This window comes from Novosphingobium sp. CCH12-A3 (assembly GCF_001556015.1).
Lineage (GTDB): Bacteria > Pseudomonadota > Alphaproteobacteria > Sphingomonadales > Sphingomonadaceae > Novosphingobium > Novosphingobium subterraneum.
This window is the reverse complement of record NZ_LSIA01000070.1, coordinates 1-40,451: the sequence shown is the minus strand read 5'-3', so window position 1 is coordinate 40,451 and position 40,451 is coordinate 1. Positions and strand designations below refer to the sequence as shown.

Sequence of the window (40,451 nt, the reverse complement as noted above, 5' to 3'; positions counted from 1 at the left end):
TGAACACCGAACCGCCACTCGAGGTGACCGTGCCCAGCGTTGCCGTGTCGGTCACGGTCAGCGTCACGTCGCCCGCCGCCTCCAGTTGATCAGCAACAAGGTTATCGCCGGTGATGGCAAGCAGACCACCCGCCCTCGCACTCGTGCCTTCGATTGCCTGTGTATCGATCGACAGATCGCCGTCGACAACCAGATCTCCGAACGTGGCCGCAGTCCCGGCAGTGAGGGACAGATTGCCCACATCGGACGCCGAACCCACGTGAAGCGACGTTGCCGCATCGAAGGTGCCATCAAGGCCCGCCAATGTGAGGGTGCCGATGCGGATCTCGGCCGCAGCTGAAACTGCGCTTGTTGCCCCAAGCGAGAGAATGCCTGTGCGCAGCGCACCGGCAGCATCAAAGGTTCCCTCGGTTTCACCGCCGACATCGACGGCTGAAGTCAGCTCACGTGCAGCAACGAGAGAAGCGGCATCGATGTCAGCACCGATCGAGAGACCGATGTCACTGACCGTTGCTTCGATATTCCCCGTGCCCGACAGATTGGCAGCGGCTGTCAGACTGACGAAACCGCCTTGCAGCGTGGAACCGCCAAGGAGAGCGATGCCGCCTTGCTGGGACGTGATCGAAAGGCCATCGACCGCCGCGATCTGCGCTACAAGCTCCGGCCCGCCGATCGCTATGTCACTGGTCGCGTAAAGCACGACGGACTTGCCGGATATCGCGCCGTTGGAGCGGATATCGAAAGCCTTGAAATCTCCGTCACCGATGCTGACGAAGTCAGCGGCGTTCACATCGTCGATGCAGATTGCGCCCTCAAGGCAATCGGCATCAAGCGTATCGCCATCGTTCCGGCGGATCGACGACCCCGAAATCGCTCCTGTGACATCCGCGCGGAACGATGCTCCGGCAAAGCTGGCCAGCCGAGCATCGATGGCGGCACCCGAAATCTCGATACCGCCCGTGCCAGCATCAATTGCCGAGCCTGCCCCGATTGAAAGGACAGCGATGTTGGTGGGCAAGAGGTCGTAACTTATCGGCTGACCGCCGGCTGCAAAGACCAACCGTTCGGGGACTGACGATGGCCCGGCGTTGGCGAGGAAGCTGTTGTTCCTGCCAATCAGGATATCATTACCGGACCGAACTCCGATGCCCGCTCCGGCTGTGAAAGCAGTGCCATCCAGAGTCAGGACGGTTCCGCCGCTGTTGAGATCGAGACTGCCCGAAGCGTTGAAGCGGCCGCCGCCCGAGGCCTCTCCGAGAGTCAGCAAGCCATCGACGTAAAAGTAATCTCCGTCGAGCAGAGCGCCAGCCTCGGCTATGACGTTCGTGCCGGAGATATTGCGGATCGTGGCGTCATTCCCGGCGCGAACGGCTACGTTGCCATTCGAATAGTATCCGCTGCCAGCATCGCCAGTGATGTTTCCGCCAGCGTAGACGGTGAGATTGCCGAGACCGGCCAATTCGGCCGGACCGACAAGACTGAAATCGCTTGATGCGTCCACGTCGAGATTGCTGCTCGCCTCGATTAGGCGGCAGACCGCTGCGGTGCAGGCATTGCTGACGATATCGATGGTGTCGAATGACGAGAGCCTGATCGCCCCGGCAGAGAAGCGGCCATTGCCCTCGCCGGTCACAACGATGCCGGTATCACTTTGCACATACGCAGTGTCTGCGGCGAGCGATGCACCGTCGGCTAGCGTAATTGCAATGTTGCCGCCGGAGAGCAGGGTCAGCTCTGAATCGACCGCGATTGTCCCGCCGGTGACCGCAATGCCGATCGTTGGATCCAGGCTTGCAGGAAAGCCGGACGCTTCGCCGGTGAAGCTGGTGAAATGCAGGCCACCACCGGCGGCAGTCGCGGAGTTCGACAGCGAGATGCTACCCGGTGCCTGGTTAAAGCCGAAACCGAAATTGACGAAGAACTGTCTGCTCGTGACATCTGCCGTTACGTCGAGGGCAGAAATCTGTCCAAGACCACCGCCGCTATCGTCGCTTGCAGAAAATGCGATTGTTCCCCCCGTGGCGGGAACGACACTGGACGTTCCGGGATTGCCCGATCCGCCGGGCCCAGTGCCACTCGTCCCCGCCAGGTTTCTGAACCGGGTAGTGCCTGCCGCCGTGGCGACGAAATCGCCGAAGCTTAGCTTCCCACCCTCTGCGCCCATGGTGATTGCGCCACCGGCTCCAGCCTGCGCAAGTCCGGTATTGCCGCCATTGCCGCCCGCGACCCCGGCTTCGCTGGCCGACGCACCATTGCCGCCCGCACCGCCCAAGCCACCGACACCACTCGCGGTGAGTGTCGTGCCGCCAAACAATCCAAGTGACGCCTCGCCAAGCCGATTGGCCGATAGTCCTATTGTTCCTCCTGAACCTGCACCGCCAGCGCCGCCGTTGCCCCCTGAACCGCCGCTCGATCCAGTTGCATCCACGCCTCGCCCGCCGTTGCCGCCAAAGCCCGAAGTTGAAACCGCCAGTCCGCCATCGGTTTCGGCGATTGCGATAGAGCCTTCGAGGTCAGCAAGCAGGTTGAAGACGCCGCCGGAACCGTCACCGCCCGCGCTGCCAGCAGTGCCGTCACCCGAAGCGGAATATCCGGCTCCATCCGCACCAGCACCGCCGGTGCCGTCAACGGTCGCCGTCAAGCTACCGAGAGAAATGCTCGAATTGGCCCCCGTGGAAGTGAGAGCAATCAGGCCGCCGCGACCGCGGCCGCCCGTGCCGCCGACCGAGGGTCCGGGCGTGCCGCTGCTGCTGGCATCGACGCGGCCACCGCCAGCACCGCCGAGGCCGCTAGCGATCATGGTCAGGCCATCGAATGCCAGGCTGCCGCCACCCGACGCAGTTGCGGTTATGGCGCCACCCGAACCGTCCGCCCCATTGCCGCCATCGCCTTGTGCGACGCCGCCGAACAATGCAGAGTTTCCACCAAGCCCGCCATTTCCGGCTCGACCGGAGGCTTCTATCGCGGGGCCCGAAACCGTCAGCGTTCCGAGGTTTGCTGCGGCGAACGCAACCTCTCCGCCTATGGCCTCGCCGCCATCTCCGCCAAGACCTGCGCCAGCGGCGTCGGCTCCGCCGTTGCCGCCGTTGCCGCCGACGCCTGCCGCAGACAATGCTGCACCGGTTACGGTTAGTCCTGTACCGGATCCCCCGGAAGCCACCTCGACCCGACCACCAATGCCCGAACCGCCTTGTCCGCCATTGCCGCCGGATTGCCCATCACCACCCGCGGCACCCCTGCCTTCGGCGGTTATGGTGAGATCGCCAAGTGCCGTCGTGCCCGCGCCAACCAGAAGACGACCAATGCCGCCAGTACCATTGCCACCATTGCCCCCGTTCGTCCCAGCTTCGCTAATGGCACCGATACCGTCGGCGGATAGGGTCACTGTGCGGAGATAGTCGAGCGACGTGGAAGCGCCGAAGTCGGCAGCAATCTCGAATGTTGCCGTGCCGCCGGTGCCGCTGCCGCCACTTCCTCCGAAAAAGGCATCATTGGCATCGTTGATGAAGTTTCCGGCACGTCCGCCAATGCCGGTCGCATCGACTGCGATGATCCCAGCATCGAACACGCCAGAGAGGTATCTGATGGTCGCAGTTCCGCCAACGCCGTCTCCTCCGGGACCTGAGTACTGGGGAGTACCTGATCCGAAGGAATAGCCACCAAGCCCGCCATTGCCGATCGCCCTTACCTCGACCTGAGGCGGGGTATCGCGATATGGAACAGTAGCTGACAACGAGCCGCCATTGATCGTGACGAGCGCCACCCCGCCGGTGCCGAGTCCCCCCTGCCCCGGTTGCAGCGTTCCACCGAAATCGTAACCGCCGTTCCCGAAGTAACTGATACCGCCGTAAATCGGATCCGAAATCGGCGTGTTGCCATTGGCTTCAACCAGAAGGGAATCCGTGCGGATCGTTCCGGACGTGAGAGTTGCAGTTGCATCACCGCCGGTGCCAGCGCCGCCAACGCCGCCATCAATGTCGAGGTCCGTGTATGCTCCATCGCCACCATAACCTGATGCGGTGACAGTGATACTGGGTACGGAAAGCAAGCCGCCGCTGACGTTCAGCGCTGCCGATCCGCCAAGGCCGAGCCCACCGGCGCCCGGTCCCGCACCGGCCACGTTCCGGCCAGTGCCGCCTTCGCCTGTTGCGCTGATGTCGAGCGTGCTCGTCGCAAATGTGCCATCCGTAATGGTGAAAGTTGCCGTTCCACCGACCCCGCTGGCGCCGTCTCCCGCCTGAGCGCCAAGACTGGTGCGCGCGGATTCAAATGCTGCCCCGCCTTGGCCGAGACTGGACACAGTGACCTGCGCCCCCGTGAACGATGAAGTCTTGCCAGACTGGGTGAAAGTGACGTCTCCGCCTGTTCCGACACCCGAAAGCCCCGCTACGTCGTCTCTTCGGCCTGCGCCCCCGATCGAACGCATCGTCAGGTCACCCGAATAGGATGAATCGGCGAGCGTGAAGCCCACTGCGCCACCGGTTCCGCTCCCGCCGTCGAAACCGCTCCCGCCGCTTGCCTGCGAGCGCAATGACGCTCCGAAGTCAACGATTGCCGAAGACCCGTTGCGCAAGATCGCCGTGACAGTGCCGGACTGGGCGTCCTCTCCGCTCTCGTAAGAGCTCGCATCGGTTGTCAGGCTCAGATATCCGGTACGCAGCGTGCTGGCGTCGTTGACGAACGAGATATTGGCCGACCGCTGTGTTCCCAAAGCATTACTGCCGTTCGCCGACAGATACACACTGGCGCCGCCCGTATCGAGCTGGGCGTTATTTGTAAGATTGAGCGACACCGTGTTCGGGTCGATCAGATCGCCATAAGCACTCGATCCAAGATTGATGTAATTGGAGAAATTCCCCCCGTTAGTGAGGATTGAGGTCGCTAGATTGGCATTGTCCAACGACAGCGACACGTTGCCGAGCGAAGCGATGCCTCCATCGCTGGCCGAGGCATAGTTCGACGCATTGATCGAACCGGTCTGAAACCGTGTCGGGATGCCAGAAAAGCTGACGGATACCGCTCCAGCAGTGGCATCAAGTGGAGACTGATCGCTGCCGGAGTAGGTGATCGCATCTGAATGGAGCGAGAGTGAGCGCGATGCATAAGCACCACCGGACACCGACAAGGATACATCACCCGATGTGGCATTGCCGCCACTGATCGCCTGCTGACCACTGAAAAAGCCGTGGCTCGCGGTCGACGAAATGGTGACGTCACCGAACGAGACACTGTTGCTGGTCGAACCGACGGGAGCGGAAACCTGGATTGCCGCTGAACCCGACGTGGCACTTCCTGTCGAAAGAGCGCCGACTCCCGAGGTGGCGTCGCTCAGCAAAGAGGTCGAACTCGCAAAGACGCTGCCGTTGGTAACCGTCAGCGAGACATTGCCCGCAACGGCGTCGTCACCGACCGTGTCAGGCAACAGCGCATCGCCGTTCATTGGATCGGTCTGGATCGCTCCGATCGCGGTCGATGTCAGACTCAGGCCTCCGCTCACGGAGAGTCCCGCCTCTCCCGCCACAGATACCGCTACGTTGCCCGCCTTGGCGCCGTTCGCCGATGCCAGCGACAGCCCACCATCGACGGAAACGAAATTGCCGTTGTCAATCTTGGCAGACAGATCGCCGCGCGCGTCAAATGTGGCGCTGCCGTTCACGACCGTCGATGAAGTGGTCGCGTCAATTTCAATGCCACCGCTGGCACGACCGACGAGCGTGTTGGTCGATCCCTCGGAACCGATCGTGAGGTTCGAGACGACAAGGGAAGCATCGTTGACCACGATCGTATTCGGATCGATAGCGCCCGACGCAATATTGTACCCCGCCGAGAGCACGACCGAACCACCCACCACCTCGGCGGTCGTCGCGCTGTCATAGCCCATCCGTCCCGAGACCATGGCGGTCATCGCTTGGTTCTTGGGAACCGCAACGAGGTAAACCCCGTGGTTTGCGTCGGTCGAGTTAGTGTTTGCGGCCCATGTGGTGCTGCCGGTATGGGAGACCCCGGTATCATCGGTCGACCCACTATCGACCACGATGTCGAATAGCCCGTTGTTGATCGTCAGGGTCGCCGCCTCTGCGGCAACGAATGCGGCGGAACCGTTTACCCGAACTGTGCCTGCCTGATCGACCCGCGGCGCTACCAGCGCAACGTAGCTGCTGTTGAACAGCGTGGCGTTGATCTGCGCGCCCGACTGAATCGTAACGGACGACTTGGGATCGAGGGCAGCGCCGAAACGTATCTCGTTCTTGTCGCCATACAGACGAGTACCCTCAGCAGTCACCGGGTCAACCGTGATGGGCAGCGACGTGAGCACAAGGCTGCCGACATTGAAGACGCCCTTCGCCCCCACGACCCAACCGCCGGCATTGTAGAACCAGATCCTGCCAAGCGGATCCGAAGAGACTGTTCCGGATATCGAGAGTGGACCAGTCGTCGCCGTGTCCGTGACGCGGTTCAGGACAGTGAATGGCGTGCCGGTGTCGGCGTTGAACCGCAGGGTCATGCCTTCGGGCAGGAACTCGCCGGACGGACTGGTAATGGCCCAGTCGATCAGGGCCTCGTTCGCATTGACAAAGATCGTGTCGGTGTTGGTGCCGTTGAAGACCGGCGCACTGGCGCCAAACTGGACCGTTGCCGTACCCTGCACCGCCTGTGCGCGGACCTGCGCGGGCGCAGTCGCAAGCGCCAGCGATGTTGCCCCGCAGGATATTCCGCACAAGAGCTTGGCCAAGGATAGTTTGCGCATTTTCGGACTCGTGCTTTCAGGCGAACGGGCCATCACAGCCTCCACGGCAGGAGCTGGAACGAAAGATTGAGCATGAAGCGGGCCTTGCCCTTGACGTCCAATCCCAGTGGATCGTGCAAGGGCACCGCCACGCCGGCATCCAGACGAATGGAATCCTTGATTGCAGCTCGGAGGCCCCCGCCGACCGAAATCACCTTCTGCGGATCGATCCCGTCGAACGCGGCGTCATTGTTCCACACCCACGCCGCATCGGCGAAGGCGTAAGGCTGGAAAGCACTGCCACCGGCAACCTTGGGCAAGAGCGATCCCAGCCGGATCTCGCCGCGCACGCCAACGCCGCTGTCGCCGATCACGGCACCGGGATCATAGCCCCTGCCCACGGTGTAGTTGCCACCGGAGAATTCCTCATAGGAAAGGAGCCTGTCGGGCGAGTATTGGGCACGGGGCTGAATGCTGAGCGTGACCTTGCGCACGGGACGATAGTCGAAAACACCAGAAGCTCGCAGGACAAAGCCCTTTGCGGTACCCTCAATCCGGCTCGGAGTAACCTTTCCGAAGCCGCGGCAACTGGGCGCATTGGCACCGACGCAGCCCTTGGTGGCGTCGAGGACATCGAGCCCCTGTCGGGCTTCTAGAGTCAGTCCCCACGACCAGTGCGGTTCGAACGGCGTGAAGCCGTCGCGGCCTGTCAGGCTCGGTCGGCTGATACCGCTGGCCTCGGTCCTGGCGTAGATCACCCGCAAGCGATCGCGGTTCAGCGGAATGCTGCCGAAGTCGAGATCCTGGTTGGATATCTGTCCCCCTGCTGCAATCGACAGGTTGTATGCCTGTGACCGGACGAGCGGAAAGCTGCCCTCCAGCGATGCCGACAGTGTCCTCGAATGAAAGTCGGCCCGCGAGTCCGTCACAGTCGGATTGGTCCAACCGTACGTAAAGTCACCCCGAAGTGCGAAACCTTCTCCTCCAAGCCGCATCTCGTGGCCAAGTTGAAGCACCTTCTGCTCATGAAGGTCGGTGGTGGCAAAAAAGCTCGCCGTGGTGGAATCGCCCAGCCCCGTCAGCCCGTTGAACTGCACCCTCGCAAGTCCACTGTACCGACCGACTGCGCGAGAGCCGTAGTTCTGCAACCCGATTTCAGCATAGGCTGGCATCCTCCGCACAGAAACCTCGCCCACGACTTCGCCCGGCGACCCTTCCAGCGGGCGAAGCGCCAGCCGCACATCCATGCCAGGCAGGTCCTTCGCCAGTAGCAGGTAACGCTCTGCGCGACGGGTGTTGAATACGGGATCTCTGGTCAGCTTCTGGAGGTACCTGAGGAGCGCCTGTTCGGACCGCCCCACATCACCTTTGACCTGCACGCGCTTGAGATGGGCAAGGAGCACATCCAGTCGGACGGTTCCTCCATCAATTTTTTGCGGCGGCACCTGCACCGCGGCGAGATATCCGGCCTGGCGCAGCTTGGTCGCGGCGCGATCACGAATCTCGCATATCACCCATACCGGCTGCTCCGCTCCGACAAACTCTGCGTAGCTGTCCGCCAGATCGAACCCCGCAAGATCCTGCATGCCGGTGAAGGTGACGGACGAAAGCTTGAAGCGGATCCCGGCGAAATCGGGAGCAGCAAGAGGGCATGGCGCGCGTTCGACTTCGGATGTGTCAACCGTGACCGGGCCACTCCGATTGAGCGTTCCTTCTGCTACGCCACGCTGAATTTCTTCGCGGGTGGGTGGCTGAACGTTCTCCGGAGGAACCGACTGGGCGAGCGCAGTGCTCACCGAAAAGGATAGGGTCAGAAGAGGAAACAGGCCTGCCGCGGCTGTCCCGCGAAGCCTGAAGAACCAGGCTTTGCCTCGGAAACGAACTGGTATCGTGCCCCCGGGCAAGGGCAAAACAGCAACAGGATCGGCCATTTGAGTCGAATCTCCACAGGCGCGACCCGTGATGACTTAACTTGTTGGCCCGGTAAGGCTCTGTAATGTTGGGAATGACCTTTGGTGGAGAATCACCCTAAGTAGTTCCACTATGGATGTTGCTCTTGTATGTCCGTTTCTGCAAGAGTTGCCGCAAGCCAATCGAATTGCGCTTTGCAACCGTTGTCCAGCAACAACGTGCCCAATGACGCGGCATCGGCCGGAACGTCTTCAGGTTCGAGCATGACGATCCGGAACTCTGCCGCTTTGTCCGGCGCCGTTTCATCGTAGATACGATAGGTCCGCCCTTCTTGCGGGGCGAGCATGGTCTTGGGCCAGGCGATACCCACGGTCTTGGGGGGCCATTGCATGCGCACCATCTCGCCGCCCGCACTTTCGGTCAGCCAGGTGAAGCTCCGTGCTTTGGCTTCCGCTCGCCAAAGATAAAGGTCGCTCCCCCGCGGAACGCAGACGTTTCCGCCCTCGCTGGTGTCCGCCAGCCAGATGCTTACGGGCAGAACGTTTTCGCCTGAGGTATCCCCGGCCCCACGCACGGCCCCCGCCCTGACGGACGCAGGATTGCTGAGAGACCGAGCCAGCAGCGCCGCTGCACTGCGATCACGGTTAACTGCATTGTCGAGCGTGAAGGTGCCAACGCCCCTGAGAACCCTCGTCCCGGCCTTGTCCAGCACGGTAACCACGTCGCCGGCTTTCAGCACCACTTGTGCATTCGCCGGGAGCCGCTTGCCCTTTGGGTATGAGGCGGCAGACGGACCGGTCGATCGCACGACAACGGCCTGTGCGAAGGCGCTGCTCGATATTGCCGCAAAAGCTGAGGCAACTACGATACTGAACGTGACCAGTCCCTTGCGACGCATTGGTCAGCCTCCGGCTTGCGTTGATTGGGCGAGGTTCGCAAGGAGATCGAGCTGCGCGTTGCAGCCCTTGTCCGCCATGGCTCCTGCCACTTCAAGTTCGTCGGTCGGGACATTCGTCATGACCATGGTGCGGATTTTTACCGGCGCGCCCACGGCATTGCTGAAGGTGTAGGTCTGCCCGTCGACGACGGGCACGCTCGCGGCCGGCCAGACCTTGAGCGCACTCCCGGCACGCCATGTTACATCAGCGGAACTTCCGTCCTGCGAAAGCAGCTTGCCCGTGCCCTCCTCAACTTTCTCCGGACGCCAAAGCACGACCGTTGCAGGATCGGCAATGCAATAGGTCCCGCCCTTGCTGACGTCGATGTACCAGACGTTTTCCGGGCCGGTCGGTGCAGCCATCGCCGGAGCGCTTGCCGCGCCGCGCACAGCCCCGGTTCGCGTACGCGACGCGCCGCCGCGGGCCATCATCGCAGCGAGCTGCGTCCCTGCTGCCGCATCGCGGTTGACCTCGCCGTTGAGGGCGAACGTTCCAGGACCGTTGAGAACCCGTGTACCGGCCTTGTCGAGAACCGTCACATGGTCGCCGGACTTCAAGACAACCGATGCTCCAGCGGGCAACTTGCGCCCCTGCGGATAGGCACCTGCCGAAGGTCCGGTTGAACGGATCACAACCGATTGCGCCATGGCCTGGCCTGCCAGTGCAAGCACGGCAATGGCCGAAGCGCCCGCCACCAGGGCGCGCAACTGCTTGCCATCAACCAAGAACATAACTCTCTCCCTTGTGCGTCTGCCGCAACCTCTGGATCAAATTCATCATCGCGTCATCATCATGGACCGATTCGAGAATTGTGTCTGTGAGAGCTTTCACACGTTCCACCTCTCCCCGCGCGTGCGCCTCTACCGCCGCGATCGCAAGGCTGCGCTGTTCCTCGGGCATGTCCGGAACCGGTTCGAAAATTTCGACAGGTGTCTTGCGCCCCCGCAGCGTGACAGCCCCCATGGGACGGAACCAGTCAAGGCCAGATCGCTCCGCTGCTTCTCGGCTGACGAGCACACGCGTATCCAGAGGCTTGTTAGCCCCCTCGAGGCGGGCGGCCGTGTTCATGGCATCGCCAAGCGCGGTGTACTGGATCCGACCTTCCCCCCCGAAATTGCCGACGACCGCCTCACCGTAATGGACCCCCACGCGGGTCCGGCCAATCTTGGGCACACCTTCAGGTACCGACTTTCGAAACTCCTCGCCCGCCAGGTACATCGCCCATGCGGCCTTCACTGCGCGCTCACCATCATCGGGGTAAGCAATCGGAGCCCCCCAGAAAGCGACCACGGCATCACCCACGAACTTGTCGAGCGTACCGCCATACTCGAGTACCACTGCACTGAGCCGGTCGAGGTAATCGTTCAGCAGGCGCGCGATCATTTCCGGCTCGACTGCATGAGTCAGCTTGGTAAAACCTTCGAGGTCGCTGAAAAGACAGAATATCTCGCGCTTTTCTCCGTGAAGCGAGAGACGGTCCGGGTTGCGCATGATCTCTGATGCAACCGATCGGGGAAGGTACTTGCCAAGTGCGCCCTGGGCGAACTCGCGCTGCGCTGCATTGATGGCTCGCAAGCCTGAACTGATGGCAGTGTAGGCTATCAACCAGCCGATCAGCCAGCCCGTCGCCGGCAAGTCCAGCGTGTCATATCCCGCCCGCTCCACCAGGAACGGCACGGCGAGGAACAGCGAGAACTGCGCAAGTACGCCGATCGCCAGGACCCAGGTGCGGGTCTGGACCATGGCCGTGGCAGCGCCAAGCGCAACGGCAAGGATGCCAGCCAGGATCTTGAGACCCATCGCGGGTCGCTGCTTCCAGGCCTTGTCCAGCAGTTGCGCAAGCATCGAGGCGTGGACTTCGACGCCGATCATCCGCGTTTCGCCGGTCACGGGATTACCGGTGCGGGTAAAGGGCGTGTCAAACTGGTCGAAATCCGAAAAATCGCCGCCAATCAGGACATAGCGCCCCCTGATCGCGTCTGCGACCAAGGGCGCCGTCTCGGGATCGGCAACGAGATCGATCGGAATCTTGTCGAACACCGGCCGATCGCTCGCCGAGGGCACCCGATAGCGGATCGGTCCTGTAAAGCTCGCAAACCGAGGATCGGCATCGGCACCGCCCTGCGTCAAAGCGATGGAAAGCAGAGGCGGCAAACCTGGATATTGTCGAGGCCAGCGGCGGGCAACGCCGTCCGTGTCCGTCTCGAGAAGGATCGAGGCCGGCTTTGTCATCACACCACCTGCACTTTGCATGAAGGCGCGCAGGTCCTGCTCCTGCTCGTACGTGATGGCTTCCGGATTGGTGCGGTTATCGGCAAACGCCAGAAAGACAGGAGTCTTCATGCCCTTGAGTGACGCTCTCAAGAGGTCATCGTCATCCTGCGGGCTGTCGAACAGGACGTCGATACCGACGCCCTTCGCTCCCAGTTGATCAATCTGCCCGAGTGCTTTCGCGAGGATCGTCCGATCGACCGGAGAGATCTGTCCCGTCGCCCGATTTGTATCGGCTGTGTAAACGACCAGGGTGATACGCTTGTCGGTATCGGTCGGCGGGGCGAAATTGGCTGCCCGCAGATCGTACAGCGCTGCTTCCGCATCACGCAAAAGCGGCAACCGCCAACTGTTCAAGGCAATGAACAGTGCCAGGGCCAACAGGACCAGTGCCACGAAACTGCGCTGCCAGCCGAGCTGCGACAAGCTGCGTCGCGCCGTCCTGCCAATCTCGCGCGGTACATCTTTGGCCGCGCGCGGCTCTTTGGCCATGCGTTAAATTCCCTCCGTTACCATTGAGGGCGCGCCCGCTTTGCCCTCCACGGATGCAGCCATCCGCGCCCCTTGCGACACGAGCGGCCTCGCTCCGTCTCCGATAACTGCAAAGCCGGCCCAATAATAAGGATGAGATCTATCGACATCGGACATGAGCCCCTGCTGCGCCTTGAGCAAAGCCTCTCCGGACGGCGTGCCGGGGGCAGCTGCGAACAGTCCGTTGATCAGTCGCGCCGTGGCATCGAAGTCGTCGGGCGCCGGCCAATGGCTGGCAAGTACGGATCGACTCCCGGCACCGATGAACGCACGGACCAACCCTTCCAGCGCTGCCCCGCCACCTGTGGCAAGGCCAGTCTCGCGCGTGGCGATCACGTCCGCTGCACCTGCCGTATCGCAAGCCGAAAGGATGACCATGTCGGCATCGAGCTTCAGATCGAATATCTCGGCAAAGCTGAGCAGGCCGTCCGACCCCTGCGCGCCGAACGACGTGACAAGCGCTGGCCGTGCCGCGCACGACGGCTGCGGCGGCGTAACGAGGCCATGCGTCGCAAAATGGAGAATCCGGAAATTGTCGAGGTCGCCCCGCGACTTGATCGCAGTGTCCGAGAAGGCCGGACCGACCATCAGATCAGTCCCCTGGCCTGACAGCAGCATCCGGGCCTTGAGAAGCTCGGCCTCGGAGATGGGCCTGCTCCACGTCGTCAGCGGCCAATCGCAATCGTTGCCTGCCGCCCCATCGCTTCCCCGCACCCTCGGACCAACTTGCCCGCTTGATTGGACAACCGCAGCGTTGCGGCCCATACCGAGATAGGCTTCGTGCGCCTTGGAGGCAGGCTGCTTCCGGGCATCCATGAAGGAGCGTGCAGAAACGGCAGTGGAGACAAGCTTGTCCTTTGCCAGCCATTGCACCGCTCGCAGATCGAACGGATCGCCCGCCGGGCTTTCGGCCTGCTGAAGATAGTCCTGCGCCGAACCCTCGTCGGCAATCAGGACATTGACCGGCAATTTCAGCATCGCCCCGTCTGGTTCAAAGATCAGATGCTTGGCTGCCTGCAAATCCAATGCGACAGGACCAAACAATGCCTTGTAGACGGCTACCGCCTCTTTTGCCGCAAAAGTCCCGGTCACATACTGCTTGCCATCGAAGCGCGAGATCGAGTCACGGATCGCCTTTACCGATGCTTCCAGTTCCGCCGAAGTGATTGGCGCCCGATAACCAACGGCCTTGTCCTTGTTCGCGAAGAACACGAACACATCCGGACCAAGGACGGCCATCTTGGCATAGGCCTCGTTCGGCGCAAGGCCTTCCTGAAGCTCCTTCTGTCCAATTACCCGCTGCGTCACAACGCGGTAGCGCGCATAGTTGGCAAGTTCGATGACGGTCGCCTGTTCCTGCGCTTCGAGTTCGTTGACCCGTTTTGCGGCATCCGCAATCTCGTCGCTCCGGGCTGATGCATCATCCAGCCGTTGCAAGGCCGCATAGGTCATGCGGGCGCGCTCCACCGCGCGCGTCAGGCTGTTGGATTGCCGGAACAGCCGGGCTGCTTCGTCGCTGCCTCCTGACAGTTCGCGCGATAGCACGGCCTGTGTTTCGGCAACGCCTGGACGCACCAGCACTTGTGACGCCTGGAAGAAGGCATCGCTCGTTGCCGCGTCGCCGCTCATCCTCGCTGCCAGCAGATCAAAATAGGGGGACATCTGCCGTGAAAGGCCGGAAAGACCATTCTCGCGCTCGACAGAACGGGCCACGACCTGACGGTATAACGGCTCTGCTTCGGCCGTGCGGCCATGACGCATCAGGTAGGCTGCCAGCCTCGCCTGGGCCGCTGCCATGCTGCGGGTTTCCGGGTATTGAACGCTGACGATCTCGAGCGCAGAGCGCAGCAGCGCTTCTGCGTCAGAGATGCGCCCCTCGTCTTCGGCGATCGTTGCAAGTTCGTTCAAGACTTGCGCGCGCATCCGCACGATCGAGACGACGCGGCCGTTGCGCACCGCCAAGGCCCGAGCCTGCGCCTGTTCCAACGCGGCACGAGCCTCAACCTTGCGCCCCACAAGACGCAGCGCCGTTCCGCGCAACTGGAGGCTCTGTGCATCCAGAATTGTGGCGCGTTCGTCATCTGTCAGCCGCAGATCATCGACCAATCCCATGGCGTTGGCCGTCAGATCCGAGGCGTTGATGCGTCGCGAAACCGAAGGCGTAAGTTCCATGGTGGCGCGCAGGCTGTCCGCGCCCATGGCGCTCGTCTGCCGCAGGGGCTGGCCCAGCCGGTCCAACGCCTGAGCATACCTTTCCTGATTGAGCAGGTGAATGGCTTCGTAATTGCGACGCAACCGTTCCACCACGCCGCTACCCGCAGGCATGGCAGCGGCTTCGGAAAACAGGCGGTCTGCTTCGGCGAACTGGCCAAGGTTGGAGCGTTGCAGGCCAGCGTTTACAAGAAATTCGACGCGGTCGATCGGAACATCGCCGGTCGACGCCTGCCGCTGGTCCAGTGTCTCGAAGTAGGCCGCTGCCTCGGCATAATCGCCTGAATTGTTGCGACGATACCCTTCTGCCAGCGCTGTTGCCGGATCAAGCGTGAGGGCCTGTATCCGGGCATAAGCTTCGGTGTCGTTGATGGAAGTCGTGGCGATCTCGATCGGTTCGTCCAAAAGACGATCCGCATAGATCGACCGCAGAGCCAGATCGAGCGCACCGTGATAGGCGGAGAAGCCTTCCACCACGAATGTCGTGTTGCCTCTGGCCACGCTCACCACTTCGTAGGCCAGATCAGGGTCATTCCACCGGCAATCCGTCCGCATGCGCCCGGCAATGGACGCGCGGCTGGCGTCTTGGCAGGTGACCTTCTGGCGACGCCGATCTGCCAGACGGGCAAGTTCATCGTCCTGGCCGTGCCGCAGGGCAAATACATATCCAACCGGCAAGGCGGAATCCCGGCAGACGATGGCCCATGTCCTGTCCAGGGGCGATCGGTTGGCTTGATCCGTCGTGCGCGACTGGACCTGGCAAAGCGCCTTGCTGCCGCCTGATCCGAGCGGGAAACTGTCGCGCAGGAGCAGCGATTCCTCAGCTGCCACCGCGTGGCCAACCGTAGGACCGCACACCACTGCAAGCGCAGCAACGCCCGTTGCCAGTCTGATTCCGAAGCTCGCCAATCGGTTACGCATCGCCTGCTCCCTTAGCCCGGCCTTCACGATTCACGTGAAGACCAAGACCACTGCATCGAATTACTGCGTATCCCGAAGACTCTTGTGCCCTTTGCCACAGCATAGGCGCGTCGATGCGGCAATGCCAAGTGATACACCGGCAATGTGTGACAAAATGTCGCCGTCAGGCGTCAGAAGCCCTCGAAAGTCACTGCCTCTTCCAGCGCCGCGCGAGGTACCTCAAACCGGTTTATGGCTGCGTCCTGATCGCGATAGCCGATCGCCAGCCCACAGAAGAACACATGATCCTCGGGGATGGCGACGCATTCCCGGACTTGCTTCTGATAAACAGCCCAGGCCTCCTGCGCGCAGGAATCAAGCCCTTCCTCACGCAACAGAAGCATGACCGTCTGCAGCCACATGCCGATATCCGACCACTGCGGCGGCCCCATGTAGCGCGGCGTGTGGACCAGCATGAGCACTGGCGCACCGAAGGCCCGGAAGTTGCGCATGAACTGGGCCAGGCGACCGCGCTTGTTGTCCCGTTCGATGCCAAGCGCAGCGTACATCGCTTCGCCCACACCAAATCGCCGCGCTTCGTAAGCATCCTCAAGATCCGGCGGATAGATAGCGTATTCTGGCGCGTGAGCGTTGCGCCCCATCGGTATGATGGCTCCCACGGTTTCAACCAGCCGGTCGAGCGGTGCACCTGAAATGACGTGGGCGTTCCAAGGTTGGACATTGCCACCCGAAGGAGCTCTTTGCGCCTTCGTGAGGACACGCTGAAGGATGTCGAAAGGTACGGGGTCCGAGCGAAAAAGACGCACCGATCGCCGCGTCAGCACTTCCTCGGTTACGTCCATCGAACCGCTTCAGAAACCGAGGAATCGCACGTTGCCGTCGATCGGCTCGCGCTGGCGACTGAAGCCGTTTACAGGATTGTCCTGATCACGGTATCCAATCGCAATGCCGCAGAAGAAGATGTGGGTCTCATCAGAAACGCCAATGAACTCCTTGATAAGCTTGGCATACATCGAGAGGAATTCCTGGGGGCAGGAGTCAAGCCCCTCTTCGCGCAGAAGCAGCATGAACGTCTGCAGCCACATCCCGACGTCCGACCACTGCGGCGGCCCCATGCGACGATCGAAATAGCAGAGCAGCACCGCCGGGGCGCCGAAAGACGTGGCATTGTTGCGAACGAAGTCGGCCCTTGCATCCGCATCGGCTCGTCCCACGCCCATCGCCTGATACATGGCGGCTCCGACCGCATGGAGGCGAGCCTTGCATTCGGGAATGACCTCGGGATCAGACCACGAATATTCGATAGGATCCTGCATCGGTGACGAAAGCATCTTCGTCTGCAACTCGGCCAGGGGAGCGCCGGTCACAATGGTCGCTTCCCAAGGTTGAAAGTTACAGCCAGACGGCGCCCACCTTGCCTTGTCCAATACGCGACGCAAGGTCTCGAGCGGCACAGGGTCAGGCTTGAAAGCCCGGATGGAACGACGGGAAAGTACGGCTTCGCTGACGGTCATCGTGCTCATGCCGGATTAACTGCCCGGTTAAACCAAGGCAGTCAACCCGGCTTGCAACAGAATTGGCTCAGGACTTGGTCTTGGTCGCAGCGACAGCAGCAGCCACTTCCTCCGGTCGCAGCGCGCCCGGTCCAGGCCCCATATCCTCAGCATCGACAAGGCGGTCAGTGCTCGATTTTACGAATTCGGCTTCAGTAGACGGACGCAGATCCGGACGCCCGGCCATGATCCCCATCTTGATCTTGCACATCGCATACTGCGTTTCGTCAGCTTCCACCTGAAGCGCAAGCACGTCCTTGGCCTCGCTCTTCACGGTATATTCGTGACGGCCCGGTTCAGTCACCAGAATGAAATAGCGACCCGCGCCCAGCGAGCTGATCTTCTGTCCCTTTTCGTTGACCGCGCAGCCCATTGCCGCACCCATGATCGTTCCCGTGCGATAGAAAACGATCTGGCCCTTGCCAGCAGGCGGCGGCGGAATGACCACTGGTGCCTTGTCGGCGGCTGATGCGCCTGATGCGGCAAGCGGCATCGCTGCTATCGCAACCGCAGCGCCAATCGTCCTGAATGTCGAAGTCTTCATCGATTACCCCTTCCCTGCGCTCCGGCACCGTCGCCAGTTGTCTTTTCAAGCTGTGCGGCTCCCGTTGGGGAGCCAGGCGGTTCGATTGCAAAGGCCTCAGCGGTCTTGGCCGGGAGAATGATCCCCATAGGCAACGTCTTCTCGCCACCAGTAATGAACAGACCGAGCAGAGCAGCGGCAGGAACGGTCGCCGCTGCGGCGGCGCTCACGCCGGTTACAGTTCCCATCTTGTCGTTGCCTAGCGAATCCAACTTCAGAGAGCGCAGTCGCAATCTGCGAGCGCCCAGCTGCAAATACTTCGCTGCCAGAATCAGTTCGCCCGGAGCACCGCCACCGCCGCCCTTTTTGGCGTGAATTACCTCGCCCTCTCCTGGCGTGCCAGCAGGCACCACTTCCACGCCCTCAAGGATGATAGGCTTGGCCAGATGAAAGGGGAACGTCTCACCGGTTTTGCTGATTTTACTGCCCAAAGCGACATCGAGCACGATTTCTACCGTGGTCAGCGGAGGGATCGATTTCGCTTGATCGACGGCGGAAACAGCTACCGTAGTTGATGCCGCGGCAGTCGACTCCTGCGCCCAGCCGCACGATGATCCAGCAACGGCGGCGCCGGCAGACAGCGCACCCAAAACGATCCGATTTAAACCCCGCCCCATGGAGTATGGATGTGCCTGCTCGTCACAAAGATGACAAGTGGAATCGGATGAAGTTCACTCGTCCTCGAACAGATCTGCCAACTGTTCGATAATCGTGCCGCCCAATTGTTCGGCATCCATGATCGTCACTGCGCGGCGGTAATATCGGGTCACATCGTGACCGATGCCGATCGCGACAAGCTGGACCGGCGATTGCTTCTCGATCCAGTCGATCACCTTGCGAAGGTGCTGTTCCAGGTATCCCGCGTTGTTGACGGACAAAGTGGAGTCATCAACCGGAGCGCCATCGGAAATGACCATGAGGATGCGGCGGTCCTCGGGCCGGGCCAGCAGGCGGGTATGCGCCCACAGCAGCGCTTCGCCGTCGATGTTTTCCTTGAGCAGACCCTCGCGCATCATCAGGCCGAGATTCTTTCTCGCACGGCGCCAAGGCTCGTCGGCCTTCTTGTAAACGATGTGGCGCAAGTCGTTGAGACGGCCCGGCTGCGAAGGCTTGCCACCGGCCAGCCATGCCTCGCGGCTTTGCCCCCCCTTCCACGCGCGGGTGGTGAAGCCGAGCACTTCTGTCTTGACCCCGCAACGCTCAAGCGTGCGCGCAAGAATGTCGGCGCTGATCGCTGCGATCGAGATGGGGCGCCCGCGCATCGATCCGGAATTGTCGATCAGTAACGTGACGATGGTGTCCTTGAACTCGACATCGCGCTCGATCTTGTAGGACAGCGAATGACCCGGCGAGATCACCACGCGGGCAAGCCGAGCCGCGTCCAGCAGACCTTCTTCCTGGTCGAAGTCCCAAGACCGGTTCTGCTGCGCCATCAGGCGACGCTGCAGCCGGTTGGCGAGGCGCGTGACCACGCCCTGCAGCCCCTTGAGCTGGGTATCGAGGTAGGCGCGCAGACGCGTCAGTTCTTCCTCATCGCACAGGTCATTAGCCGAAACGACCTCGTCGAACTGCGTGGTGTAGCTCTTGTAGTCGAAGTTCTCGGGCAGGTCGGTCCAGGGACGGTTCGGGCGCGTCGGCAGCATGCCCTCCTCGCCCTCGTCGGCCATGTCCGAATCGGCCGCATCGTCGTCCTGTTCGATTTCCTGCTCGGACTCCGAATCCTCGTCGCCCTCACTGGTGTCGCCAGCCACTTCAGACGGTTGCTGCTCCTGATCGTCGGAGTTCGAGGGCTCTTCCTCGCCCTCGTCTTCCTGCTCCTCGCCCTCGTCGTCCTGCGTGTCCTCATCCTGTTCGGACGCGGACTGCGTCAGGTCGAGATGCTGCAGCATGTCCAGTGCGAGCTGCTGAAACGCCCGCTGGTTGTCGAGCGAAAGGGCAAGGCCTTCGATGTCCTGGCCAACCTTGCTCTCGATCCAGCTGCGCACCATCGCCATGCCGGTATCGGTCGACGCCGGGGATTCCTGTCCCGTCAGCTTCTCGCGCAGGAGCAGCGCAAGCGCGGTTGGCAGCGGCACGTCCTCGGGCTTTGCGGCGCGACTGATCGGGTCGGAGGCCATGCGCATGGCGAGGGCCGCACCGAGGTTGCCGCGCATGCCGGCATAGGTGTTCGCGCCAAGCGCCTCGTAGCGGACCTGCTCCACCGCATCATAGCAAGCGCGCGCCAGTGCCTCGGTCGGCGCATTGCGGCCGTGAATGGCAGCGTTGTGATGGCGCAGCCGCAGCGCCATCGAATCCGCATGACCGCGGGCTTCTGCTACCTGCTCTGCCGGGAGCGAACGCCCTGGCATTGGCACGCGCATGGACTGCCCGGACTGCACCGGCGCATCCGCCGTCCACGCCACCTCGACCTCGGGATCGAGCGAGATCGCCCGCGCAGTGCCGGTCAGCACCGAACGGAAACGGTCGAGGGGAGTTTCGTCAGCCAATGCGCAAATGCCCGTGATTCAGAACGTTCAGCCGATCTTCTGGCCGGTCTTCGCCCAGTCCGCAAGGAAGCCTTCGATACCCTTGTCCGTAAGGACATGTCTGAACAGGCCCTTGATGACGGCCGGGGGCGCAGTGATCACGTCGGCACCGATGCGTGCGCTTTCCAGCACGTGAACCCCGTGGCGGATCGAAGCGACGAGGATTTCGGTCTCGAACGCATAGTTGTCGTAGATCAGGCGGATGTCGCGGATCAGGTCCATACCATCGAAGCCGTTGTCGTCATGACGGCCGACAAACGGCGAGATGAAGGTCGCGCCGGCTTTGGCCGCCAGCAGCGCCTGATTGGCCGAGAAGCAGAGCGTGACGTTGACCTTCGTACCGTCGCTGGTCAGCGCCTTGCAGGTCTTGAGACCGTCAATCGTCAGCGGGACCTTGATGCAGACATTGTCGGCGATCTTCCGCAAAATCTCGGCTTCGCGCATCATGCCTTCGTGGTCCAGCGCCACGACTTCGGCCGACACCGGACCATCGACCAGACCGCAGATCTCGCGGGTGACTTCGATGAAGTCCTTGCCTGCCTTGGCAATCAGGGTCGGGTTGGTGGTCACGCCATCAAGCAGGCCGGTGGCAGCAAGGTCGGCGATTTCGGCGGTATCAGCAGTGTCGACGAAGAACTTCATGGGACGAGGCCTTCCAGCAGGGAGAAGTGATTCCCCCGTGCCTATAGGGAAAGCCTCGGCCAATGTCAGTGCCCGAGCATGCGAATTTGTCAGACTATTTCAGGCCGAAAGCGGCCATCAGCACCGGATCGTTGGTCGAACGAGGGTCAGAACGGATGGCGGCCTCTTCCCGGCCGATTGCGCGGAAGATTGCATTGTCCGCCTCATAGGCCAGCGAATTGGCAATGCCGCCAACGTCAACACCTGTCAGCGCGCCAAGGACCTGCCCCAGCAGCGGGTCCCGGCTCACCCGGATCGCATCGCCGAACTCCGGCACCATGATCTCGACAAGGCTCGTGCCCATCTCCTGGTGCAGGAACGACGTCGCCCCCATCGGATCTGAACCGCGCAGCAGCGCGAGCGCATTGCGAATGCCGATAGTGCGCACCGCGTCCGTCACTGCAGGCGCTGCGCGTTCCGCCGCATCATAGGCCATGTCGTTGAACGCCCGCTGCAGCCGGTCCCTGACGATCGGTCCGGTCAGGATCCGCTCGAGCACGCCGCCGCGGTTTCCGATAGCCTCAGGCAGGGCAAGCCGGGTTACCTGATCGTCCCAGAACCCGCCCGGCGCCAGCAAGCGCGCAAAGGCCCTATCGGTCGAGAGGAACAGCAGCCGACGCACGGCCTCTTCCAGCGAGAACTGCGGATAGCTCGCACAGCCGGAAACGGCGAGCACGGCAGCTGACGTCATGCCGCCAAGCAGGACCCGGCGGTTCAGGATGGTGGAAGCCTGCGACACGTTTTTCTCCTCAATTCCTTTGCGCCCGGGCTTTGCCCGTTGCGATGCAGCCCCATATAGACCGGCGAACATGAACCGCGTCCGATGCCTTGTCTTCAACTCCGCGCTCGGCCCGCTCGACTATCGCGTGCCCGCCGGGATGGACGTAAAACCTGGCAGCGTCGTGATCGCACCACTGGGGCCGCGGCAGATCATCGGCGTGGTCTGGGAAGCGGAACGGCTGCCGGGAACTGAAGTTCCGGATGCCAAACTCCGCCCATTGCTTCAGGTTCTCCCTGTCCCTCCCCTGCCCGCACCATTGCGGCGCCTGATCGAGTGGACTGCCGACTATTACGTCGCGCCGCTTGCGGCAGTGGCGCGCATGGCGCTGTCAAGCACGGCCGCACTGCAAGGCGGCGGCACCGTCACCGAATATCGCCTGACCGGCCGCGAGCCGGATCGAATGACGCCCCAGCGTCTCATCGCTCTGGACCTGTTGCAGGACCAGCAGGCAACGATCCGCGAACTGTCGGAAATCGCCGGGGTCTCCGACGGCGTGCTGCGCGGAATGGTCAATGCCGGGCTGCTTGAACCGGTGGTGGTCGATTCGGACCGGCCCTATCCCCCCGCGGATGCTGGTTTCGCCGCGCCCGACCTGTCGGATGAGCAATCGGAAGTCGCCGCCCGCTTTGTCGAGTCGGTCAATGCACATGCCTTCCACCCGTTTCTGCTCGACGGCGTGACCGGCTCCGGCAAGACGGAAACCTATTTCGAAGCGGTGGCAGCCGCGATTGAGCAAGGGCGGCAAGTCCTCGTGCTCCTTCCGGAAATCGCGCTCACAGAAACCTTCCTCAAGCGCTTCGAAGCGCGCTTTGGGGTACCGCCGGTCACGTGGCATTCCTCGCTGAAATCGTCCGAACGGCGGCGCGCGTGGCGGGCTGTGGCAGCAGGAACGGCGCAAGTGGTGGTCGGTGCACGCAGCGCACTGTTCCTGCCCTTCGCCCGCCTCGGCCTCATCGTCGTCGACGAAGCGCACGAGATCTCGTTCAAGCAGGACGACGGGGTGCGCTACAACGCCCGCGACGTCGCAGTCATGCGCGCTCATTTCGAGAAAGTGCCAGTCATCCTCGCCAGCGCCACGCCGGCGCTGGAAAGTCTGCAGATGGCCGAAGCCGGGCGTTACGAGCGGGTGGTCCTGCCCGCACGCTTTGGCGGGGCGACGATGCCAGACATCCAGATTGTCGACCTGCGCGAGCAACAGCCCGAGCGCGGACACTGGATCGCGCCGCCATTGGTCGAGGCACTGAAGGATCGGCTCGCCAAGGGCGAGCAGTCACTGCTTTTCCTGAACCGGCGCGGCTATGCTCCGCTTACCCTGTGCCGGACCTGCGGCTATCGGTTCCAGTGCCCCAACTGCTCGGCCTGGCTGGTCGAGCACCGCCTCTCGCGCCGCCTCGCCTGTCACCATTGTGGACACGAGATCCCGCCGCCCGATGCCTGCCCCGAATGCAGCGAGCCTGATTGCCTTGTCGCCTGCGGCCCCGGGGTTGAACGCATTGCAGACGAGGTTGCGGCGATCCTGCCCGAAGCCCGCGTCGCGCTGGTCACTTCCGACACGCTGACCAGCCCCGCGAAGGCTGCAGAGTTCGTCGAGATGGCAAGCAACAAGGCGATCGACGTGATCGTCGGCACCCAGCTTGTCACCAAGGGCTACCACTTTCCGGAACTCACGCTGGTCGGCGTGATCGATGCCGACATGGGCCTCGAAGGCGGTGACCTTCGCGCTGCCGAACGCACCTATCAGCAAGTGGCGCAAGTCGCAGGCCGCGCCGGCCGTGGTGAAAAGCCCGGCGAGGTGCTGATCCAGACCCGGCACCCCGAAGCGCCGGTTATCGAGGCCCTGGCCAGCGGCGACCGTGACGCCTTCTACGCCGCCGAAGCCGAAGCCCGGCGCGATGCCGGAGCGCCACCCTTCGGACGTTGGGCCGCGATCATCGTTTCAAGCGAGGACGAAGCCGAAGCGCGCGACGCTGCTCGCGGGATTGGAGGTTCGGCGCCGCGACTGGACGACGTGCTGATTCTCGGGCCTGCCCCGGCGCCGCTGTCGCTCCTGCGCGGCCGCTATCGCTACCGCCTGCTGATCAACGCACGCCGCTCCACCGAACTGCAGCGCGTAATCCGCGACTGGCTCGATCCCCTGCGCTTCCCGCCGGGCGTCCGTGTCGCCGTGGATATCGATCCCTACAGCTTTGTCTGACGCTTAGGGGGCCTGACCCTTAGAGGCAGGTTGAACCAAAACGCCACTCGGCCATTCCGCAAGGATGACCGGCCCCGTCCTCGTTCCGATCCTTGGCGACCAGCTTTCGCCTGACATCTCCAGCCTGGCTGATCGCAAGCCGGACGACACCGTGATCCTGATGATGGAAGTGGCCGAGGAGACCACCTACGTCCTCCATCACAAGGCCAAGATCGCGCTGATCCTCTCGGCCATGCGCCACTTCGCCCAGGAATTGCGCGAGGCTGGCTGGACGGTCGACTACGTTCGCCTTGATGACCCGGAAAACACCGGCAGCTTCAGCGGCGAAGTTGCCCGCGCCATGGCTCGCCATGACGTACGCGGCGTGCAGGTGACCGAGCCAGGGGAATGGCGGGTGCGACAGGCAATGGAGCAGTGGCGCACGGACCTCCCGGTCCGCGTCCGCATTTTGCCCGATAACCGCTTCATCTGCCCCCTGCCCGACTTCTTCGAATGGGCGGCAGGCCGCCACGAGTTGCGCATGGAATGGTTCTACCGTGAAATGCGCCGCAAGACCGGACTTCTCATGGACGGTGACAAGCCAATGGGAGGTCGCTGGAATTTCGACGCGGAAAACCGGAGAGGACCCGAGAAGAGCCTCGCGCCGCCAGTTCTCCCCGCGTTCAAGCCGGACGAGGTGACGCACGAGGTTCTCCAAATGGTCGCCGAACGATTTGACAGGCACTTCGGCTCGCTCGGCAACTTTGCCTGGCCGGTTTGCAGGGCCGAGGCGGAGCAGGCAAGAGACGCCTTCCTCAAGGACCGTCTGCCAATGTTCGGCAGGTATCAGGACGCAATGGTGACGGGGCAGGATTTCCTGTTTCACGCCGCACTGTCCCCCGCGATCAATATCGGCCTCCTGGATCCGCTCGACCTCTGTCGCCGTGCCGAGACGGAATGGCGCGAAGGCCGCGCACCACTGGAAGCCGTCGAAGGCTTCATCCGCCAGATCATCGGCTGGCGGGAGTACATCCGCGGCATGTACTGGCTGGAAATGCCGGCGCTCGCCGAAGCCAACGGCCTTGATGCCCACCGTCCGCTACCCGACTTCTACTGGACGGGCGACACGCAGATGCACTGCATTGCCGAATGTGTCCGCACCACGCGGGACAATGCCTATGCCCATCACATCCAGCGGTTGATGGTGCTCGGCAATTTCGCTCTGCTTGCCGGCCTTGACCCTCGGGAAGTGGCGGAATGGTATCTGATCGTCTTTGCCGATGCCTATGAATGGGTCGAACTGCCCAACGTGGCAGGCATGATCCTTCATGCCGACAAGGGCCGTCTGGCGTCCAAACCCTACGCGGCCAGCGGCGCCTACATTGATCGCATGAGCGACTATTGCGGCAAATGCACTTACGACGTGAAGCAGAAGACCGGCCCCGGCGCCTGCCCGTTCAATGCACTCTACTGGCATTTCCTCGCGCGGAACGAGCAGAAGCTTTCCGCCTATCACCGCCTCGCTCAGCCCTATGCCACGTGGCGGCGGATGAGCGAGGACAAACGCGCGGAGTATATCCGGAGCGCGGACGCCTTCCTCGAAACGCTTAAGCCCGCAGAGCCCGGTTGGGCGCGCTAACGCCTGACCCACATCGGCGGCCTGATCCCTCCTTGCCGCACGACCCGCACCAACAGGAACAGGCCCGCTCCCGTGGCGACCAGCATCGCAATCACGCTGGCTTCAAGCCCGAAGGCTCCACCCGTCAGCCAATCTGGCCCGTTGCGCGTCGTGACCAGCAATCCGTCAGGCACTGCGCCCCCTGAAACCGGCACGCTGAACACCCAGCCCTGGGTGAAATTCCACGCGGCATGAATGCCGATCGGGATCCACAGCCTTCGTTTCCAAAGGTATGCCGCGCCGAGCAGGATGCCGGCTTCCATGGCAATGGCGAAGGCGGCAAAGAAGGTCGCTCCCTCGTTTCCCAGATGGGCCGCGCCGAACAATGCCGCGGTAATGCCAAGCGCCGCCCAGGTGCCCAGCATCGCCTCGATGTGTCGCAGCAGGATGCCCCGGAACAGGATTTCCTCGATCGTCCCCGATGTTACCGCCATCGCCAGCATGGCCCACAAGGCCCCAATGCCGTTCACGCCTTCGACCGCAAACCCGCCCAACGCGGCAACGATCCCTGTCATGAAGCCGAACAGCGCGGCCCCGATGAAGAATCCAAGAGACACTTCACGCCCGAACATGACCAGCGGCAGTTCATCGTTCCCGCGTCGCTCGATCCATCGCCGACAAGCGAGGTACGTCGTGATGGCCAGTGCCGCGATGATCAGGGCGGCAAGAAAGTCCAGGAAGGTATCGTCCGGCACCACCCTCTTCAGCAACAGCGAAGCCAGCGATGCCACGAAGGCGACAAGCCCGAATTCGATGATGATCAGGACCGCGGGAAAACCGACGATCCGCCGCAACAAGCTTGGCTTTGTCGGTCCGGACACATCATTCATGCTGGCTCCCCTTCTGGTGCCGTTCCTTGTCGAGCAACCGTTGCTTGATCTCGAGCCCGTAGGCGTAACCACCGAGAGAACCGTCCGACCGGATCACGCGATGACAGGGAATGAGCACCGCCACGTTGTTCGCCCCGTTTGCGGTGCCTGTTGCGCGCACCGCGCCCGGTTTGCCAACGGCTGCCGCGATCTCTGCGTAGGAGCGGGTCTCACCAGGCGGTATCTGTCGCAAGGCCTGCCACACAGCCTCCTGAAATGACGTTCCCTTCACGTCGATCGGAATATGAGAATGATCGCCCGGAGCCTCGACGGCCGCGATGACCTCCTCCAGCAGATTGGCGAAATCCGCCCCCCCTTCTTCCAGCGCGGCCTCGGGAAAGCGCCGCCGCAAAGCTTCGTCGCTCTCGTTGAACGCCAGACGGCAGATGCCTTTGTCGGTCGCAGCGACGAGCATGTTCCCAAGAGTTGTGGGAACGACTGCCCAGCGAATCCTCACTCCCCTCCCACCATTGACCCAGGCCGATGGCGTCATTCCCAACCGCTTCCCAGCAGCCGAATAAAACCGCGACGGTCCTGAGAAACCGGCATCGTAGATTGCATCGGCAACCTTTTCCGTTCCTGAGAGCGCCTCGGCCATCCGGGCATTTTGCAACGCCCGCGCATAGGCTGTTGGCGACAGTCCCGTTGCCTTGGCAAATACGCGCTGGAAGTGAGTGGGCGAATACCCGCAGCGTTTCGCCAGATCGGCCAGACCCACCGGTTGGCCCGCCGACTTGATAGCCTCGATAGCCGTCAACACGGCGCGCTCGTCGCGCGATACATCATCGGGGGAGCAACGCAGGCAGGGCCTGAGACCTGCCCCACGTGCAGCCTCCCCATCTGGGAAGAAGCGCACGTTTTCGCGGCGGGGATGCCGTGCAGAGCAGGACGGTCGACAGTAAATCCCCGTGGTCAGCACACCTGTGACAAAATGGCCATCATAAGAGCGATCGCGTGCCAGCACCGCCGCCCACGCCTCGTCGTCGGCAATCTTCGATCCACTCGTCATAGGCTTTCGATAAAGCTCCGAACGATAGCTGCAAGCCCGCGTCGCCTTGTGCATGGTCACATCTCCTTCTTGTGGAGAGTTTCTGCCCGCGCTCCATGCCAAAAGCGTCCCGCACCTTGCGGTCAAAGCAATATGGCGCAAAAAGCGGGTACATGCGTGTCGCCAAACAGATAATTGCCCTCCTTGCAGCTCTTTTCGCATTGGTAGCGACGCCTGTCGCCATGGCCGACCCGGCCGACATCAGCGCGGCAAGCCGCTCCGTGGTTCGCGTGGTGATCATTGAAAGCGACGGCGATCGCGCCCGGCTGATTACCCATGGCACGGGATTCGCCGTGACCCCGAACCTGATCGTCACCAATGCCCATGTCGTCGAGGAGCTCCGCGGAGACGACACTCTCATCGCCGGTGTCGTCCCCGCCGAGGGCCGCAACGGATATCCGGCCAAGCTGGTCGCCTATTCGCCCGGCAATGACCTTGCCCTGCTGCGCATCGAAGGTGGCGGCACCCTTACGCCAATCACGCTCTTTCCCGGTGCACCAACCGATGGTTCGGAGGTCTATGCCGTCGGCTATCCCGGCAACGTCGATCTGGCGCAAGGCTTGTCGATGGCCGATCTCGTCACGCCGCAGGAAGCGGTCAAGACACGCGGCTATCTGTCCGGGGGCCGCTCCTCGCGGTCATTCGATACCCTCTTGCACACGGCCCCCCTTGGATCGGGAAATTCGGGCGGCCCGCTGCTCGATTCCTGCGGCCGCGTCATCGGCGTCAACTCCTTCGGCACGGTCAGCGACAACAGCACCGATTCGTCCTTCTACTTCGCCATTTCGATGCGCGAGCTTTCGGCCTTCCTGCTCCGCGCCAAGGTCGATGTGCATAGCAGTGGCCTGCCCTGTCGCTCGATCGCGGATCTGGACCGCGCCGAAGCGCAACGCGCAGCCGGAGAACAGGCGCGCTTGGCTGCCGAACGCGAAGCACGCGCGCAAGCCAGCCAGCAGCAGCTCGAAACTGCGCGGCGCGAGGCTGAAATGGCAGTGCTGTCCGAGCGTGACAACGGCATGGCCCTGGCCGCCCTGCTGCTCGTCGGCGCGCTTGGCGTTGGCGGTTGGGGCATGGTCCAGGCCTCACGGCGGCGCGGAAAATTTCAGCGCAAGCACGTCTTTGGTGCTGCGGCGCTGCTTGTGTCCGCTATCGCAGTATGGTTCCTGCGCCCGTCGCTCGCATCAATAGATAGCCGCGCACGGGAAAACCTCGAACAACCCCAGGCGTCTTCCAGCAGTTCGGCAGCGGCACTCGATCGCCCTGGCTCAGGACGCATGATCTGCGTGCTCGATCCCGAACGCAGCCGCGTCACCGTTTCCGATATCACCGATATTCCGATCGAATGGACCGAAACTGGCTGCATGAACGGAAAGACGCAGTACGGCCTCGCCAACGATGGCTGGAGCCGAATCCTTGTGCCGAACGGCGAGGAAACGATCTCGGTGAATTCGTATGATCCACAGTCCCGGACCTACACCGTGGAACGGTTTCTCGTGGGTCTGGATGCCATGACCGAGGCCCGCGCTGCACGCGCCAGGCTCAATGCGCCCGCATGCGGCGCCGGTGAAGAAGCCGCCCGCCAGTTCGGCCAGAACCAGCAGTCCATCAAGGCACTGCTTCCTCCCGAACCCAATGAGCGCATGCGCTACAACTGCCAGCCTCAGCCCTGAGACCTGTCGATCGGACGTCGATCGAAGAAATCACGATCATACCTATGCACAAGAAGCCAAGTCGCATCTTGTCATATGGGCCTGACGTTGCTAGGCGCGCCCCGTCTGCAGGCCACCCGGTGTTCTTCGCCGGGTAATGGTCTGCCTCGGCTTATCCTGGATGAAGGAACTTCGGCGCGTGGAGATTTCCAGCGGCATTACGGCCAGCCTGTCAGGGCGTTACGCCTCGGCATTGTTCGATCTGGCCAATGAACAGAGCTTCGTTTCGGCGGTCGAAAGCGATCTCGAGAAGCTCGGTGCTGCACTGCGCGAATCGGCTGACCTCAAGGGCCTGATCAGCAACCCGCAGCTTGGCCGCGATGCAGCCGGCCGCGCAATGGATTCGGTTGCCGGCCTGCTCGGTCTTGGCGACCTTACGAAGAAGTTCCTCGGCGTGCTCGCTTCGAACCGCCGCCTCTCGGCCCTGCCCGACGTGATCCGCGCCTTCGGCCAGATCGCTGCCGCCCATCGCGGCGAAGTCAGCGCCGACGTCGCCAGCGCTCACCCGCTCGACGATGCACAGATCGCAGCCCTCACTGAAAAGCTGAAGGCCCGTACCGGCAAGTCGATCAAGCTCAAGACCAGCGTCGATCCCGAAATCCTTGGTGGCCTCGTCGTCAAGATCGGCAGCCAGATGATCGACAGCTCGATCCGCACCCGTCTCAATTCTCTCGCCCAGGCGATGAAGGCCTAACGGCCCGCACAGGTTCCAGGAAGGACAGAACATGGAAATCCGCGCCGCTGAAATCTCGAAGGTCATCAAGGACCAGATCGCCAGCTTCGGCACCGACGCCCAGGTCTCGGAAGTCGGGTCGGTTCTCTCGGTGGGTGACGGCATCGCCCGCATCCACGGTCTCGACAAGGTCCAGGCCGGCGAGATGGTCGAATTCGCCAATGGCGTGAAAGGCATGGCCCTGAACCTCGAAGCCGATAACGTCGGTGTCGTGATTTTCGGCTCGGACGCCGAAATCAAGGAAGGCGATGTCGTCAAGCGCACCGGCACGATCGTCGACGTTCCCGTCGGCAAGGGCCTGCTCGGCCGCGTGGTGGACGCTCTCGGCAACCCGATCGATGGCAAGGGCCCGATCGTCGACGCCACCCGCACCCGCGTCGAAGTCAAGGCTCCGGGCATCATCCCGCGCAAGTCGGTGCATGAACCCGTGCAGACCGGGCTCAAGGCGATTGACGCTCTCGTGCCCGTCGGCCGTGGTCAGCGCGAATTGATCATCGGTGACCGTCAGACCGGCAAGACCGCCGTCGCGATCGACACCTTCATCAACCAGAAGGCCGTCAACGCCGGCACCGACGAAGGCAAGAAGCTCTACTGCATCTACGTCGCCGTGGGTCAGAAGCGCTCGACCGTCGCGCAGATCGTCCGCCAGCTCGAAGAGAACGGCGCGATGGAATACTCCATCGTCATCGCCGCTACCGCTTCGGAACCGGCTCCGCTCCAGTACCTCGCGCCCTACACCGGTGCGACCATGGGCGAATTCTTCCGCGACAACGGCATGCACGCCGTGATCGTGTATGACGACCTTTCCAAGCAGGCCGTTGCCTATCGCCAGATGTCGCTGCTGCTCCGTCGCCCGCCGGGCCGCGAAGCTTACCCCGGCGACGTGTTCTACCTCCACAGCCGCCTGCTCGAGCGCGCCGCGAAGATGAACGACGAGAACGGCGCTGGCTCGCTCACCGCTCTGCCGATCATCGAAACCCAGGCGGGCGACGTGTCGGCCTACATCCCGACCAACGTGATCTCGATCACCGACGGCCAGATCTTCCTTGAAACCGGCCTGTTCTACCAGGGCATTCGTCCGGCCATCAACGTCGGTCTGTCGGTGTCGCGCGTCGGCTCGTCGGCCCAGACCAAGGCGATGAAGAAGGTTGCCGGCTCGATCAAGCTCGAGCTCGCCCAGTACCGCGAAATGGCGGCCTTCGCCCAGTTTGGGTCGGACCTTGATGCGTCGACCCAGAAGCTCCTCAACCGCGGTGCACGCCTGACCGAGCTGCTCAAGCAACCGCAGTTCTCGCCGCTCGGCTTCGAAGAGCAGACTGCGGTGATCTTCGCCGGTACCCAGGGCTACCTCGACAGCGTGCCGGTGAACCGTGTCACCGAGTATGAAGCCGAACTGCTCAGCTTCCTGCGCACGCAGCACGCTGAGCTGCTCGGCCTGATCCGCGACACCAAGGACCTTGGCGATGAAGCCAAGGGCAAGCTGGTCGCGGCGCTCGACGCTTTCGCAAAGCAGTTCGCCTAAGTCTTTGAAGTCAACGCCACCCCGTCCAGCGCGGCGGGGTGACGGATCAAGGGAGCCGTCATGGCCTCGCTGAAGGAACTCAAGGGCCGGATCAACTCGGTCAAGTCGACCCAGAAGATCACCAAGGCCAAGCAGATGGTCGCGGCGGCCAAGCTGCGCAAGGCGCAGGCGGCTGCCGAAGCCGCGCGCCCATATGCCAGCCGCCTCGCGGAAGTCATGGGCAGCCTCGCTGCCAAGGTCGCGGGCCAGGACAACGGTCCGCTGCTTATGCGCGGCACCGGCTCCGACCAGCGTCACCTCCTTGTCGTGGTCAACACCGACAAGGGCCTGTGCGGTGGTCTGAACTCGAACATCGTCAAGGAAGCCAAGCTGCAGGCGCGCGCGCTTGAAGCCGCGGGCAAGACGGTGTCGTTCTACCTCGTCGGAAAGAAGGGCCGCGCCCCGATCCGCCGTGACTATCCGAACGGCATCGCCGCCGGATACGATACTGGCAACGTGCGCACGCCCGGCTTCGATGAAGCCAGCGCGATCGCTCGCGAACTCCTCGAGATGTTCGAAGCCGGCAAGTTCGACGTTGCGCACCTCGTCGCGCCGGAGTTCAAGAACGCGCTGACCCAGCTGCCGGTCACTACGCAGATCATCCCGGTCCCCGCCCCCACCAACACCGTCGCTATCGATGCTGTGGTGGAATACGAGCCGGGCGAGGAGGAAATCCTCGAGGAACTGCTGCCGCGCTACGTGACCACGCAGCTCTTCGGTGCCCTGCTTGAGCGTGAAGCCTCGGAACAGGGCGCGTCGATGACCGCGATGGACAACGCGACGCGCAATGCGGGCGAGCTGATCAACAAGCTCACCATCCAGTACAACCGCAGCCGCCAGGCCGCGATCACCACCGAACTCATCGAAATCATCGCTGGCGCCGAAGCGCTCTGACGACGACATAGAAGGCAAGGAAACAACAATGGCCACCGCAGCAGCTACCGGCAAGATCAGCCAGGTCATCGGCGCCGTCGTCGACGTCGCGTTCGACGGCGAACTCCCCGCCATTCTCTCGGCGCTCGAAACCGACAACAACGGCAACCGCCTCGTTCTCGAAGTCGCGCAGCACCTCGGCGAGAACACCGTTCGCACCATCGCGATGGACTCGACGGACGGCCTGACCCGCGGCCAGCCCGTGACCAACACCGGCGCGCAGATCTCGGTGCCGGTCGGCCCCAAGACCCTCGGCCGCATCATGAACGTCGTCGGCGATCCGATCGACGAGCGTGGTCCGGTTGGCGCCGAGCAGACCGCTCCGATCCACGCCAAGGCTCCGGAATTCATCGAGCAGTCGACCGAAGCCGCGATCCTCGTGACCGGCATCAAGGTCATCGACCTTCTCGCTCCTTACGCCAAGGGCGGCAAGATCGGCCTGTTCGGCGGCGCAGGCGTGGGCAAGACGGTTCTCATTCAGGAACTGATCAACAACATCGCCAAGGGCCACGGCGGCGTGTCGGTCTTCGCGGGCGTCGGTGAACGCACCCGCGAGGGTAACGACCTCTACCACGAGTTCCTCGACGCTGGCGTTATCGCCAAGGACGCCGACGGCAACCCGACCCCCGATGGTTCGAAGGTGGCTCTCGTGTTCGGACAGATGAACGAACCGCCGGGCGCCCGCGCTCGCGTCGCTCTGTCGGGTCTGACCATGGCCGAGTACTTCCGCGACCAGGAAGGCCAGGACGTTCTGTTCTTCGTCGACAACATCTTCCGCTTCACCCAGGCAGGTTCGGAAGTGTCGGCACTGCTCGGCCGCATTCCTTCGGCGGTGGGCTACCAGCCGACGCTCGCGACCGACATGGGCGCGCTGCAGGAGCGCATCACCTCCACCACCAAGGGTTCGATCACCTCGGTGCAGGCGATCTACGTTCCCGCCGACGACCTTACCGACCCGGCTCCGGCCACCTCGTTCGCCCACTTGGACGCAACGACCACGCTGAACCGCGCGATCTCGGAGCTCGGCATCTATCCGGCGGTCGACCCGCTCGATTCGACCTCGCGCGTGCTGACGCCCGCCGTCGTCGGTGAAGAGCACTACCAGACCGCCCGCCGCGTTCAGGAAACGCTGCAGAAGTACAAGTCGCTGCAGGACATCATCGCGATCCTCGGGATGGATGAGCTTTCGGAAGAAGACAAGCTCACCGTCGCCCGCGCCCGCAAGATCCAGCGCTTCCTGTCGCAGCCGTTCCACGTCGCCGAAGTGTTCACCGGCATCTCGGGCAAGTTCGTCCAGGTCGAAGACACCGTGCGTTCGTTCAAGGCTGTCGTCGACGGCGAGTACGACCACCTTCCCGAAGCCGCGTTCTACATGGTTGGCGGCATCGACGAAGCGGTCGAGAAGGCCAAGAAGCTGGCTGCTGAAGCCTGATTGAGCTAGCTCCCCGGGCTGGCCCCGGGGAGACCGAAAGGCAAGAGATGTCGCTCCACTTCGAACTCGTCACCCCGGCCCGCCTCGTCCGTTCGGAAGAGGTCCACATGGTTGTCGTTCCTGGCACCGACGGTGAATTCGGCGTGCTGGAAGGCCACGCGCCTTTCATGTCCACGGTCAAGGACGGGACGATCAAGGTCTACAAGTCTGCAGGTTCGGCACCTGAAGAGATCACGGTCCAGGGCGGCTTCGCGGAAGTCGGCGCCAAGGGCCTGACGGTTCTCGCCGAACACGTCGAAGGCTGATTTGCCTTGACCGACACGCAAGGGGGCTGGTCCGCAAGGACCGGCCCCTTTCGTTTTTGCAGAACCGAACCCGGTCGTATGTGTCACATACATTTTTTGCGCAATTCAGCATTCCGAACTTTTCAAGCACGCGAAAATAGGGCAAAGCGACTCCACATCCGCGAAATCGCATCGGGAGAGCCAAGAAACCATGTCCCAGACCCTCGAACAGGTCATCCAGAATGCCGGTGACCTCGTAGACTTCGTCCGCAACCAGCAGGTCGGCCCCAACGTCTATCCCGGTGTTCCGGCAGAATACTCGAACTGGCGCAACGAACAGTGGGCGTGGGCGCACTCGGCGGTGCTCTACAACCAGTCGTACCATATGGTCGATCTGGCGGTTAAGGGGCCTGACGCCTTCAAGATGCTCGAACACCTCGGCGTCAACTCGTTCAAGAACTTCCAGCCCGATCGCGCCAAGCAGTTCGTACCGGTGACGCCCGACGGCTACGTCATCGGCGACGTGATCCTGTTCTACCTCGACGAAAACCACTTCAACCTCGTCGGCCGCGCCCCGACGATCGAGTGGGTCGAATACCACGCTGCTTCGGGCAACTGGAACGTCACGGTGGAGCGCGACGAACGCTGGGCGATGCGCACCGATGGCAAGCGCAATTCGTACCGTTTCCAGGTGCAGGGTCCCAACGCGATGAAGATCATCGAAAAGGCCACCGGGAAGACCGCGCCTGACCTCAAGTTCTTCCACATGACCCGCATGACCATCGGCGGCAAGGAAGTGCGCGCGTTGCGTCATGGCATGGCTGGCCAGCCGGGCTTCGAACTGATGGGCCCGTGGGAAGACTATGGCGCCGTCCACGCCGCGCTGGTCGAGGCCGGCAAGGAATTCCAGATGGCGCTGGTTGGCGGTCGCGCCTACTCGTCCAACACCCTGGAATCGGGCTGGATCCCCTCGCCCTTCCCCGCGATCTACACTAGCGAAGCGCTCCGCCCCTATCGTGAATGGCTCTCCGCCAATTCCTACGAAGCCAAGTGCTCGGTCGGCGGCAGCTACGTGCCCGAAACCATCGAGGGCTACTACACCACGCCGTGGGATCTCGGCTACGGCCCCTTCGTCAAGTTCGACCATGACTTCATCGGCCGTGCCGCGCTCGAAAAGATGGCCGCTGAAGGCAAGCACCGCACCAAGGTCACGCTCGCGCTCGACAACGAAGACGTCATGCGCGTCCAGTCCTCGGCACTGAGCAAGGGCGATCGCGCCAAGTTCATGGAGTACCCGAGCGCGGTCTACTCGATGCACCCATTCGATCAGGTTCTCGCCGATGGCAAGATGGTCGGCCTTTCCACCTGGATCGGCTACACCGCCAACGAAGGCAAGTTCCTGACCCTCGCGATGATGGAACCGGGCTACGTCGAGCCTGGCACCGAGGTCAGCCTGCTCTGGGGCGAACCCAACGGCGGCACCACCAAGCCGACGGTCGAACCCCACGTCCAGACCGAAATCAAGGCCACCGTTGCTGCAGTCCCCTACTCGGAAGTTGCCCGCGACAGCTACGCCGAAGGCTGGCGCACGAAGAAGTAAGTCTCAGGGCGCAAGCCTGACAGCGAGAGCGCCGGCCCATCCCGACGGGTCCGGCGCTCTTTGCATTGTAGCACTTCCTGCGCTGCTAACGCCTTGTCATCCTGAACTTGTTTCAGGATCCATGTCTAAACGCAGGCAGCCTGGTGAGGGGACGGATGCACCCTGAAACGAGTTCAGGGTGACGGCGATCGGGGCACAAATTTCGTTTGTGTTACTAACAATATCTGGCAAAGTGCTGGCGACAAGAACCGAGCCAGAAACCCGAGGATGCCATGGCCGCCAACAATACCATTACCTTCTACGACCTCGCCCTTTCCACCGGTGCGACGATCAGCCCGTTCGTTTGGGCGACCAAGTACGCGCTCAAGCACAAGGGCTTCGATCTCGACGTCGTGCCAGGCGGCTTCACCGGCATTCTCGAACGCACCGGCGGCAAGACCGAGCGCCTGCCTGCCATCGTGGATGACGGCGAATGGGTGCTCGATAGCTGGGGCATCGTCGAGTACCTCGACGCGAAGTACCCGGATCGCCCTGCCCTGATCCCGCACGAAAGCGTGGCCGTCACGCTCAAGGCGCTTGATCACTGGTTCTGGAACGCTGCCGTCGGCCCTTGGATGTTCTGCTTCTGCGCCGACTATCGCGATCTCTCGGTGCCGGCAGACCACGAATACGTCACCCACAGCCGCGAAAAGATGCTCGGCCGCAAGCTCGAGGATGTGCAGGCCGGCCGCGAAGAGCGCCTGCCCAGGATCAGCGCCGCGCTTGAACCACTGCGCGCAGCGCTCGGCCAGCACGAATGGCTCGGCGGGTCGTCGCCCAACTATGCCGACTTCCGTATCATGGGCGGCATCCTGTTCACCGCATCGGTCTGCAAGACTCCGGTCCTTGCCAACGACGACCCGCTCCGTCCCTGGATCGAACGCTGCCTCGATCTCTACGGCGGCCTCGGGCGTCATCCCGGCCTCTTCCCCCTGTTTGGCCTCGAACAGCGCGAAGGCGATCCGGACCTGTTCAACCGCTCGGCTGGCCAAGGCGGCATCTACAAGCGCAACACCGGCCCGGATTCGACCCGCGCCGAAACCCAGCGCATCACCGAAGGAATGAAGAAATAAAAGGAATGGGCCGGAGCGATCCGGCCCTTACTTCCTGAGCTTGGCCAGCATGTCCCCGAACGTCAGCCGCGTGTCGATCGTGGTATAGACGCGGATCGGACGTCCCTTGGGGTTCGGCCTGCAGGTGCCATCGTCCTGCACCGTAGGCGCAGGCACAACGGCGTAATCGCTCGAAGAAGGGTCAGGCTCAAACGCGGACTGAAGCACCGTCAGCGTGACCAGCGGGCTATCGCCCAAGGCATAGGCTTCGCCCACCTTAAGCCCCATCTTCGCTGCGGCCTCGGACAGTCCGGATATCTGACCCGCCAGCCAAGCCCCGGTCCCGCCATTCTCCTTCATCGCTTGGAGTTCGGCCATCGAGAATAGCATTCGCCGATACGTGTTGCGCGGCACTTGCCATATCGCAACCTCGGAGCGGTTGAAGACGACCTGTGCTGCGGCAACGTCAATTGTAATGTTGTACTCGCCCGGAGATCCACCCGGCACGGGCAGGCCAAGCCCGGGATACTCCGGCCCGCCAATCCACACCAGCGTCAGCCGCTTGGCGATGCGCGGCTCGATCAGCAAGGCTGAAGCAAGATCGGTCAACCCGGCCCCGGCGCAATAGAACAACGGCAGGGGATCGTCCCGCATCGCCTCTGCAATGATCGCATCGACCGCTGCCGAGCGCGCCGGGACGAACGCGGAGACCATCGCTTTCTCCGACCCGACGTGGACGGGAACCTTGCCGGTCAGCCCCATGACTCCAAGCAATTCGCGGGCCTTGTTTGCTCCATCCGTTGCCTGATGCTCTGATTTTGCCCAGATTTCATCGACATGAAGATGCGATCCGATGATCGCCCGCACTTCGACCGAAGGCGAGCGCAAGTGGTGCGCCAGCTGGAACAGCCCGTCCGGGTCGCCGGAAAAGTCGTTATCGCAAATCACGCGAAAGCGACGTTGGTCTGCCGAGGCTCGCGCCAGGCCGGGTACGACCACCAGAGCTGCAGCGGCGTGCAATAGCCCCAGAAAAGACCTGCGCTTCATCACTTTACCGCTCCTGCCACGCGCAGCAAAAGTTGGCGCACCCGCTCGGCCAGTTGTTCATCGAATCGTACCGCAGGGACAGCCACGCTGAACGCACCGGCAAGCTGCTCGTCGATCCATACCGGGACCGCCATGCCGCATATCCCGACCGTCGCTTCTTCCTGGGCGAGGCTGAAGCTAGTGGCCATGATCTGCGCAAAGTCGGCGCGAAGCTCCGCCTCTGTGGTCCTTGTCTGCGGCGTCAGCTTGGCGCGTTCGGTCTCGGCGAAATAGCGCTCCATCTCGGCCGGCGGCAGCCACGCTGCCATGATCTTGCCGGCGGCCAGTGCATGGAGCGGGCGTCGCGTGCCAGGGTCGACGGCATAGCGCAGCGCCTGATCGCTGGCCTCTGTGACCAGCGCTTCGACTTCCCAGCCACGGCGCACCATGAAAGACGATGTCTCGTTCAACTCGCTGCGGAGGGCGCGGACCAGCGGCGCCACCCGATCCTCAAGCGTCAGTGCCGTTTCAGGGGCTCGCAGCCGCTGCAGGCCCGGCCCCGGCAAATAGCGTCGCCCTTCCCGCGTCAGGTATCCACGCTCGGTCAAGGTGGCGAGCAGATAGGACAGGCTGCTGACCGGAATGGCCAGCGCGCCCGCAATCTCCTGGGCCACCGCGCCCTGCCGATGCGCCACGACGTACTCGATTACGTCGAGCGTCCGCATCGCCGACTTGACGGGGCTGGATGCGGTTGGTGCGTTCACTTGAACGTCAGGCTGCCCCGGCGCTCTGCGAACCGCCAGCCGTCGGCGGTAAGCGCAAAGCGATCGTGGAAAGAGCCGACGAGCGGGGCGCCGTCGCCCGTGAACAGCAGCATGGCGCTGGTGCCGCGTGCAGTCGCCGGCCCTTCAACATCGATGACCACGTTCGAACAGACATGTCGTGTGGTGCGCGGCGGACGCGCCTTGAACGCGGCGAGGATCGCTTCACGTCCCACTACTCCCTGATCTGGCGCGGTCGGGCGGTACATGACACCATCCTCTGTATAGAGGGCTGCCACTTCCTCCCAACGCGCCTCGTCGTTCAGGTTGGCATAAAGCGCAACCAGCCGGGCGCAATCATGCTCGGCCGCGCGGCGGTCTTCCGGACTCACAGGCGGCTCGCTGCGATGTCTGCGCCTTCGCGCAGCGACTTGAGCTTGCGCCACGTCACGATCGGATCGAGCTTGCCATAACCGGCAAATGTGCCGAAGCCGCAGTCGGTGCTGGCGACCACGCGGTCCACGCCGACGAAGCTGGCAAAGCGCTCGATGCGCTGGGCGATCAGTTCGGGATGCTCGATATAGTTCGAGCAGGTGTCGATCAGGCCCGGCGCAAGGATCTTGTGATCCGGCAGCTTCGCGTCCCTCCACACCGTCCATTCGTGTTCGTGGCGCGGGTTGGCGCCTTCGAACAGGATCGTGGCGGGTCGGGCCTTGATCACGATGTCGACCACGCGTTCCAGCGGGATATCATGATCGTGGGGGCCTTCGTAGTTGCCCCAGCAGATGTGCATGCGCATCTTCTCGGGCGGAATGTTGGCTGTCGCAGCGTTCAGCGCTTCGACGTTGGCGGCGGCTACCTTGAGGAAGTCCTCTTCCGACATGTCCTGATAGCCGGTGTGACGGCTCATCGCGAGATCGGGACAATCGAGCTGGAGGTAGAAGCCCGCGTCCACGATCGTCTCGTACTCCTCGCGCATCGCATCGGCGAGGTCGGCGAGGTAAGCTTCGTGGGTGGGATAGTGGCGATTGACCTGGAAGGCGGTGATCAGGCCCGGCGAGGCCGCATTCATGAACGCTTCCGTATCGGGCGCTGCGTGCTTTTCCAGCGCCGCCTTGAAGCGGCGGATATCGTCGTGCAGCGGCTGCAGCGTGACCTTTCGCACCGGCCCGATGCACGAAGCGCGGACGAATTCCTGGCTGCCCATGATCGCCGAGAGCTTCTTCGCAAGATTGGGCACTTCGGCAAGGTCAGCAGCGGGCTTGCGATCGATGTGGCCGCCGAAGCCGGAGAGGCGCTCGATCATGTACGTGGAGTAGCCGACCTTGCCGAGTTCGCCATCAGAGACCACCGAGACTCCGGCATCGACCTGCATCTTCACCGCGGCATCGACGGCGGCCGAAACTTTCGCGTCGAAATCTGCGGCGTCGTAAGGCTCACCCTTGTCCCGGGCGAGGAGCAGAGGCGTCAATTCATCCCCGCGCGGGAGGCTGCCGACGTGGGTTGTCTTGATCTTGGCCATTTCAGTCGCCTCTCCCTCAGTTCATATCCATGAAAAATTCATAGAGAACTTGGCGGGCGAAACAAGGGGAATTGCTGGCTTTTGCGCGGAAACGCCGCGGGAGGGAGTTTACGGGTTTACAGTGTCCTGAGAAAAATGCCGCAACCGCCCCGGGTACACTTCAAGCGGCAGATCAAAGCACTGAGCCATCATTCCCCACGCCAACGACGCTGCCATATTTCCATGCTGTAGGACAGCCCTGCCGATCAGCGGCAACGAATTGACACTGCCTTGAGCCGGAATGGGACAAACGGACAGAACCCCACAATATTCCAGCGAATTCATTCAAGTTGGATCCGTCGTTAGAGCCCGATCCGAAACTAAGTTGAGTGGTATCAGTGGGTTAGCTTGACGACCCG

General features: G+C 62.6%; 28 protein-coding genes and 1 pseudogene. 10 read left to right on the top strand and 19 right to left on the bottom strand.

The features are described from left to right. The 13 genes and pseudogenes from AX703_RS05320 to AX703_RS05260 all read right to left on the bottom strand — a co-directional run. A pseudogene (locus AX703_RS05320) lies at positions 1-6,733 on the bottom strand (hypothetical protein); the annotation flags it as partial. Positions 6,734-6,780: 47 nt separating this feature from the next. Further along, positions 6,781-8,523 (bottom strand): ShlB/FhaC/HecB family hemolysin secretion/activation protein, encoded by a 1,743-nt coding sequence (locus tag AX703_RS05315; protein WP_197423621.1) that lies wholly within the window; start codon positions 8,521-8,523, stop codon positions 6,781-6,783. Positions 8,524-8,768: 245 nt separating this feature from the next. Beyond that, complete coding sequence (locus tag AX703_RS05310; RefSeq protein ID WP_062343104.1) at positions 8,769-9,536, bottom strand: hypothetical protein; 768 nt, start codon at positions 9,534-9,536, stop codon at positions 8,769-8,771. A gap of 3 nt (positions 9,537-9,539) precedes the next feature. Next, on the bottom strand, positions 9,540-10,307 hold the full coding sequence (locus AX703_RS05305) for a hypothetical protein (protein WP_062343102.1): 768 nt from the start codon (positions 10,305-10,307) through the stop codon (positions 9,540-9,542). Then, positions 10,294-12,339, bottom strand: a complete 2,046-nt coding sequence (locus AX703_RS05300; RefSeq protein ID WP_062343100.1) for an adenylate/guanylate cyclase domain-containing protein — start codon at positions 12,337-12,339, stop codon at positions 10,294-10,296. The genes AX703_RS05305 and AX703_RS05300 overlap by 14 nt, the downstream gene beginning before the upstream one ends. Positions 12,340-12,342: 3 nt before the next feature. Then, positions 12,343-15,510 (bottom strand): CHAT domain-containing tetratricopeptide repeat protein, encoded by a 3,168-nt coding sequence (locus AX703_RS05295; protein ID WP_062343098.1) that lies wholly within the window; start codon positions 15,508-15,510, stop codon positions 12,343-12,345. A gap of 170 nt (positions 15,511-15,680) precedes the next feature. Beyond that, positions 15,681-16,352, bottom strand: a complete 672-nt coding sequence (locus tag AX703_RS05290; RefSeq protein ID WP_062343096.1) for a nitroreductase — start codon at positions 16,350-16,352, stop codon at positions 15,681-15,683. 9 nt (positions 16,353-16,361) lie between these two features. Further along, positions 16,362-17,033, bottom strand: a complete 672-nt coding sequence (locus tag AX703_RS05285; protein WP_369820987.1) for a nitroreductase — start codon at positions 17,031-17,033, stop codon at positions 16,362-16,364. 58 nt (positions 17,034-17,091) lie between these two features. Then, the gene (locus tag AX703_RS05280) at positions 17,092-17,607 is read right to left on the bottom strand and encodes a DUF2846 domain-containing protein (protein WP_062343094.1); all 516 of its coding nucleotides are present in this window, start codon (positions 17,605-17,607) and stop codon (positions 17,092-17,094) included. After that, positions 17,604-18,263 (bottom strand): hypothetical protein, encoded by a 660-nt coding sequence (locus AX703_RS05275; RefSeq protein WP_062343092.1) that lies wholly within the window; start codon positions 18,261-18,263, stop codon positions 17,604-17,606. The genes AX703_RS05280 and AX703_RS05275 overlap by 4 nt, the downstream gene beginning before the upstream one ends. Positions 18,264-18,317: 54 nt before the next feature. Beyond that, positions 18,318-20,132: a cobaltochelatase subunit CobT gene (gene cobT / locus AX703_RS05270; RefSeq protein WP_062343090.1), complete on the bottom strand. Its 1,815-nt coding sequence runs from the start codon at positions 20,130-20,132 to the stop codon at positions 18,318-18,320. A 27-nt stretch (positions 20,133-20,159) separates the two neighbouring features. Beyond that, complete coding sequence (fsa, locus tag AX703_RS05265) at positions 20,160-20,813, bottom strand: fructose-6-phosphate aldolase (protein ID WP_062343089.1); 654 nt, start codon at positions 20,811-20,813, stop codon at positions 20,160-20,162. Between the two features lie 94 nt (positions 20,814-20,907). Then, positions 20,908-21,591, bottom strand: a complete 684-nt coding sequence (locus AX703_RS05260; RefSeq protein WP_062343112.1) for a DUF4197 domain-containing protein — start codon at positions 21,589-21,591, stop codon at positions 20,908-20,910. A 70-nt stretch (positions 21,592-21,661) separates the two neighbouring features. Here AX703_RS05260 and AX703_RS05255 point away from each other — a divergent pair, with 70 nt between their 5' ends. Together AX703_RS05255 and AX703_RS05250 are read left to right on the top strand one after the other, a co-directional pair. Beyond that, complete coding sequence (locus AX703_RS05255; protein WP_062343087.1) at positions 21,662-23,827, top strand: primosomal protein N'; 2,166 nt, start codon at positions 21,662-21,664, stop codon at positions 23,825-23,827. Positions 23,828-23,891: 64 nt separating this feature from the next. Continuing rightward, positions 23,892-25,445: a cryptochrome/photolyase family protein gene (locus AX703_RS05250; protein WP_062343085.1), complete on the top strand. Its 1,554-nt coding sequence runs from the start codon at positions 23,892-23,894 to the stop codon at positions 25,443-25,445. On the opposite strand, the gene AX703_RS05245 is transcribed toward AX703_RS05250, so the two are convergent. Together AX703_RS05245 and ada are read right to left on the bottom strand one after the other, a co-directional pair. Further along, on the bottom strand, positions 25,442-26,314 hold the full coding sequence (locus tag AX703_RS05245; RefSeq protein WP_062343083.1) for a CPBP family intramembrane glutamic endopeptidase: 873 nt from the start codon (positions 26,312-26,314) through the stop codon (positions 25,442-25,444). The genes AX703_RS05250 and AX703_RS05245 overlap by 4 nt on opposite strands. Beyond that, positions 26,307-27,362, bottom strand: a complete 1,056-nt coding sequence (gene ada, locus AX703_RS05240) for a bifunctional DNA-binding transcriptional regulator/O6-methylguanine-DNA methyltransferase Ada (protein WP_062343081.1) — start codon at positions 27,360-27,362, stop codon at positions 26,307-26,309. The genes AX703_RS05245 and ada overlap by 8 nt, the downstream gene beginning before the upstream one ends. A gap of 152 nt (positions 27,363-27,514) precedes the next feature. Between ada and AX703_RS05235 the strand changes: the two genes are divergently transcribed. The 8 genes from AX703_RS05235 to AX703_RS05200 all read left to right on the top strand — a co-directional run bounded on the left by AX703_RS05235 (position 27,515) and on the right by AX703_RS05200 (position 36,765). Continuing rightward, positions 27,515-29,071, top strand: coding sequence for a serine protease (locus tag AX703_RS05235; protein WP_231735387.1), 1,557 nt, complete (start codon positions 27,515-27,517; stop codon positions 29,069-29,071). A gap of 178 nt (positions 29,072-29,249) precedes the next feature. Then, positions 29,250-29,804, top strand: coding sequence for a F0F1 ATP synthase subunit delta (locus AX703_RS05230; protein WP_062343110.1), 555 nt, complete (start codon positions 29,250-29,252; stop codon positions 29,802-29,804). A gap of 31 nt (positions 29,805-29,835) precedes the next feature. Then, positions 29,836-31,365, top strand: coding sequence for a F0F1 ATP synthase subunit alpha (gene atpA / locus AX703_RS05225; RefSeq protein WP_062343077.1), 1,530 nt, complete (start codon positions 29,836-29,838; stop codon positions 31,363-31,365). A 60-nt stretch (positions 31,366-31,425) separates the two neighbouring features. Then, positions 31,426-32,298, top strand: a complete 873-nt coding sequence (locus AX703_RS05220) for a F0F1 ATP synthase subunit gamma (protein WP_039335060.1) — start codon at positions 31,426-31,428, stop codon at positions 32,296-32,298. A gap of 28 nt (positions 32,299-32,326) precedes the next feature. Next, positions 32,327-33,769, top strand: coding sequence for a F0F1 ATP synthase subunit beta (atpD, locus tag AX703_RS05215; protein WP_039335064.1), 1,443 nt, complete (start codon positions 32,327-32,329; stop codon positions 33,767-33,769). A gap of 47 nt (positions 33,770-33,816) precedes the next feature. Next, positions 33,817-34,074, top strand: a complete 258-nt coding sequence (locus AX703_RS05210) for an ATP synthase F1 subunit epsilon (protein WP_039335066.1) — start codon at positions 33,817-33,819, stop codon at positions 34,072-34,074. Between the two features lie 190 nt (positions 34,075-34,264). Then, positions 34,265-35,653 (top strand): aminomethyltransferase family protein, encoded by a 1,389-nt coding sequence (locus tag AX703_RS05205; protein ID WP_062343076.1) that lies wholly within the window; start codon positions 34,265-34,267, stop codon positions 35,651-35,653. Positions 35,654-35,925: 272 nt separating this feature from the next. Continuing rightward, positions 35,926-36,765 (top strand): beta-etherase, encoded by an 840-nt coding sequence (locus AX703_RS05200; protein WP_062343074.1) that lies wholly within the window; start codon positions 35,926-35,928, stop codon positions 36,763-36,765. A 27-nt stretch (positions 36,766-36,792) separates the two neighbouring features. Here AX703_RS05200 and AX703_RS05195 read toward each other — a convergent pair whose 3' ends face one another. From AX703_RS05195 to AX703_RS05180, 4 genes are read right to left on the bottom strand one after another with little or no spacing between them, the layout of a single operon-like run. Further along, positions 36,793-37,791 carry a nucleoside hydrolase gene (locus AX703_RS05195; protein WP_062343071.1) on the bottom strand — a complete coding sequence of 333 codons (999 nt, stop codon included), beginning with the start codon at positions 37,789-37,791 and terminating at the stop codon, positions 36,793-36,795. Next, positions 37,791-38,534 (bottom strand): IclR family transcriptional regulator, encoded by a 744-nt coding sequence (locus AX703_RS05190; RefSeq protein WP_082734423.1) that lies wholly within the window; start codon positions 38,532-38,534, stop codon positions 37,791-37,793. Before AX703_RS05190 ends, AX703_RS05195 begins: the two co-directional genes overlap by 1 nt. Beyond that, complete coding sequence (locus AX703_RS05185; protein ID WP_039335081.1) at positions 38,531-38,923, bottom strand: nuclear transport factor 2 family protein; 393 nt, start codon at positions 38,921-38,923, stop codon at positions 38,531-38,533. Before AX703_RS05185 ends, AX703_RS05190 begins: the two co-directional genes overlap by 4 nt. After that, positions 38,920-40,053: a cobalamin-independent methionine synthase II family protein gene (locus AX703_RS05180; protein ID WP_039335084.1), complete on the bottom strand. Its 1,134-nt coding sequence runs from the start codon at positions 40,051-40,053 to the stop codon at positions 38,920-38,922. The genes AX703_RS05185 and AX703_RS05180 overlap by 4 nt, the downstream gene beginning before the upstream one ends. Positions 40,054-40,451 lie beyond the last annotated feature (398 nt).

Coding starts and splice junctions, on each gene's coding strand:
- AX703_RS05280 (WP_062343094.1), bottom strand. CDS start 17,607: ATGAAGACTTCGACATTCAGGACGATTGGCGCTGCGGTTGCGATAGCA.
- fsa (WP_062343089.1), bottom strand. CDS start 20,813: ATGAAGTTCTTCGTCGACACTGCTGATACCGCCGAAATCGCCGACCTT.
- AX703_RS05305 (WP_062343102.1), bottom strand. CDS start 10,307: ATGTTCTTGGTTGATGGCAAGCAGTTGCGCGCCCTGGTGGCGGGCGCT.
- AX703_RS05275 (WP_062343092.1), bottom strand. CDS start 18,263: ATGGGGCGGGGTTTAAATCGGATCGTTTTGGGTGCGCTGTCTGCCGGC.
- AX703_RS05255 (WP_062343087.1), top strand. CDS start 21,662: ATGAACCGCGTCCGATGCCTTGTCTTCAACTCCGCGCTCGGCCCGCTC.
- atpD (WP_039335064.1), top strand. CDS start 32,327: ATGGCCACCGCAGCAGCTACCGGCAAGATCAGCCAGGTCATCGGCGCC.
- AX703_RS05210 (WP_039335066.1), top strand. CDS start 33,817: ATGTCGCTCCACTTCGAACTCGTCACCCCGGCCCGCCTCGTCCGTTCG.
- AX703_RS05310 (WP_062343104.1), bottom strand. CDS start 9,536: ATGCGTCGCAAGGGACTGGTCACGTTCAGTATCGTAGTTGCCTCAGCT.
- AX703_RS05245 (WP_062343083.1), bottom strand. CDS start 26,314: ATGAATGATGTGTCCGGACCGACAAAGCCAAGCTTGTTGCGGCGGATC.
- AX703_RS05290 (WP_062343096.1), bottom strand. CDS start 16,352: ATGGACGTAACCGAGGAAGTGCTGACGCGGCGATCGGTGCGTCTTTTT.
- AX703_RS05300 (WP_062343100.1), bottom strand. CDS start 12,339: ATGGCCAAAGAGCCGCGCGCGGCCAAAGATGTACCGCGCGAGATTGGC.
- AX703_RS05180 (WP_039335084.1), bottom strand. CDS start 40,053: ATGGCCAAGATCAAGACAACCCACGTCGGCAGCCTCCCGCGCGGGGAT.
- AX703_RS05195 (WP_062343071.1), bottom strand. CDS start 37,791: ATGAAGCGCAGGTCTTTTCTGGGGCTATTGCACGCCGCTGCAGCTCTG.
- AX703_RS05200 (WP_062343074.1), top strand. CDS start 35,926: ATGGCCGCCAACAATACCATTACCTTCTACGACCTCGCCCTTTCCACC.
- AX703_RS05285 (WP_369820987.1), bottom strand. CDS start 17,033: ATGAGCACGATGACCGTCAGCGAAGCCGTACTTTCCCGTCGTTCCATC.
- AX703_RS05220 (WP_039335060.1), top strand. CDS start 31,426: ATGGCCTCGCTGAAGGAACTCAAGGGCCGGATCAACTCGGTCAAGTCG.
- AX703_RS05205 (WP_062343076.1), top strand. CDS start 34,265: ATGTCCCAGACCCTCGAACAGGTCATCCAGAATGCCGGTGACCTCGTA.
- ada (WP_062343081.1), bottom strand. CDS start 27,362: ATGACGAGTGGATCGAAGATTGCCGACGACGAGGCGTGGGCGGCGGTG.
- AX703_RS05250 (WP_062343085.1), top strand. CDS start 23,892: ATGACCGGCCCCGTCCTCGTTCCGATCCTTGGCGACCAGCTTTCGCCT.
- AX703_RS05295 (WP_062343098.1), bottom strand. CDS start 15,510: ATGCGTAACCGATTGGCGAGCTTCGGAATCAGACTGGCAACGGGCGTT.
- AX703_RS05235 (WP_231735387.1), top strand. CDS start 27,515: ATGCGTGTCGCCAAACAGATAATTGCCCTCCTTGCAGCTCTTTTCGCA.
- atpA (WP_062343077.1), top strand. CDS start 29,836: ATGGAAATCCGCGCCGCTGAAATCTCGAAGGTCATCAAGGACCAGATC.